This window comes from Roseovarius roseus, assembly GCF_043355935.2.
GTDB classification, from domain to species: Bacteria; Pseudomonadota; Alphaproteobacteria; order Rhodobacterales; family Rhodobacteraceae; genus Roseovarius; species Roseovarius roseus.
Genome location: NZ_JBHFPE020000009.1, coordinates 1 through 57,240, shown reverse-complemented (window position 1 = coordinate 57,240; position 57,240 = coordinate 1). Strand labels below are relative to the sequence as shown.

At 63.7% G+C, this 57,240-nt stretch carries 49 protein-coding genes (1 of these 49 only partly in view); 31 read left to right on the top strand and 18 right to left on the bottom strand.

Going from position 1 to position 57,240, the window contains the following annotated elements; translation table 11 throughout:
* Positions 1–319, bottom strand: the beginning of a protein-coding gene (locus tag ACEWPL_RS13760) for a response regulator transcription factor (protein ID WP_393934528.1). Its footprint begins 341 nt before the window's first position; only the first 319 of its 660 coding nucleotides appear in the window; it begins with the start codon at positions 317–319; the stop codon falls past the left edge of the window.
* 155 nt (positions 320–474) lie between these two features.
* On the opposite strand from ACEWPL_RS13760, the gene ACEWPL_RS13755 reads away from it, so the two are divergent.
* From ACEWPL_RS13755 to ACEWPL_RS13735, 5 genes are all read left to right on the top strand, one after another.
* Positions 475–759 carry a PepSY domain-containing protein gene (locus tag ACEWPL_RS13755; protein WP_393934529.1) on the top strand — a complete coding sequence of 95 codons (285 nt, stop codon included), beginning with the start codon at positions 475–477 and terminating at the stop codon, positions 757–759.
* Positions 760–957: 198 nt separating this feature from the next.
* A complete protein-coding gene (locus tag ACEWPL_RS13750; RefSeq protein WP_393934530.1) occupies positions 958–1,338 on the top strand; it encodes a PepSY domain-containing protein in 381 nt (126 codons plus the stop codon).
* An 82-nt stretch (positions 1,339–1,420) separates the two neighbouring features.
* Entirely contained in the window at positions 1,421–1,891 is a 471-nt protein-coding gene (locus tag ACEWPL_RS13745) for a DUF2271 domain-containing protein (protein ID WP_393934531.1), read from the top strand.
* 12 nt (positions 1,892–1,903) lie between these two features.
* The gene (locus tag ACEWPL_RS13740; RefSeq protein ID WP_393934532.1) at positions 1,904–4,111 is read left to right on the top strand and encodes a PepSY domain-containing protein; all 2,208 of its coding nucleotides are present in this window, start codon (positions 1,904–1,906) and stop codon (positions 4,109–4,111) included.
* Entirely contained in the window at positions 4,092–5,078 is a 987-nt protein-coding gene (locus ACEWPL_RS13735; RefSeq protein ID WP_393934533.1) for an FAD:protein FMN transferase, read from the top strand. The genes ACEWPL_RS13740 and ACEWPL_RS13735 overlap by 20 nt, the downstream gene beginning before the upstream one ends.
* 121 nt (positions 5,079–5,199) lie before the next feature.
* Here ACEWPL_RS13735 and ACEWPL_RS13730 read toward each other — a convergent pair whose 3' ends face one another.
* Positions 5,200–5,685, bottom strand: a complete 486-nt coding sequence (locus ACEWPL_RS13730) for a group III truncated hemoglobin (protein WP_393934534.1) — start codon at positions 5,683–5,685, stop codon at positions 5,200–5,202.
* A 106-nt stretch (positions 5,686–5,791) separates the two neighbouring features.
* The gene (locus tag ACEWPL_RS13725; protein ID WP_393934535.1) at positions 5,792–6,283 is read right to left on the bottom strand and encodes a cytochrome c; all 492 of its coding nucleotides are present in this window, start codon (positions 6,281–6,283) and stop codon (positions 5,792–5,794) included.
* A gap of 322 nt (positions 6,284–6,605) precedes the next feature.
* Here ACEWPL_RS13725 and ACEWPL_RS13720 point away from each other — a divergent pair, with 322 nt between their 5' ends.
* The 8 genes from ACEWPL_RS13720 to ACEWPL_RS13685 all read left to right on the top strand — a co-directional run bounded on the left by ACEWPL_RS13720 (position 6,606) and on the right by ACEWPL_RS13685 (position 15,801).
* Entirely contained in the window at positions 6,606–7,235 is a 630-nt protein-coding gene (locus ACEWPL_RS13720) for a TetR/AcrR family transcriptional regulator (RefSeq protein ID WP_393934536.1), read from the top strand.
* A gap of 2 nt (positions 7,236–7,237) precedes the next feature.
* On the top strand, positions 7,238–8,275 hold the full coding sequence (locus ACEWPL_RS13715) for an HlyD family secretion protein (RefSeq protein ID WP_393934537.1): 1,038 nt from the start codon (positions 7,238–7,240) through the stop codon (positions 8,273–8,275).
* The gene (gene rbbA, locus ACEWPL_RS13710; protein WP_393934538.1) at positions 8,272–11,040 is read left to right on the top strand and encodes a ribosome-associated ATPase/putative transporter RbbA; all 2,769 of its coding nucleotides are present in this window, start codon (positions 8,272–8,274) and stop codon (positions 11,038–11,040) included. The genes ACEWPL_RS13715 and rbbA overlap by 4 nt, the downstream gene beginning before the upstream one ends.
* A gap of 2 nt (positions 11,041–11,042) precedes the next feature.
* The gene (locus tag ACEWPL_RS13705; RefSeq protein WP_393934539.1) at positions 11,043–12,167 is read left to right on the top strand and encodes an ABC transporter permease; all 1,125 of its coding nucleotides are present in this window, start codon (positions 11,043–11,045) and stop codon (positions 12,165–12,167) included.
* Positions 12,168–12,430: 263 nt separating this feature from the next.
* Positions 12,431–13,405, top strand: a complete 975-nt coding sequence (locus ACEWPL_RS13700; protein WP_393934540.1) for a glutathione S-transferase family protein — start codon at positions 12,431–12,433, stop codon at positions 13,403–13,405.
* Positions 13,406–13,473: 68 nt separating this feature from the next.
* Positions 13,474–14,229, top strand: a complete 756-nt coding sequence (locus ACEWPL_RS13695) for a transporter substrate-binding domain-containing protein (protein WP_393934541.1) — start codon at positions 13,474–13,476, stop codon at positions 14,227–14,229.
* Between the two features lie 127 nt (positions 14,230–14,356).
* On the top strand, positions 14,357–15,028 hold the full coding sequence (locus tag ACEWPL_RS13690; RefSeq protein WP_393934542.1) for an amino acid ABC transporter permease: 672 nt from the start codon (positions 14,357–14,359) through the stop codon (positions 15,026–15,028).
* Positions 15,025–15,801 carry an amino acid ABC transporter ATP-binding protein gene (locus tag ACEWPL_RS13685; protein WP_393934543.1) on the top strand — a complete coding sequence of 259 codons (777 nt, stop codon included), beginning with the start codon at positions 15,025–15,027 and terminating at the stop codon, positions 15,799–15,801. Before ACEWPL_RS13690 ends, ACEWPL_RS13685 begins: the two co-directional genes overlap by 4 nt.
* A 208-nt stretch (positions 15,802–16,009) precedes the next feature.
* On the opposite strand, the gene ACEWPL_RS13680 is transcribed toward ACEWPL_RS13685, so the two are convergent.
* Positions 16,010–16,903, bottom strand: coding sequence for a LysR family transcriptional regulator (locus ACEWPL_RS13680; protein WP_393934544.1), 894 nt, complete (start codon positions 16,901–16,903; stop codon positions 16,010–16,012).
* A gap of 81 nt (positions 16,904–16,984) precedes the next feature.
* Between ACEWPL_RS13680 and ACEWPL_RS13675 the strand changes: the two genes are divergently transcribed.
* The 5 genes from ACEWPL_RS13675 to ACEWPL_RS13655 all read left to right on the top strand — a co-directional run bounded on the left by ACEWPL_RS13675 (position 16,985) and on the right by ACEWPL_RS13655 (position 22,564).
* A complete protein-coding gene (locus tag ACEWPL_RS13675; RefSeq protein ID WP_393934545.1) occupies positions 16,985–18,160 on the top strand; it encodes a CaiB/BaiF CoA transferase family protein in 1,176 nt (391 codons plus the stop codon).
* Positions 18,161–18,168: 8 nt separating this feature from the next.
* The gene (locus ACEWPL_RS13670) at positions 18,169–19,293 is read left to right on the top strand and encodes an acyl-CoA dehydrogenase family protein (RefSeq protein WP_393934546.1); all 1,125 of its coding nucleotides are present in this window, start codon (positions 18,169–18,171) and stop codon (positions 19,291–19,293) included.
* An 80-nt stretch (positions 19,294–19,373) separates the two neighbouring features.
* Positions 19,374–20,459: a TRAP transporter substrate-binding protein gene (locus ACEWPL_RS13665; RefSeq protein ID WP_393934547.1), complete on the top strand. Its 1,086-nt coding sequence runs from the start codon at positions 19,374–19,376 to the stop codon at positions 20,457–20,459.
* A gap of 60 nt (positions 20,460–20,519) precedes the next feature.
* Complete coding sequence (locus ACEWPL_RS13660) at positions 20,520–21,017, top strand: TRAP transporter small permease subunit (protein ID WP_393934548.1); 498 nt, start codon at positions 20,520–20,522, stop codon at positions 21,015–21,017.
* Positions 21,014–22,564 (top strand): TRAP transporter large permease, encoded by a 1,551-nt coding sequence (locus ACEWPL_RS13655; RefSeq protein ID WP_393934549.1) that lies wholly within the window; start codon positions 21,014–21,016, stop codon positions 22,562–22,564. The genes ACEWPL_RS13660 and ACEWPL_RS13655 overlap by 4 nt, the downstream gene beginning before the upstream one ends.
* 39 nt (positions 22,565–22,603) lie before the next feature.
* Here ACEWPL_RS13655 and ACEWPL_RS13650 read toward each other — a convergent pair whose 3' ends face one another.
* From ACEWPL_RS13650 to ACEWPL_RS13625, 6 genes are all read right to left on the bottom strand, one after another.
* On the bottom strand, positions 22,604–23,272 hold the full coding sequence (locus tag ACEWPL_RS13650) for a DUF6064 family protein (protein ID WP_393934550.1): 669 nt from the start codon (positions 23,270–23,272) through the stop codon (positions 22,604–22,606).
* Positions 23,272–24,177: an aldo/keto reductase gene (locus ACEWPL_RS13645; RefSeq protein WP_393934551.1), complete on the bottom strand. Its 906-nt coding sequence runs from the start codon at positions 24,175–24,177 to the stop codon at positions 23,272–23,274. The genes ACEWPL_RS13650 and ACEWPL_RS13645 overlap by 1 nt, the downstream gene beginning before the upstream one ends.
* A 40-nt stretch (positions 24,178–24,217) precedes the next feature.
* Positions 24,218–24,955: a dienelactone hydrolase family protein gene (locus ACEWPL_RS13640; RefSeq protein ID WP_393934552.1), complete on the bottom strand. Its 738-nt coding sequence runs from the start codon at positions 24,953–24,955 to the stop codon at positions 24,218–24,220.
* A gap of 209 nt (positions 24,956–25,164) precedes the next feature.
* Positions 25,165–25,485 (bottom strand): hypothetical protein, encoded by a 321-nt coding sequence (locus ACEWPL_RS13635; RefSeq protein WP_393934553.1) that lies wholly within the window; start codon positions 25,483–25,485, stop codon positions 25,165–25,167.
* On the bottom strand, positions 25,482–27,965 hold the full coding sequence (gene ctaD / locus ACEWPL_RS13630; RefSeq protein WP_393934554.1) for a cytochrome c oxidase subunit I: 2,484 nt from the start codon (positions 27,963–27,965) through the stop codon (positions 25,482–25,484). The genes ACEWPL_RS13635 and ctaD overlap by 4 nt, the downstream gene beginning before the upstream one ends.
* Positions 27,962–28,582, bottom strand: coding sequence for a cytochrome c oxidase subunit II (locus ACEWPL_RS13625; RefSeq protein WP_393934555.1), 621 nt, complete (start codon positions 28,580–28,582; stop codon positions 27,962–27,964). The genes ctaD and ACEWPL_RS13625 overlap by 4 nt, the downstream gene beginning before the upstream one ends.
* A gap of 66 nt (positions 28,583–28,648) precedes the next feature.
* On the opposite strand from ACEWPL_RS13625, the gene ACEWPL_RS13620 reads away from it, so the two are divergent.
* Complete coding sequence (locus ACEWPL_RS13620) at positions 28,649–29,164, top strand: DUF2231 domain-containing protein (protein WP_393934556.1); 516 nt, start codon at positions 28,649–28,651, stop codon at positions 29,162–29,164.
* Here ACEWPL_RS13620 and ACEWPL_RS13615 read toward each other — a convergent pair.
* Together ACEWPL_RS13615 and ACEWPL_RS13610 are read right to left on the bottom strand one after the other, a co-directional pair.
* Positions 29,134–29,646: a CopD family protein gene (locus ACEWPL_RS13615; protein ID WP_393934557.1), complete on the bottom strand. Its 513-nt coding sequence runs from the start codon at positions 29,644–29,646 to the stop codon at positions 29,134–29,136. The genes ACEWPL_RS13620 and ACEWPL_RS13615 overlap by 31 nt on opposite strands.
* Positions 29,640–30,341, bottom strand: coding sequence for a cytochrome c oxidase assembly protein (locus ACEWPL_RS13610; protein WP_393934558.1), 702 nt, complete (start codon positions 30,339–30,341; stop codon positions 29,640–29,642). Before ACEWPL_RS13610 ends, ACEWPL_RS13615 begins: the two co-directional genes overlap by 7 nt.
* A gap of 217 nt (positions 30,342–30,558) precedes the next feature.
* Here ACEWPL_RS13610 and ACEWPL_RS13605 point away from each other — a divergent pair, with 217 nt between their 5' ends.
* The 5 genes from ACEWPL_RS13605 (at position 30,559) to ACEWPL_RS13585 (ending at position 38,179) form a co-directional block, all read left to right on the top strand.
* Positions 30,559–33,369 (top strand): xanthine dehydrogenase family protein molybdopterin-binding subunit, encoded by a 2,811-nt coding sequence (locus tag ACEWPL_RS13605; RefSeq protein ID WP_393934559.1) that lies wholly within the window; start codon positions 30,559–30,561, stop codon positions 33,367–33,369.
* On the top strand, positions 33,366–33,923 hold the full coding sequence (locus tag ACEWPL_RS13600; protein WP_393934560.1) for a (2Fe-2S)-binding protein: 558 nt from the start codon (positions 33,366–33,368) through the stop codon (positions 33,921–33,923). The genes ACEWPL_RS13605 and ACEWPL_RS13600 overlap by 4 nt, the downstream gene beginning before the upstream one ends.
* Positions 33,923–35,167: a c-type cytochrome gene (locus ACEWPL_RS13595; protein WP_393934561.1), complete on the top strand. Its 1,245-nt coding sequence runs from the start codon at positions 33,923–33,925 to the stop codon at positions 35,165–35,167. Before ACEWPL_RS13600 ends, ACEWPL_RS13595 begins: the two co-directional genes overlap by 1 nt.
* 224 nt (positions 35,168–35,391) lie before the next feature.
* Entirely contained in the window at positions 35,392–36,348 is a 957-nt protein-coding gene (locus tag ACEWPL_RS13590; RefSeq protein ID WP_393934562.1) for a TAXI family TRAP transporter solute-binding subunit, read from the top strand.
* A gap of 52 nt (positions 36,349–36,400) precedes the next feature.
* Positions 36,401–38,179 (top strand): TRAP transporter permease, encoded by a 1,779-nt coding sequence (locus tag ACEWPL_RS13585; protein WP_393934563.1) that lies wholly within the window; start codon positions 36,401–36,403, stop codon positions 38,177–38,179.
* 38 nt (positions 38,180–38,217) lie between these two features.
* Here the strand turns inward: ACEWPL_RS13585 and ACEWPL_RS13580 are convergent, their stop codons facing one another.
* Positions 38,218–41,844, bottom strand: a complete 3,627-nt coding sequence (locus ACEWPL_RS13580) for a hydantoinase B/oxoprolinase family protein (protein ID WP_393934564.1) — start codon at positions 41,842–41,844, stop codon at positions 38,218–38,220.
* A gap of 145 nt (positions 41,845–41,989) precedes the next feature.
* On the opposite strand from ACEWPL_RS13580, the gene ACEWPL_RS13575 reads away from it, so the two are divergent.
* The 5 genes from ACEWPL_RS13575 to ACEWPL_RS13555 all read left to right on the top strand — a co-directional run bounded on the left by ACEWPL_RS13575 (position 41,990) and on the right by ACEWPL_RS13555 (position 46,368).
* Positions 41,990–42,985 carry a TRAP transporter substrate-binding protein gene (locus tag ACEWPL_RS13575; protein ID WP_393934565.1) on the top strand — a complete coding sequence of 332 codons (996 nt, stop codon included), beginning with the start codon at positions 41,990–41,992 and terminating at the stop codon, positions 42,983–42,985.
* Positions 42,986–43,056: 71 nt separating this feature from the next.
* On the top strand, positions 43,057–43,608 hold the full coding sequence (locus ACEWPL_RS13570; protein ID WP_393934566.1) for a TRAP transporter small permease: 552 nt from the start codon (positions 43,057–43,059) through the stop codon (positions 43,606–43,608).
* Entirely contained in the window at positions 43,608–44,912 is a 1,305-nt protein-coding gene (locus ACEWPL_RS13565; protein ID WP_393934567.1) for a TRAP transporter large permease, read from the top strand. The genes ACEWPL_RS13570 and ACEWPL_RS13565 overlap by 1 nt, the downstream gene beginning before the upstream one ends.
* Entirely contained in the window at positions 44,909–45,439 is a 531-nt protein-coding gene (locus ACEWPL_RS13560) for a winged helix DNA-binding protein (RefSeq protein WP_393934568.1), read from the top strand. The genes ACEWPL_RS13565 and ACEWPL_RS13560 overlap by 4 nt, the downstream gene beginning before the upstream one ends.
* Entirely contained in the window at positions 45,436–46,368 is a 933-nt protein-coding gene (locus tag ACEWPL_RS13555) for a GumC domain-containing protein (protein WP_393934569.1), read from the top strand. Before ACEWPL_RS13560 ends, ACEWPL_RS13555 begins: the two co-directional genes overlap by 4 nt.
* A gap of 258 nt (positions 46,369–46,626) precedes the next feature.
* Here ACEWPL_RS13555 and ACEWPL_RS13550 read toward each other — a convergent pair whose 3' ends face one another.
* The 4 genes from ACEWPL_RS13550 to ACEWPL_RS13535 form a co-directional block, all read right to left on the bottom strand.
* Complete coding sequence (locus ACEWPL_RS13550; protein ID WP_393934570.1) at positions 46,627–47,967, bottom strand: HlyD family type I secretion periplasmic adaptor subunit; 1,341 nt, start codon at positions 47,965–47,967, stop codon at positions 46,627–46,629.
* Complete coding sequence (locus ACEWPL_RS13545) at positions 47,960–49,990, bottom strand: type I secretion system permease/ATPase (protein WP_393934571.1); 2,031 nt, start codon at positions 49,988–49,990, stop codon at positions 47,960–47,962. Before ACEWPL_RS13545 ends, ACEWPL_RS13550 begins: the two co-directional genes overlap by 8 nt.
* 13 nt (positions 49,991–50,003) lie before the next feature.
* Positions 50,004–52,055 (bottom strand): type I secretion protein ATPase, encoded by a 2,052-nt coding sequence (locus tag ACEWPL_RS13540; protein ID WP_393934572.1) that lies wholly within the window; start codon positions 52,053–52,055, stop codon positions 50,004–50,006.
* Between the two features lie 153 nt (positions 52,056–52,208).
* On the bottom strand, positions 52,209–53,945 hold the full coding sequence (locus tag ACEWPL_RS13535) for a hypothetical protein (RefSeq protein WP_393934573.1): 1,737 nt from the start codon (positions 53,943–53,945) through the stop codon (positions 52,209–52,211).
* Between the two features lie 724 nt (positions 53,946–54,669).
* On the opposite strand from ACEWPL_RS13535, the gene ACEWPL_RS13530 reads away from it, so the two are divergent.
* Both ACEWPL_RS13530 and ACEWPL_RS13525 read left to right on the top strand, forming a co-directional pair.
* A complete protein-coding gene (locus tag ACEWPL_RS13530) occupies positions 54,670–55,380 on the top strand; it encodes a helix-turn-helix transcriptional regulator (protein WP_393934574.1) in 711 nt (236 codons plus the stop codon).
* Positions 55,377–55,877 (top strand): hypothetical protein, encoded by a 501-nt coding sequence (locus tag ACEWPL_RS13525; protein ID WP_393934575.1) that lies wholly within the window; start codon positions 55,377–55,379, stop codon positions 55,875–55,877. The genes ACEWPL_RS13530 and ACEWPL_RS13525 overlap by 4 nt, the downstream gene beginning before the upstream one ends.
* A 134-nt stretch (positions 55,878–56,011) precedes the next feature.
* Here ACEWPL_RS13525 and ACEWPL_RS13520 read toward each other — a convergent pair whose 3' ends face one another.
* The gene (locus tag ACEWPL_RS13520; protein WP_393934576.1) at positions 56,012–56,557 is read right to left on the bottom strand and encodes a YaeQ family protein; all 546 of its coding nucleotides are present in this window, start codon (positions 56,555–56,557) and stop codon (positions 56,012–56,014) included.
* Between the last annotated feature and the right edge of the window lie 683 nt (positions 56,558–57,240).

Here is a 57,240-nt window from a genome sequence, read left to right as displayed (position 1 = left end):
CGGCCAGATCGAAGGGTTTGACTAGGTAGTCGTCCGCGCCCGCATTCAGCCCCTCGATCCGGTCGGATATCTGGTCAAGCGCGGTCAAGATGATCACCGGCGTCACGCTGCCGCGCGCCCTCAGCGATTTCAGAAACGCGATGCCCCGGCCATCCGGCAGCATCAGATCCAGCAGGATCAGGTCGAACGACACCCCTGCCATGGCGTCCTGAGCGCGATCCAGCCGCTGCACCCAGTCCACGGAATGGCCATCACCGGCGATCTGGTCGCGCACAGCGGTGCCCAAAACGGCATCATCTTCGATCAGCAGGACTCGCATGGCCGCTTGGTTTCCTTTTCTTTTCACGCCTTCCGAGCACCTCCTGCCCCGCGAGGCTGACGGTATCCTGATAGCCGCGCGGTCCGGCCTTCAGGATATCGTCAGGTTCATGCGCGAAAGAATGTTCAAGAAAGTCACAGGCGGGAGTTTGCCCCATGAAGACCACACTGACAATTCTTACAGCTCTTGCACTGTTTCCTGCCGGCGCGGCGCTGGCCGATGACGACTGCTATGTGCCCATGGCTGATTGGCAACCGCGCGAGGCCATTTCGGATCTGGCCGACAGCAATGGATGGACCGTCCGGCGCATCAAGATCGATGACGGCTGCTATGAAATCGACGGACGCGATGCCAATGGACGGCGGATCGAGGTGACGGTGCATCCGTCCACCCTGCAGGTGATCGAATTCGAATACGAAGATGATGACGACGACGATTGATGTCCCGGCACGGGTAAGAGTCAGCAGCGAAAGCTGCGAGACCGATGCCCGGAGGCGCTTGAGCAGATGGCCCCGCCCTGATCGGCGGGGCCTTTTCGTTCCTGACAGCAAGCTGAAGCGGGAATCGCCGCCCCGTCAGGAAGGCATCAGGCAGCACACCCAGATTGATCCCAGCAGATGAAAAAAGGAGACCCTGCAATGAAAAAGACCCTGACCGCCATAACCCTGATTGCCCTGCTTCCCGCAGGGGCTGCTCTGGCGAGCGACGACGACTGCTCGGTGCCCCGTGACCAGTGGCAATCAAAAGATGCCGTGATGAACCACGCCGAAGCGAATGGCTGGACCGTGCGCGAGATCGAGGTCGATGACGGCTGCTATGAAGTCGACGCGCGCGACCGCGACGGGCGCAAGATCGAGGTCAAGCTGGATCCCGCCACCCTTGCTGTCGTCGAAATGGAATATGACGACGATGATGATGGTCGCGGCGCCGCCGGCAACGCGGCCCCAGCAGGCAGTGTCGCTCCGCCTAAGAACGGGCTGTTCGGCGATGGTGCAGCGCCCAAGGTCAATTCCAACTGACAGCCACTCGGCCTGTCGGGAACCTCCCGACGGGCCGAATAACCCGATGATAACTATATATTCAAATACAGAGGTTCCGCAGATGAAATCCGTTCTTGCAACGCTCGCGCTGACCACGGCGCTGACGGCTCCCGGTCTTGCCTTGGCGCGGCCCGTCACGCTGACCACCCAGCTCAACAATTATGGCGGCGACGGCGCCTACCTTGCGCTTTACGTCACGGACGCGTCCGGCGCCTATGTGGGCAGCCTGTGGATGGCTGGTGGCAAATCGAAATACTACGAGCATCTGACCGACTGGTATCGCGCCACGGGTGGCGATGTGGCCGAGATCAACGGCATCACGGGCGCCAGCGTCGGCGCTGGCCGCTCGCTGGAAATCACGCTTGATCTGGCCGACGCGCTGTTCGACGCGGGCTATACGCTGCATATCGATGCCGCGGCCGAAGACATGCGCGACAGTCCGAACGAGATCGCAGTGCCGCTGACGACAAGCGGCGCAGGCGAGCCGGTCACCGGGCGCCGCTACATCGCCAACTTCAGTTACGACATGTAAGGAGCCAGGGCCATGATCCGCGCACTTCACCGCTGGCCGGGTCTTTTGGCCTTGGCCCTCATCACCCTCCTTGCGCTTAGCGGCGCCGCGCTGTCGGTATTCCCTGCCACCGAGCGTCTGTCGGTCCCGCAAGCGGAGGCGGGCCTGACGGTTGCCACGCTTGCCGAGCGGATTCGGATCGCCTATCCGGGCGTTGAGCAGATCCGGCGCGCCCCCTCGGGACGGATCACCGCCTATTGGTTCGATCTGGGCGCGCCCGGCGCGGCCGTGATTGACCCCGCCACGGGGCACGGCGTTGCCTCTGCCGATCCGAGCCAGACGCAACGATGGCTGACCAAGCTGCACCGCTCGCTTTTCCTGGGCGACCGCGGCCGCATAGCAATGGCGGCGGGCGCCGCGGCCATGCTGGTGCTGTCGGTCTCGGGCATCTTTCTGGTGGCGCGGCGTGCAGGCGGCCTGCGGCGCTGGTTCGCGCCATTGCGTGGACCACTGGCCGGACGGCTGCATGTCGAAATTGCGCGGATCGCGGTTTTTGGGCTTATGCTTTCATCGCTGACGGCGCTTTGGATGACAGCCTCCACCTTTGACCTTCTGCCGGACGGCGGCGCTGCCCCGGCCTTTCCGTCCGAGCTCAGCGGCACGGTGGGCGCAAAGCTAAGCAATATGGCGATGCTTGGCGACATCCCGGTCGATGAGCTGCGCGAGCTGAGTTTTCCCTATCCCGGCGATGCGGCGGATGTCTTCACCCTCAAGACGGATTTTGGCACCGGGTACCTCGATCAGGGAACCGGCGCCGTTCTTGCCTGGACCGATCTGACCGCGTGGGAGCGTGTCTCGGAGACCATCTACATGCTGCACACCGGACAGGGCGCGGCAACGCTGGCGCTGGTGCTTGGGATCATGGCGCTGGGCGTGCCCGTCATGGGGGTCACCGGCGTTTTGCTCTGGCTTGCCCGGCGGCGCGGACGACCCCGTATTCGTGACAACAAATCCGCCGGAGCGGCCGAAACGATCCTGCTCGTCGGTAGCGAAGGCGGCAGCACCTGGGGCTTTGCCGAGACGCTGCACAAGGCGCTGACGGATAAGGGGCAAGCCGTTCACACCGCCCCGATGTCCGGCTTTGATCCGGCGCGTTACACGCGGGCCGAACGGATCATCGTGCTGGCAGCGACATATGGCGATGGCGACGCACCGGCCTCGGCCAAGGGATTTCTGGGCCGGCTGGAGGCGCTGGATCACGCGCCCGGCATCCCGCTGGTCGTGCTTGGCTTTGGCGACCGCAGCTACCCGGCCTTTTGCGGCTTTGCACAGGTGGTCGCGGCGACCGCAGAGGCAAAAGGCTGGCCCTGCCTCATCCCGCTTGGCACGATTGACCGTCAGTCCGCGCAGGAGTTCGCGCGCTGGGGCCATGCCCTGGGGGCGGCACTGGGAATTGAGCTGGAGCTTGAACATCACCCGGCCCTCCCAAGAACACAGCGTTTGACACTGATATCGCGGCGCGACTACGGCAGCGATGTGCAGGCCCCGGCAGCCATCCTGCGTTTCGCCCTGCCCGATATGCCCCTGTGGCAACGCGTGACAGGGCGCGGGTTCGCGCGGTTTCAGCCCGGCGACCTGATCGGCGTCCTGCCTCGGGGGTCTACCGTGCCGCGGCTATACTCGCTGGCCTCCGGGCATCGCGATGGCTTCATCGAGATCGTGGTCAAGAAACATGTAGGCGGCCTGTGTTCGGGTCAACTCATGGCGTTGAAGCCGGGCGATGGTATTCGCGCGTTTTTGAGGTCCAACTCGCGGTTCTGGCCCGATCTCGGCCATGCGCCGCTGATCCTGGTCGGCGCTGGCACGGGGATCGGTCCCTTGGCGGGGTTCATTCGCGCCAATGCGCAGCACCGACCTGTCCATCTCTTTTTCGGAATGCGCCAACCTGACAGCGATTTCTTCTATGGCGACGATCTTGCAGCCTGGCAGGGCGAGGGGCGGCTGACACGCGTGGTCACGGCCACCTCCCGCGGCGCACGGCCCCGCTATGTGCAAGACGCGTTGCGCGGTGACACCGCTGAGGTTGCCCTGCTGATCCGGGACGGCGCGCGTATCATGGTTTGCGGCGGGCGCGGCATGGCGTCCGGCGTGCGCGATACGCTGGCCGATATTCTGGAGCCGGCGGGGCTGAGTCCGGCCATACTGAAGGCAGAGGGGCGATATGTCGAAGATGTCTACTGATCCGGTGCGCCACGCCCTGAGCGGCGCGACCATGGGCACGCGTTGGTCGGCGCTCTTTCACGCGCCGGGCGATGTCGACCCCGCGCGTGTTCATGCCGCTTTGCAGGCGGCGGTGAATGAGGTCGATGCCCAGATGTCCACCTGGATGCCCGGCAGCGATCTGATGCGCCTGAATGCCTCAACGGTGGGCCAGTGGCTGCCCGTGCCTGCCGGGCTTCTCGATGTGCTGCGCCTGGGGGTCGAGATCGGGCGCGCCTCGGGCGGCGCTTTCGACATCGGAATGGGCGATGCCGTGACCGCTTGGGGGTTCGGACCCGGGGCCGCCAACCCCGAGCATATCCAAGCCGCCATGAGCGCCCGACGCGCGCCCGCGTATGACGTGCTGGAGATCGATGATGCCGCACAATGCGTTCGCAAGGCCGCGCCCATCGCGCTGGATCTGAACGGGATCGCAAAGGGCTATGGTGTGGATCAACTGGCCAGGACGTTGACGCGGCTCGGCATTGACGCCGGTCTTGTCGGCATCGACGGCGAGATGCGCGCGCTTGGCCTTCGGCCGGACGGGCAGCCCTGGGCGGTGGCGGTGGAGGCACCCGATCCCGATCGCCGCACGCCCCACTCGGTTCTGGCGTTGCAGGATGCTGCCGTGGCGACCTCGGGCGATTATCGCCACCGGGTTACGGTGCAGGGGCGCCATTTGTCGCATACCATGGACCCGCGCAGGGGCGCGCCAGCGCTGTCGTCACCCGCATCGGTGACCGTCGTTGCGCGCAGCTGTGCCGAAGCGGATGCCTGGGCGACCGCGCTCATGGTGCTTGGCGCCGAAGCCGGGGCGACCCTCGTCCGAGAGCAGGGCCTCGACGCGCTCATTTTGCTGCGCGATGCGGACGTGGGGCTCAGGGCGGTGAAATTCGGTCCTCTGTTCACCAGTGCTCCGGCGAGCATGGCTGTCGCCAAGATGGGTTGAGCGGTGTGGAGCCCTTCGCAGGAAACCGGCGCTGATGCTGTTTGCCCTCGCCCGCCACTAGTTCGGGCTGGCGCGTTCCAGTCAGCCAGCGGGATTGGCCCAGCGCTCTTTTAAACCTGTATCACGATTGGCCATTTCCGCGCCCATGTCGCGGTGGCTGTGCCGTGTCCTCGCAGCCCCCTAAGATCGCTGTTTCAAGTTTGCGCGCCACGCGCTCGGCCCGGATCATCAGATAGCGCGCCGCCTCAGGCGTTGGCGCGGTTTCATCGAGCGTGGCGCGAAAGAGCGCGAGCCAGCGGTCGAAATCCTCTCTCCGGACGCCGCGGAGATGACGATGCGCTTCGATCAGGTCACCGGTATAATCACCCGTTTCCAGCGCAACGCTTTTCCAGAATGAGATCATTCGGTCCACCTGCCGCGCCCTGTGCTCGGGGTCTTCGACCGCATAGAACCGGCTGAACCGCCTGTCCGCACGAACCCGCGCGACAAAGAAATGCACCATCCGTGTCAGATAGGCCTCGTCGATGCCGAGGATCTCGGCCGTCTGGCGTCGCTGTGCGCGCGCCCGCTCGGAGCGGGCCTTTCCGATGTTGAATGGGTCACTCATATCGCGCCCCCCTCGAGATTGGATGCGCCTCGCCTCACGTGCAGACCACCCGTTCAGATCAGGATCGCCTCCCTAGGTCCTTCCTCCCGGCGGGAATGTCTGGCGCTCATTCGGCCAGCTTTACGAAACGGTCCGTCGCATAGAGCGCATGGCAGGCTGTGCATGCCTCGATCATCTGGCCGAATTTCTGATGCTGGGCCGCGCGGTCGCCATCGCGCGCGGCTTGCGCCAGATCCGCCGAGAGCGCGTGAAAGGCGCGGTCCCGCGTCACGAATTCCTCGGGTACTCCCGCCATCAGATCCTTCTTGTCCTCGGGCGTCATGGATTGCTGCAAGATGAAGCTGTCATGGATCTGCTGCGCCACATCCGCGACCTCGGCATCCTCTCCGGCGATGAGGTGCGAGAGGATCTGTTGACTGGCTTCCTCGATCGACTGCATTTCCTTGCGCAGCAGATCACGCAGTTTCGGAGTAAGCTCTGGCGAGACCGGCTGGACCTCCTGGGCCGATGCATCAAATCCACTCAACAGAACTAGGCCCGCCGCCAATGAGCATAGAGCGAGCCGTATCCGCCCGGTTCTGACTGTAGCGATCGTCATTAGCTTTCTCCTTCGTCGTCAGTGTCGGGATCTCGGACAGCGTCACGCCTCATCGCCCGCGGGGCTGTTCGTTGTGCCATAGCCATCGGATCGGGCTAGCCAAGATCGGAGGCGACATCAGAATCATCTCTCTCGAAAAATAGTAATTGAATACTATCTAAAATCAAGTGATAACCCCGAACGTAGCGGGGATTGCCCCCGCGCCGAAGCTGGACGTCATGCTGCCGGGTATGCGAGCGATCGTCGCCGTTCTCCCGCTTTCCTTGATGGTCCCGGCGACGCGGTGGCTTGCAGGAACAGTCTGACAAACGGAGGCAACCCCATGAACACACCCCGGCAGAAGAACCTGCCCGCCGAGGAGCGGCGCAACGTCACCGTCGAGGCGGTCATCGACCTGGCCGGCAGGACAAATCCAGATTCCATCACGACTGCGGCCATCGCCAAACACATGAACCTGACGCAGGGTGCGCTGTTCCGGCACTTCCCGAACAAGGAAGCGATCTGGCAGGCGGTCATGAAATGGGTGTCCGAACGCCTTATGGCGCGCATCGAAAAAGCGTCCGAGGGGATCGAGTCACCGCTTGAGACGATGCGGGCGATGTTCTTGGCGCATGTGGCCTTCGTCTCCGAGCATCCCGGCGCGCCGCGGATGATGTTCGGGGAGTTGCAGGGTGCCAAGGCAACGCCTGCCAAGCGCCTCGCGCGGGCAATGCTGCAGCAATATGCGGCCCGCCTCAAAGGCCTTGTCGAGGCCGGAAAGGCGCGCGGCGAAATGCGGTCCGATCTGGATGGCGAGGCTGCGGCGACGCTGTTCATCGGGACGATCCAGGGCCTCGCGATGCAATCGCTGATCGCGGACGACATGGGGCACATGGTCAAGGACGCGCCCCGCGTCTTTGAGATCTACCGCCGCGGCATTGCGACAGGTCCGACCAGCGGCGAAGGAGAATAGCCATGTCACGGCGTGTATCCATCTTGCTGGTTCTGGCCGTCCTAGGCTATGCGCTGTGGAAGGTTTTCCTGGCCCCCAGCGACCTGCCTCCAGAGGGCTTTGCGCGCGGAAACGGAAGGGTGGAAGCCGATCTTGTGGACGTGTCGCCCCGCCTCTCGGGACGGGTTGCGCGGATCGCCGTGCAGGAGGGCGATCTGGTCGCAAAGGGCGATATCCTGGCCGTCATGGACACCACCGAACTTGAGGCGCAGCGGATGCGCGCGCAGGCTGCCGTGGCCAGCGCCGAGGCCGCAGCAGCGGTGGCCAAGGCCGGCGTCACCAAGGCCAGCGCCAGTCTTGCATTGGCGCAAAGCGAGTTGGCCCGCGCGGAGACCTTGAGCGAACGCGAGGTGATCGCACGCGAGAACCTCGATATCCGCAGGACCGAAGCACAGGTGGCCGAAGCCAGTCTTGTGGCCGCCAAGGCAGAGGCGCGCGCGAAAGAAAGGACCATCGACGCCGAAACTGCCAGCCTGCGCGAGATCGAGGCCCGCATCGCCGACAGCACGCTCTACGCGTCGCAGCCTGGCCGCGTGCTTTATCGCCTGGCCCAGCCCGGAGAAGTCCTTGGCAGCGGCGGCAAGGTTCTGACGCTGGTCAGTCTGGACAATGTTTATATGGAGTTCTTCCTGCCAGCCGGCGCCGCGCCGCGGCTGCGCATGGGCGACGAGGCCCGTATCGTGGTCGATGTCAGGCCAGATGCCGCCATTCCCGCGATCGTCAGCTTCGTCGCTCCGCAAGCGCAATTCAGCCCGAAACAAGTGGAAACCGCGGCCGAGCGCGAGAGCCTGATGTTCCGCGTTCGTGTGCGTGTCCCGCAGGAAATGGTCGAGGCGCGTCTGGCCCAGGTGAAGACCGGCGTGCGCGGTGTGGCTTGGGTGCGGCTGGTGGGCCCGGATGGCAGCGTGCCGGACTGGCCCGAAGGGCTCACGCCGCCGATTATCAAATCCCTGCCTTCGTCGAGCAGCAACGAGGGCAGATCCACCGAGACGGCCCAATGATTGCCACCGGCGGGGCGCGCGACCCTGTCGCCAGCATGAATGCCGTCACCCATCGCTACGGCAAGGTCACCGCCCTTGAGGACATCACGCTTGTCATCCCCGCCGGGCGCATGGTCGGATTGATCGGGCCGGACGGCGTTGGCAAATCGACGCTGATGGGGCTGGTCTCCGGGGCCAAGCAAGTGCAGGCAGGCAGCATCCAGACGCTGGGGGGCGACATGACCCGCGCCCGCCACCGTGCCGATATCGGGCGGCGCATCGCGTTCATGCCGCAGGGGCTGGGCAAGAACCTCTACCATGATCTGAGCATCCGCGAGAACCTGGAATTCTTCGGCAAGCTCTTTGGTCAGGGCCGCGCCGAGCGTGCGGCGCGGATCGAAAGGCTGACACGGGCCACCGGCCTTGCTTCCTTCCTCGACCGTCCGGCAGGCAAGCTGTCGGGCGGGATGAAGCAGAAACTCGGGCTCTGCGCGGCGCTGATCCACGACCCGGACTTCCTGCTGCTGGATGAGCCGACGACCGGGGTCGATCCGCTGTCGCGGCGCCAGTTCTGGGATCTGATCGACGCGATCCGAAAGGACCGGCCCGAAATGAGCGTTCTGGTCTCGACCGCGTACATGGAAGAGGCCGAGCGCTTTGAGCATCTCATCGCCATGAACGAAGGGCGCGTTCTGGCCGAGGCCAGCCCTGCCGATCTGATGGCGCAGACAGGGGCGGATACGGTGGGCGGCGCCTACGTGGCTCTATTGGGAGGAGAGATCGCCGATCGGGAAACCGCGTTGCATGGCCCGCCCCCAGCGGTCGTTGCCGATACGCCCCCAGCGATCAAGGCAAGCGGCCTGACGAAACGGTTTGGTGATTTCACCGCCGTGGATTCGGTCAGCTTTGAGATCGGACGCGGCGAGATTTTCGGTTTTCTCGGCTCCAACGGATGCGGCAAGACCACGACGATGAAAATGCTGACGGGGCTGACCCCTGCGACGAAGGGCGAGGCCTGGATATTCGGCCAGCCGGTGGATGCACAAAAGCTCGATGCGCGCCGCCGCGTCGGCTTCATGTCGCAATCCTTTTCGCTTTACGGCGAATTGACGGTGCGTGAGAACCTGTTGCTGCACGCGCGCCTTTTTCATCTGGGCGGCGATCTGACCGCCAGGCGCATGGACGAGCTGGTGCCGCGCTTCGGGCTGGAGCCCTACCTTGACCAGGGTGCGGCTTCGCTGCCGCTGGGGGTGCGCCAACGCCTGTCGCTGGCGGTTGCCGTGATCCACGCCCCCGACATCCTGATCCTGGACGAGCCGACCTCGGGTGTCGATCCGCAGGCGCGCGATGCCTTTTGGCACATGCTGACAGACCTGGCCCGACGCGAGCATGTGACGATCTTCATTTCCACACATTTCATGGATGAGGGGATGCGCTGCGACCGGATTTCTCTGATGCATGCCGGCAAGGTTCTTGTGACCGGCGCACCGCAGGACATCATCGCCGCGCGCGGCATGAAGACGCTCGAGGATGCCTTCATTGCCCACATGATGGATGCAATGCCGCCCGAGGCGCCCGAGGGCGAGACGAAGCTGTCCGCCACCGAGCCTCCCCGACCCTCCACCGATGCGCCACGCTTCAGCCTGCGGCGCCTACTGGCATACACCGCCCGCGAGGCTATGCAGGTGCGGCGCGATCCCGTGCGATTGGCGTTTTCCTTTGTCGGCAGCGCGATCCTTCTGCTGATCATGTCCTTCGGCATTTCGCAGGAGGTGCGGGAAATTCCCTTCGCTGCCTTCGATCTTGACCGAAGCCCCGAGAGCCGCGCCTATCTTTCGGGATTCGAGAGTTCCGAGTGGTTCCTTGAACGGCCCGCCATCGACAGCATCGATGAGCTCGACCAGCGCATGGCCAGCGGGGAACTCTCCCTGACCCTGCAGATCCCGCCGGGTTTCGGCACCTCCGTGCGGCGCGGCGAGGTGGCCGAAATCTCGGCGCTGATCGATGGCACCGATACCACCCGCGCCGGAACCATCGAAAGCTATGTCGAAGGCGCGCATGGCCACGTATTGGCCCAGGACGCGCAATACACGCTGGCATTGACCGATCTGTTCGCCGCACGCACGCCGGATCAGGTGGCCCCGGTGCAACTGACGCCGCGGTTTCTCTACAATCCCGCGATGGAAAGTCTGCCAGCAATCGGGCCCTCGATCCCGCCGCTGCTGCTGCTGCTCTTCCCGGCGATCCTGATGGCGGTCAGTGTTGCGCGCGAGAAGGAGATCGGCACGATCACCAATTTCTATGTCACCCCCACCGGCCGCGCCGAATTCCTGATCGGCAAGCAGCTGGTTTATATCGCCATCACGTTGCTGAATTTCATCATCCTCACGGTGCTGGTCGTCACCGTTCTGGACGTGCCACTGAAGGGCAGCCCGGCAGCCTTGGTTCTGGGCGCGGTGCTCTATGCCGTGGCGGCCACCGGCTATGGCCTGTTGGTGTCGATGATGGCCCGCACGCAGGTCACCGCGGTCTTTGCCGCCGCGATCCTGTCGGTGATGCCGACACTGCAATTCTCGGGCATGATCACGCCGGTCTCGTCGCTGGAAGGGCCCGCGCGGATCGTCGGTACGCTTTGGCCGACGACGTGGTACATGGGACTGAGCGTCGGCACCTTCACCAAGGGGCTGGGTTTCGCTGATCTCTCGGGCCACCTGTTGCGCCTGTCCATGTTCGGCCCGGTCCTGACGGCCTTGGCGGTTCTCGCCCTGCGCAAGCAGGAGCGATAGGGATGCGGCAGCTTGGCAACATCTTCTGGCTGGCGGGAAAGGAACTGAAAAGCGTTCTGGGGGATCCGGTCATGGTGATCCTGATCCTGTGGTCCTTCATCGTCGCGGTGATGCTTGAGGCCAGCGGCGCGGGCGATACCGTCTACAACGCGGCCATCGCCATTCTGGACGAAGATGGCTCCATGCTCACCCGGCAGATCGCGGATGCGCTGGGGCCGCCTTGGTTTCAGCCGCCCGTGAAGATCGGGCCGGATCAGGTAGAGCTCGAGATGGACGCAGGCCGCATCATGTTCGTGCTCGCCTTCCCGCCCGGCTTTGAGGCCGACGTGATCGCGGGCCTCGCGCCGACCGCCCAGCTTGAGGTGGATGCGACGGCCGTCTCGCAGGCGCAGCTTGGCACGGATTACATCAGCAATATCCTGACCTCGGAGACCCGCGCCTTTCTGGTGGGAAATCCTGACGCGCCCGACCCAGCGCTGCGGCTGGAACTGCGCCGGGCCTTCAATCCAAATGGGGATCCAGTCTGGTTCAAGTCGGTGTCTTCACTTTTGAACCAGTTATCGCTTCTGACGATCGCGCTGACCGGGGCCGCGATGCTGCGCGAGCGCGAGCAGGGCACGATCGAGCATCTGATGGTCATGCCGCTGACCCCGCTCGAAATCGCACTGTCCAAGGTGCTGGCCAATATCGTCGTGGTGCTGGCGGCCTTTACCCTGTCGCTGCTTTTCGTCGTGCAGGGGGTGTTGGAGGTGCCCATTACCGGATCGCTGCCGCTGCTATTGGTCGGAACGGCAGTCTACCTCGCCGCTGCCGCCGCCATCGGAATGTTCCTGGGCACGATGGCCCGCAGCATGGCGCAATTCGCCCTCCTTGTGATCATGGTCATCATTCCCATGATCATGCTGTCTGGCGGCATGGGCGCCGTCGAGAGCCAGCCGGACATCGTTCGGCGCCTGACAATGGCATTGCCGTCACGGCATTTTCTGGCCTTTGCCAAGGCGGTGGTCTTTCGCGGCGCGGGGCTGGAGACGGTCTGGGTTCAGCTGATCCTCATGGGCGCTCTGGGGCTTGGATTCTTCGCCACCAGCCTGCTCCTTTTCCGCCGCTCGATGAACCTCTCGGGATAAGCTGCGCGGCATGCCCGCCCTCATCCAGAAACCGTCGTCGATATTTAGGCCCGGATGCGCGTTCGCGATCGACAAGGCCGATGGAGGTGGGAGCCGTCACTGCAATGCTCTCTCTGATCGCTTTGGCTTAGGCCCGCCGGATCACATTTCAAGAGGTTGCTGCGCGCGCCGTAACACAACAGGATGAGGGTCTGCAGGCGAGGCGTCTTTTCTAGGTATGACCGGGCAAGGCGGCCCTGAAACCTGATTGAAAGGAGACGATCATGGGCGTTTTGATTGACGGCGAATGGCACGACACATGGTACGATACCGAAAGCAGCGGTGGTCGCTTTGAGCGGAGCGAAACCGAGTGGCGCAACTGGATCACTGCCGATGGGGCGCCGGGGCCGTCGGGCGATGGCGCCTTCGGCGCTGAGAGCGGTCGCTATCACCTCTATGTCAGCTATGCCTGCCCGTGGGCGCATCGCACCCTGATCTTTCGCGCCATCAAGGACCTTGCGCCGCATATCGGTGTTTCAGTGGTTCATCCCGACATGCTGTCGGAAGGGTGGGAGTTCAGGACAGACTTTCCGGGGGCCACCGGGGACGCCCTCCATGATGCCCGCTTCCTGCGTGACCTCTATCTGCGGGCCGATCCTAATGCATCGGGCCGGGTCACGGTGCCGGTTCTTTGGGACAAGAGGCGCGGGACCATCGTCTCGAACGAAAGCGCCGAGATCATTCGGATGTTCAATTCAGCCTTCGACGCGCTGACCGGAAACCATGACGATTATTATCCCGCGGCCCTGCGCCCACGGATCGAAGAGATCAACACACGGGTCTATGACACCGTGAACAACGGCGTCTACAAGGCCGGCTTTGCGACATCGCAGGAGGCGTATGACGAAGCCGTCGACGCGCTTTTCGCCAGTCTGGACTGGCTGGAAGGCATACTGGGCCAGTCCCGCTACCTGACCGGCGATAGCCGAACCGAAGCCGACTGGCGGCTCTTTACCACGATGGTGCGCTTCGATCCGGTCTATCACACGCATTTCAAATGCAACCGCGCCTGGCTGCGCGAGTATCCAAACCTGTGGGGCTGGACACGCGAGCTCTATCAATCGCCGGGTGTCGCCGAGACGGTGCATTTCGATCATATCGTGCGGCACTATCACTACAGCCACGACACGATAAATCCGCATCGCATCATTCCCATCAATCCGGTGATCGACTGGACAGAGCCACATGGCAGGGCGTGATTGATCTTTCGCCAATCTGGAACTCTGGCCGGGCCTCCTGCGTTGCGGGTACTAAAAGGGAGAAAGATATGACATTTAACTTCAAGAAATTCGCACTCGCCAGCGCAGTTGGCCTTGGCATGGCATCAGGCGCAATGGCGCAGGATACCGTGCGTGTGGCGACCGACCCCAGCTTTGTTCCGTTCGAAATGATGGACAAGGAAACCGGCGAGATGACCGGCTTTGACATGGATATTATCCGCGAGATCGGCAAGCGCGCCGGGTTCACGCCGGATATCAACACGATGGATTTCAACGGCATTATCCCCGCCCTGCAGACCGGCAACGTGGATATCGCGATTGCCGGCATGACCATCACCGAAGAGCGCAAGGATATCGTCGATTTCTCCGACCCCTATTATGACAGCGGCCTGCAGATTCTCGTCGGCAGCGATCAGGAGGGCGTGAAGGAAATCGGCGATCTGGAGGGCATGACCATCGGCACCAAGATCGGCTCGACCAGCTATGACTTCCTGACCGAGCAGTTCGGCGATACTGCAACAGTAACGCCCTATCCCGGCTCGGCCGACATGTATATGGCCCTCGTCGGCGGTAGCGTCGATGCGGTGTTCTACGATGCGCCGAATGTAGGCTACTTCTCGCAGACCCGTGGCGAAGGCCGCGTCAAGGTTGTGGGCCCCCTCTATGAAGGTCAGCAATACGGCATCGCCTTTCCGAAAGGCAGTGACCGTGTGGGCGCCGTGAACGAGGCGCTGGCCGCCATGAAGGAAGACGGCACCTATGACGATATCCATGCCAAGTGGTTCGGCAAGAGCGAGCAATAATCTCTTCACGCCTTTCATGCGCCACGCATGACGACACAGCCGCATTTGCGCGGCCCTGCCTCCCCGAGGGTGCACCTTCGGGGAGGTTTTGGTACAAATAACCATTTCCCCCAGCGGAGCCTGATCTGTGGATTCAACATTTCAATTCGACTGGCAGGCGGCCTTCGCCTCCATTCCCTACCTGCTCAAAGGTGTTCCCTACACGCTGCTGATCTCGTTCGGCGGCCTCGCCATCGGGTTCGTCATCGGCATCATCTTTGGCCTCATGCGCATCAGCCCCACCGCGTGGCTGCGCGTGCCGGCGATCACCTATATCGAGGTGTTCCGCGGCACGCCGGTTCTGGTGCAGGTGCTGTTCATCTTCTATGGCCTGCCGCAGCTACTGGGTGGGCCGATCGACGCGCTGACGGCCGGTATCGCCGCCATTGCGGTCAACTCCGGCGCCTACATCTCGGAGGTCGTGCGCGGCGGCGTCCAGTCCATCGAGCGCGGCCAGCGCGAGGCCGGCGTGTCGCTGGGCCTGACGCGGTTCCAGACCTTCCGCTACATCATCTGGCCACAGGGCTTTCGCCGCATGATCCCGGCACTGGGCAACCAGGCCATCATCAGCATCAAGGACACGTCCCTCTTCGCCGTCATCGGCGTGGGCGAGTTGGTGCGCCAGGGACAGATCTACATCGCCACCACGTTCAACGCGCTTGAGGTCTATCTCATGGTCGCGCTGATGTATCTGGCGATCACGCTGACGCTGTCGGTGTGTCTGCGCATGCTTGAACGCAAGGGGCTGGTTGGACAATGAGCAAGGAAAACATGAACAACGACACGTCCAAACCCATCGTCAAGATGGACAAGCTGAACAAGCATTTCGGCACCCTGCACGTCTTGAAGGACGTGGATCTGCATGTCACGCCCGGCGAGGTCGTGGTGATCATCGGCGCCAGCGGCTCGGGCAAGTCGACGCTGATCCGCTGCATCAACGGGCTGGAGGAATTCCAGTCGGGCAGTCTCGATGTCGACGGCAAGGAGCTCTTGCCGCATGGCAAGGCGACGAAGGCGCTACAGACGATCCGCACCGAGGTTGGAATGGTGTTCCAGCAGTTCAACCTTTTCCCGCATATGACGGTGCTGGACAACGTGACGCTCGCCCCGATGAAGGTGCGCGGCGCCAGCCGGGAGGAGGCGGAGAAGACCGCCCGCCGTTTGCTGGAGCGTGTCGGCATTTCCGATCAGGCCGACAAGCACCCGTCGCAGCTCTCTGGCGGCCAGCAACAGCGCGTGGCCCTTGCCCGCGCTCTGGCGATGGAGCCGCGGCTGATGTTGTTCGACGAGCCGACATCGGCGCTCGACCCCGAGATGATCGGCGAGGTTCTGGACGCCATGCGCGAGCTGGCCCGCGAGGGCATGACCATGGTGATCGTCACGCATGAGATGACCTTCGCCCGCGAGGTCGCCGACCGCGTGGTCTATATCCATAGCGGCGAGATCGTCGAGGAGGGCACGCCCAAGGAGGTCTTTGACAACCCGCAGAATGAGCGGACGCAAAGCTTCCTCGCGCGGGTGCTGACGCACTAGACCGTTCCCCCCGGGGCTGCTCCTTGACGGAGGGGCCCCGGTGTCATCTGCTTTCATCGCGATGCTGAGCGGTGCGACAGGACTACAAGTCAAAGGAGGCTCGCAGGAAGTGGTCCGGCGCGTCCTCCCCAACACGCCTGTCTGTGCCACAGCGCCTAACGCTACGTGCGCGTCATTTCCCACGCCGCCAAGGATGCGCGCCGACGCCTCAGCCTGCAAAGAAATCAGCGGCAAAGCGGCGGAATGCATCTGTCACCGCATTTGTCTGAAGCCGTCTGGATCTGACCAGCGCGATGCGATGGGACACCAGATCGCCCGAAAGGGGCATCCGGACGACGGCGCGGCCATCATAGGCTGTTCCATGCGGGATATCCGTGGCCATCAGCCCGACGCCCATGTCGTTCGCCACCATTGATCGCAACATCTCGACCGATCCGGTTTCATAGGCGATCTGCGGCGTCACGCCATGCATCTGGGCCAGGGTCAGAAAATAGCCGCGGCTTTGCGGCAGGCTCATCAGGATCAGCGGATCCTGAAGCAATTCCGCCAGCGTCACGGCGCTGCGCCCAGCCAGGCGATGGTCGCCCGGCAGCAGCCCGTAGGGCCGCACATTGGCAAGCGGCATGACCTGCCAAGTAGAGGGCAAGCCGAAATCATAGGTCAGGGCAACATCGATCTGGCCGCCCTCCAGCCAGTTCGACAGCGTCTCGATATCTCCCTCATGCAGGCGGATCTGCGTGCCCGGATGGGCGCGTTCGAACTGGCGCACCAGGGCCGGAGCGTATCTGGGCCCCAGCGTGGAAAAGACACCCAGATCCATTGCCTCATGCGCGGACTCGCCTGCCACGAGAACCCGCTCTGCCCGCGCACGCAGCTGCCTGAACTCGCCCAGTTTCAGGCGCCCGAAGGCGGTCGGCAGCACGCCTTGGCCCGCCGCGCGCGCAAAGAGCGGGCGGCCCAGATGCGCCTCCACCTTGGCGATCGCGAGCGACACGGAAGGTTGCGAGACGCTGAGCAGGCGCGCGGCGGCGGCTGTGCTGCCGGTATCGGCCGTGGCGATCACATAGTCGATCTGGCGCATGGTGATGGCTATAGGTTTCATTCATACCTGTATTTTAAAACTGTATTTCTAACTATAGCCGGGGCGCTCGTATCTTCCAGTCAGTTTCATGGGAGATGCATCATGCCGACCGGCACCACAGATCATTCCGCCAAACCGCTTGCCGGTACACGCGTCCTCGATTTCACCCGCGTCCTGGCGGGGCCCTATTGCACCGCGATGATGGCCGACCTTGGCGCGGAGGTCATCAAGGTCGAGACCGCGCAGGGTGACGATTACCGCCATATCGGCCCCTTTCAGGAGGGCGAGAGCCTGCTCTTTCAAACCGTGAACCGTGGCAAGCGATCCATCGTTCTGGACCTCAAATCGGCCGAGGGCATCGCCACCGTTCGGGCGCTTTTGCGCGACACAGACGTTCTGGTCGAGAATTTCCGCCCCGGCGTGATGGACAAGCTGGGCCTTGGCGCCGCTGCGCTGATGGCCGAGTATCCGGCGCTGGTCTATGTGTCGGTCTCTGGCTTCGGGCAGACCGGGCCGAATGCAGCCAAGCCCGCCTATGACATCATCATCCAGGCGATGAGCGGCCTCATGGACGCCACGGGCGAGCCGGATGGCCAGCCGACCATGGTGGGCGAGGCGCTTGCCGATGTGGCCGGCGGGCTCTTTGCCGCCTGGGGCGCCATGGTTGCCCTTTTCGACCGCGGCCGCACCGGCAAGGGGCGGCATGTGGATGTGGGCCTTTTCGATGCACTGACCTCGATGATGCCGGTTCTGGCCTGCCGCACTCTCATGGGCGGCGAGGCCCCGACACGCACCGGCAACCGCCATCCGCTGTCGGCGCCCTTCGGCACCTACCGCGCCGTCGATGGCCATTTTGCCGTCGCAGTCCTCAATGACCGGCTCTTCGCGGCCTTTTGCGAGGTGATCGGCGCGCCGGATCTGGCCACTGACGAGCGGTTTTGCAGCGACACGCTCCGCCGTGCAAACGAGCCTGCGCTGGCCGCACATATCGAGGCATGGGCGGGCCTTCATCCGGCGTCGGAGATCGTGCGGCAGCTGTCGAATGCGGGGATTCCGGCGGCGGAAATCCAGTCCGTCGCCGAGGCATGGACGTCGCAGCAGGCGCTGGATCGCGGTCTGGCCTCGGACGTGGATCACCCGCTGCTGGGCCGCCTGCGCGTGCCCGAGCAGCCCGTTCATTTCAGCGGCGCCATACGCGCCGGGCGTAAACCCGCGCCCGCCCTGAACGCGGACGCGGCGGATATCCTCGCCTCGATTGCCACAGGGGACATCGCATGATCTACCCCATGTCCGAAGATGAACGCGCCGTCATCGACCAGATCGACCGCTTTGCCGCCGAGGTGCTCGCGCCCGAGGCCGCAAGGCTCGACGAGGAGGCGCTCTTTGCCACCCGGCACCTGCCCGCCATGGCAGAAATGGGCCTTTTGGGGATGAACCTGCCCGAAGAATATGGCGGCATCGGCCTGTCCGGCCCTGCCCTTTATGCGGCGGTCGAGACGATTGCCGGCGCCTGCGGGTCCACCGCATCGATGCTGACGGCGCATTTCCTGGCGACCGACTCGCTGCTGCTGGGCGCGGACGAGGCGATGCGCGCGCGCGTTTTGCCTGATGCGGCGGCAGGCAAAACATTGGGCGCCTTCGCCTTGACCGAGCCGCAAGCAGGCTCGAACCCCGCCGATATGTCCACATTTGCCGTGCGCGAGGGGAATGGCTACCGGATCAAGGGCTCCAAATGCTTCATTTCGAACGCAGGGGCCGCCGATTTCATGGTAGTCTACGCCAAGACTGACAGGGGGGCCGGCGCGCGGGGCGTCAGTGCGTTCCTCGTCGAGCCGAAGAAAACGCAAGGCATCGACATCGCGCCGAACGAGCGGACGATGGGCCTGAAGGGCGGACATGTCTTCGGCCTCTCGCTGGATTGTCACGTGCCTTGCGAAAACCTCCTCGGCCCCGAGGGCAGCGGGTTCAAGACCGCGATGAAAGTGCTCGACAATGGCCGCATCGAAGTGGCCGCGCAGGCGACGGGCATCGCCGCCGCCGCCCAGAAGGCAGCGATTTCCTACGCCAAGGAACGCAAGGTGGGTGGGCACCCCATCGCGGATTTCCAAGGCCTGCAATGGATGCTGGCCGACAACGCGACCGAGCTCGCCGCCGCGCGCGCGCTTGCGATGCAGGCCGCGGTCAAGCGCGACTCGGGTGAGCGGTTTTCGACGGAATCGGCCTTTGCCAAACTCTACGCATCGGAGGCGGCGTGGCGCATCGCCGACCGCGCGCTGCAGATCCATGGCGGCTACGGCTATACCCGTGATTTCCCGCTCGAGCGCTACCTGCGCGACTTGCGCATTTTCCGCATCTACGAGGGATCGTCGGAAATTCAGCGCACGATCATCGCGCGGGGATTGCTGGCCTGACGATTATATGTCTAGATTAAAGACGAAGTCCGACACAGTTATAAAAACGGACCAGACCGCCAACCAACAAGGAGAGATCCATGCAAAGACGTAAGTTTCTTCAGGCCGGTGCAGTGGGCGCTGCCGCAACCGCGCTGGCAAGCCCGGCAATCGCGCAGGACAAGCGCCAGTGGAAAATGGTCACCGCATGGCCCAAAAACCTGCCCGGGCCGGGTGTGGCGGCGCAGAACCTGGCCGATCGCATCACCATGCTGTCCGGTGGCCGCATTGAGGTAAAGCTTTATGCCGCGGGCGAGCTGGTGCCGGGGCCGGGCGTTTTCGATGCGGTCAGCGAAGGCACGGCCGAGCTGTATCACGCCGTGCCCGCCTATTGGGGCTCCAAGTCCAAGGGCATCCTTTTGTTCGGCTCGCAGCCCTTCGGCCTGCGCGCGGACGAGCAATTCGGCTGGCTGGCGCATGGCGGGGGTCAGGCGCTCTATGACGAGATGTATGGCCGCTTCGGCATCAAGCCGTTCCTGTGCGGCAATTCCGGCCCGCAATGGGGCGGCTGGTTCCGCGAAGAGCTGAACTCGGCCGAGGACCTCAAAGGCATGAAGTTCCGCACGACGGGTCTGGCGTCTGAGATGATGACCAAGCTGGGCGTCGCCGCCGAAGCGATGAGCGGCCCGGCCATGTTCCAAGCGTTGCAGACCGGCGCGCTGGATGCGGGCGAATTCATCGGTCCCTGGACCGACTCGGCGCTGGGCTTCTACCAGGTCGCCAAGAATTACTACTGGCCCGGCGTGGGCGAGCCGTCATCGGCCGAGGAATGCGGCGTCAATGGCGCGGCCTATGACGAGTTGCCCGACGATCTGAAACAGGCGGTCGGTTTTGCCTGCGAGAGCCTCTACAACCCGGTCTGGACGGAATACACGACCAAGCACGCGCTGTCGCTGAAATCGCTGGTGGATGAGCAGGGCGTCATGGTCAAAATGTTCCCCGAGGACGTCCTCACCGCGATGGGCAACGCTGCCAAAGAAGTCATCGACGATCTGCGCCAGAACGACGATGAGCTGGTCAAGCGCATCACCGAGAGCTTTGTCAGCTATCGCGACAGCGTCGGCGGCTATATGACCTATGCCGATAACGGCCAGATGAACGCCCGCGCGGGCCTTTTCGGCTATTGATCCGGCTCCGGTGCGCGGGAATATCCGCGCACCACACCCGCCACGACCACAGGGGCGCACATGAACCACATCGCCGCCGCGATCGACAGTCTCAATTCCTGGGTCGCGCTTGTCGTGCGCTGGCTCGCTCTGTTCATGGTGCTGATCCAGTTCGCCATCGTGGTCGGGCGCTATGTCTTTGGCGTCAATTCCATCGCCGCGCAGGAAAGCGTGCTTTACCTGCACGCCACGCTTTTCATGCTGGGTGCGGGTTATACACTGCTGGTGGACAAGCATGTGCGCGTCGACGTGTTCTTTGCCAAGCTCAGCGCGCAGGCCCAGCGCCGGATCGACATCTTTGGCCATCTCTTCCTGCTGCTGCCGTCGATGGCGGCGCTGCTCTACTGGTCCTGGCCCTCGGTTCGCAATTCGTGGAAAATTCTTGAGGGCCCGATTTCGGTTGGCGGGATCGAGGCGGTGTTCCTGCTGAAAACGCTGATACCGCTCTTCTGCATTCTAGTGATGCTCCAGTCGGTTGCGCTCCTGATACGTCTTCTGTCCCCGAAAGCGCAGCAATGACAGAATATCTCGACCTGATCATGTTCGCAGCGCTGATGGTCGCCATCCTCTCGGGCTTCCCTGTATCCTTCAGCATCGCGGGCGTCGGGATCGCCTTCGCCTATCTGGGCTGGATGCTGGGCGTCATGGACATTTCGCTGCTGGGCTCGATGGGCCAGCGGGTGTTCGGGCTGATCAGCAACCAGGTGCTGATCGCCATTCCGCTTTTCGTGCTGATGGGCGCGCTGCTGGAGAAAAGCCGCATCGCCGAAGAATTGCTGGACACGATGGGGCGCCTTTTCGGCCAGCTGCGCGGCGGGCTTGGCATCTCGGTCGTGCTGGTCGGTGCGCTTCTGGCGGCCTCGACGGGCATCGTGGGGGCGACCGTTGTGGCAATGGGCATGATCGCCCTGCCCACGATGCTGCGGGCCGGATACAACCCGCGCGTGGCCAGCGGGATCGTCTGCACCGCCGGCACGCTGGGCCAGATCATTCCGCCTTCGACGCTGCTGATCATCCTTGCCGACGTCATGTCGAACGCCTTTCAGCAAGCACAATACGAGCAGGGGAAATTCTCGGTCGAGGCGCTGTCCGTGGGGCAGTTCTTTGCTGCCGCGATCGGGCCGGGGCTGGTTCTGGTGTGCCTCTACCTGCTCTACATTCTCGTGCACGGTGTCCTGCGCCCGCGTGACATGCCGCCCGCACCCTCTGACGACCCAAAGCCGGACCGCGCGGAGATATTCGGCGCGATCATTCCGCCGATCCTGCTGATCTTTGCCGTGCTGGGCGCCATTTTGGGCGGCATCGCCACCCCGACCGAGGCAGCCTCGGTCGGCGCCATCGGCGCGCTTCTGATGGCGGGGATTCGGCTAGGCGTCAGCCGCAAGCTCATCATGCTGGGCACCGCCGCGCTGGTGGCGCTGGGCATATTCGCCGGGCTGTTCCCGGTGCGCCTGCAGCGCAGCGATCTTGAGGCGGCGTCGTATATCGCGGGCGGGTTCTACGTGCTGCTGGCCATCACCGGCGGCATCGCCATCGCGCTGGCCCTGCGCTCCGCGCTGCGCAAGGACGTGGTGCAAGAGGCGATCACCTCCACGCTCACCATGACCTCGATGATCTTTGCCACGATCCTCGCGGCGGGGATATTCTCGCTGGTCTTCATCGGCCTCGGCGGAGAAGAGCGGGTGGCGCATCTGCTGCTCAGCATGCCGGGCGGGCCGACCGGCGCGCTGGTCTTCAGCATGGCGTTCATCTTCGTGCTGGGGTTCTTCCTCGACTTCGTCGAGATCTCGGTCATCCTGTTGCCGCTGGTCGTGCCGCCCCTGATCCTGATGGGCCACGATCCGATCTGGCTGGGCATCCTTATCGCAATCAATCTGCAGACCAGCTTTCTGACGCCGCCCTTCGGCTTTTCGCTGTTCTATCTGCGCGGCGCCGCCCCCAAGGAGGTGACGACGGGCCATATCTATGCAGGCGTGATCCCCTTCATCGGCTTGCAGGCACTGGGCGTTTTGTTGATCTGGTTTGTCCCGTCGCTGGCGACATGGCTGCCCGCGGTCATATTCTAGAAACGTTCGCGCCAAGAGACGCCCGCCGCCAACCGGGCGTCAGCCTCGCCTCCGGCCAAACACCACCAATTCGCACAGACTGATCCCCAGCCCAAGCGCGGGAGCCAAGGCCGCCGGGCCGTTCAGCACATGGAGCGTCAGCGCGCTCTGGCCAAGCCAGAGACACGGCACGGCCAGCGCGGCGAGCCTGTGCCAGCGCCCCGAGATCAGAAAGACCGCCCCAAGACTGGCAAGCGCCGTCGGGTCGGGCGCGATCCCGAAGACCTCCGCGCTTGCGATGCCGCGTCCCTGCAGAAGCGCAAGGGCGGGATAGGCCACCGTTGCCGTCAGGATGATGCCATAGCCCATGACACGCCGAGATATTCTGACAGGGTCCGCCAAACCCGGGCGCAGCGCGAGCCATGCCAACAGAATGGCCTGCAACGCGAAGGCGGGGCCTGCATATGTCATCGCCCAGTTGATCGGCGCGTAGCGTTGCCAGATGAAATGCCACCCCACCGACAGCCACGCCAAGGCAAGAAGCCCGCAGATCAAGCGCGCCCCGATGCCTGCGCGCCGGACATGGAAGGCAAGCGCAGCCAGCAGCGCAAGCGGGGCCAGCAGCGGCAAGGGCCAGAGTGCGGCGTTTTCGAGCTCGAAAAGCCGCCAGTACACCCGCTCGGAGAAAAGCAGCAGGTCCGAGAGGCCGTAGGTCAGCCAGTCCGGCATCACAGATCCTGAAAATGCGAGACGATCCGGCGGCGCATCTGGTCATCCGGCATGGGGCCATCTTCCGCAGCCTTGTTCTGCCGAACATGCGCGACCTTGGTCGTCGCGGGGATGGCGACGGTCAACGCGGGGTGCGAGATGATGAATTTCAGCAAGAGCTGCGGCCAGGTGTCCACGCCCAGCTCTGCGGCGATATCCGGCAGGGGCCGGCCCTCCAGCGCCTGCGGCAGGGCACCGCGCCGAAAGGGACGGTTCGCGATGACGGCGATGCCCTTCTCGCGCGCCAGCGGCAGAAGCCGGTCCTCCGCCTCGCGGTCAGCGAGGTTGTAGGTCAGCTGCACGCTGTCCACCGGGTAGTCGCGCATCAACCGCTCCAGAAGGTCATGGCGCCGCCCATGCGAGGTCGTCAGTCCGACATGGGCAAGCTGGCCCGCCTCCTTCATGGCAAAGAGCGTTTCAAGATGCGCCTCCCACGAGACAAGGTTGTGGACCTGAAGCAGATCGAAGCGGCCCACACCCCAGGCCGCGCGGCTCTGCGCGATCTGGGCGGGGCCCTCGTCCCCGGCAGTCGTCCAGACCTTGTCGGCGGCCACGACATTTCCGGGATAGCCCAGCTTCTGCAGGCCATAGCCGATGGTCTGCTGGGAGGAGCCATACATCGGCGAGGAGTCGATCATGCCCCCGCCCGCCTCGGTGAAGGCGGCGATGACGTCCGCGCATTCCTCCAACAGGACGGGATCGCTGCCGACGTTGAAAGTGATCCAGCTGCCCAGCCCGATCGCGGGAAGGCGCGCGCCCGTCGCCGGGATGGACTGCAAGGGCGCCGCTTGGGCCAGCGCCGCGCCGGGCATTGCTAGGGAGGCAGCCGCGCCCTTCAGGAGTGTTCGCCGTGAAAGCATGCTCATGCCTCGCTTTTCTGGCCGGGCCCCGGTCCGGTTGCTCGCATCACTCCGCTGTACGCTCGGCAAGGAAGGCCGAGAAGGCCTGCCAGCTTGCCGCGTCGGCCCGCGCGTCATATCGGTCCGAGCCAAACACCGTGAAGGCATGCGGCGCGCCCGAGTAGATCTCGACCGTGTAGGTGTTGCCCGCCTGCTCGAGCTCCGACGCGAAGCCTGCCACGTTCGGCAATGTGATCGAGCTGTCGGCGCCGCCATGCAGCACCAGAAGCGGCGGCTCGTCCCCGCCCCAGGACTGGCCTTCGGGCGTCGACAGTCCGCCGTGGAATGTCGCATAGCCGGATGCCTCATCGGCCATGTCGCTGCGGGCCATTTCCAGTGCCGCGGCCCCGCCGAAGCAATAGCCCATGACGATCATTGACTCGGCCCCGGACCGCTCGCGCGCCTGCGCGGCGCCGGCTTGCAGCAATGCGCGCATGCGTTCGCGATCATCGTAAAGGGCGCCCGTTGCCGCGCGGCGGTGATCCACCGTTTCGGTGGGCGTATCATTGCCGAACATGTCGAGAGCGAACGCATCGTACCCCATTTCGGCCAGCATATCCGCGCGCTTGCGCTCGTACTCCGTCAGGCCGTCCCAATCATGCACGATCAGCACAAGGCCCTGAGAGTTTTCGGCTGCGGCCCAGTAGCCGGTCAGTGCCTCGCCGCCCATCGAGTAGGAAACATCCTCGGCGAAAACGGGCGCCCCGATCAGGGTGGTGGCCAGGGCGAAATGTCTGATGGTCATTGGGGATCTCCCTTTGCGCAGGCTTCTGCAATCGGCGGTGATGTCACGGCATGCCGCTCCTTGAAATATGGCTCGCAGGAGGCATTCGGCAATGTGCTGCTCTAGAAGGCGCGGCGCACGGCGGCGCGCCCATCAGTCGCGAGGGCCTTTGGGAGGGCGAGGCACCCCCGACGTCGCCGCTTGTTCCGGGTCTTCGAAGGCCTCTCGTTCTACGCGCAGTAGGATGTCGTGATGACCGGCAGCAAGGACCATCCCGTGGCGACGAAGCCGACCCATCCCGTTGCCTGACTGACGAAACGCACGAAGCCGGAGGGCGACGCCAAGCGCGGGTGGTAAAGCGCGACGAGCAGCGCCACTTGCAGCGATAGGGCAACAGCGTAGGCGGTTATCAGCAGAAGGCGGGGCAAGGGCACTCCCAGCAATTCGCCCGCGATCCCGTGCCCGCAGATCAGGCCGTGCAGACCGTAGATGGCGCTAAAGGCCGCCAGCCATACCAGCGGCGCGATCAGGATGCGAATCACGTCCTTCATGCCAAAAGCCCCGGCAGATGCGCGGCCAGCAGGACAAGCGCACCGATCATGGCGGCATAATCGATCCAGAGACGCACGATTGGGAATTCGGCCAACCGCGCAGGGGAGGTGTAACCCTTCAAGACCCGGGCGATCAGAAAGCTTACCATCAGCGCCGCAAGGGCCGCGTGGAACAACCCGTACGCGCCCAGCACGAAGAGTGTCGCACCATAGGCATGCGCGTCCGGCGCCGGTGTGCGCACCATCATCGCCGTGCAGGCGACGGCGAGCGCCAGACTGCCCAGACCGGCGAGGGCGAGCCACGGAACCTGTCCGCCGCCGCCCTGCCCCGTGCGGATGGCCACCCGCATCATCAGGGCGCTCAGCGCACCGCCGAACAGGCCAAGGGCCAATTCCGGCACAGACGGCGCAAACCATTCAGGTGGCGGCCATCCGGGCGCGACCGTCCACAGAAACGCGAACCCGAAAAGCAATGAGCCCAAGAACGTGGCATTCGCGGTCAGAAGGAAGGCCGATCCCCACCATCCGGGCGATCGCCGGGCCGTGGCGGCGCTTGGCAAGGTGACGCCGCGCCCGACAGGCTGCGCATCCGGGTCGTCCTTGCGGCCCAGAACCCAAACCCACCTCCAGGCGAGGACCGCGACGCCGATCACGGCAAGCGGGACGGTCCAGTAAAACTTCAGCAGAAGCGACAGAAAGAATACGCCCGTCACCGCCGACATCAGGATCGGCAGGCGGGTATTGGCGGGATAGACGACATGCATGTCGGGCGCGCCGGTCGCGACATCGACTGTCAGCGTCTCACGCATGCCTTGCCTTGGCGCCCCGAGATACCCCTCGCCGCGGGCCAGCCGGACGGTGAGGTCCGGATCATCAGTCAGAGGCGCGCGGCTGCTGACATGCGGAAGGCTGGCGAAGTTGTAGGCCGGTGCGGGCGTCATCATCGCCCATTCCAGCGTACCCGCGCCCCAGGGATTGCGCCGCCCGTGCGCGCCGATCAGCAGGTGCAGGGCCACGTCGATCAGGATCATGGCAATGCCGATGGCCAGAACGAAACTGCCGATGGAGGAAATGAGGTTGATCGCCGTCCAACCGTCCTCGGGGGCATATGTGGGGATGCGCCGCCGTTGGCCCAGAAGCCCCACCCAGTGCATCGCCAGAAACGTCACGTGAAAGCCGATGAACACCAGCGCGAAGGCAAGCTCGCCCAGGCGAAAGAACCGTCTGCGCCCCGAAAGATGGGGCATCCAGTAATAGATGCCGGCAAAGATTGGAAAGACAAAGCCGCCGAAAAGGACGTAGTGCAGATGCGCCGTGATAAAGGCGGTGTCATGCGCCTGCCAGTCAAACGGCACAACGGCCACCATGACGCCTGTCAGACCGCCGATGACGAAGGTAAAGAAGAAGCCCAAGAGGTGCAGCATCGGCATGCGCAGGGTGGGCCGCCCCTTCCACATGGTGCCGATCCACGCAAATATCTGCACACCTGTCGGCACCGCGACGAGCGTCGATGCCGCCGAGAAGAAGGCCAGCCCCATATGCGGGATGCCGGTGGTGAACATGTGATGCACCCAGAGGCCGAAAGAAAGAAAGGCCAGCGCCACCGCCGCCGCAACGATCCAGCCATAGCCCAGCAGGGTGGTGCGGCACATCACCGGCAGGACGGTCGAGATGACGCCCGCCGCGGGCAGGAAGATGATATAGACCTCCGGATGCCCGAAGAGCCAGAAGAGATGCTGCCACAGCAGGCTGTCGCCGCCCAGATCCGCCTGGAAAAAAGGGAAGCCGAAGGCCCGCTCGACCTCCAGTAGGACCGAGCCGAGGATGAGCGGCGGAAAGCCCGTCAGGATCATCAGCGCCGTGATCAGCGCATACCAGGCAAAGATCGGCATCTTGTCCAGCGACATGCCGGGCGCGCGGTATTTCAGGATCGACACCGTGATCTCGACCGCGGCGGCAATGGCAGAAATCTCGACAAAGGTGATGCCGATCAGCCAGAAATCGGTGTTGATGCCGGGCGAATGGATCGCGCCCGTCAGGGGCGGATACATGAACCAGCCGCCATCTGGCGCGATGCCGAACAGCATCGAGATCAGCAGCATCGTCCCGCCAAAGGCGTAACACCAATAGCCGTAGGCGGTGAGGCGCGGAAAGGCCAGATCGCGGGTGCCCAGCATCTTGGGCAGCAGGTAGATCGCCAGCCCCTCGAAGGTGGGGATGGCGAAAAGGAACATCATGATGGTCCCGTGCATCGTGAAGATCTGGTTGTAGATCTCGGGGCCGGCAAAGGCGGAGTGCGGCGTGGCAAGCTGCGCGCGGATCAGCATCGCCAGAAGGCCGCCGATGATGAAAAAGAGGAAGGCGGTCAGCAGGAACATCCGGCCCAGATCGGTGTGGTTCACCGTCGAGAACCAGCCGCGAAAGCCGCGCTCGGATGCCCAGATCCGCGTGAGTTTGCGATGCCGCTCAAGTGCCGTCATTCCTGCACGCTCCTTAGAAAGGCGTCCCATCCGGGCGCGTCATGCGCGGTGACGGAAAAGGTAAAGCCGTCATATCCCGCGCCACTGAATTCGGCGCTGAGCCCTGCATAGGTGCCCGGCGCATCGGCCTCGATCCTGAGGATGTTGACATGCCCCGGTATCGCATCGAGCTTGCCCGCAAGGCGCGGCACCCAGAAACTGTGGATGACATCGGCGGTGGTGATCGCCACATCTACGGGGCGTCCCGCGGGGATGTGTAGCGTGCCATCGGTCATCGCGCCCGGCGCGTCCTCATAGGTGAAACTCCAGGCCCAGCGCCGAGCCTCGGCACCTACCTGCACCGCATCATCCTCGGCGCGGGGCAGCAGACGCTCACCCACGACAAGGCCATAGGCAAGGAGCGCGGCAAGGACGGCCATCGGAAAGGCAAGGCCAAAACCAATGATCCAGACCCGGACCTGTCGTGGCTCGTCTCGCCTGCCGGATTGGCGGTAGAACGGCATGGCCACCAGTATCATCACGAGGCCAAAGATCAGCGCCGCGCTGACCAGCATCACCCACCAGAGCGTTGCGATGGTCCGCGCCGCGGGACCCGCAGGATCGACTGTAGACAGCATTCCCTCGCAACCCGAAAGCGCGGTAAGCGTTGTCCCGAGGATGAGAAGCCGTAGGAAGGGGACGCCATGGCGACGCAGAGAGATGACAAGGAAACCGAAGAGCTGATCGACCCGATCAGCGAGATGCCGGGATTCGATCAGACGGAATCGCGTATCGCCGTGCTGGGGCACCCGATCCACGCCATGACCGTTGCCTTCCCGGTGGCGCTGACCTTTTGCCTGTTGGGCGCCGATATCCTCTACTGGTGGACCGGCGATACGTTCTGGGCGCGGGCGGCGCTTTGGGCGGCGGGCACGGGGTTCCTCTTTGGGATGCTTGCCGGGCTGTCGGGCACGGCGGAGCTGTTGCTCGTCTCCGGCATCCGCGCGCGCGCGCCCGCATGGACGCATTTCATCATCGCCGTCACCCTTCTGGCCCTGCTCGGCGCGAATTGGGGCTACCGGCTCTATGGTTACGAAGAGGCGGTCCTGCCCTACGGCATCCTCCTCTCGGGGCTTTGCGCGCTGATTGTCAGCTTCACGGGATGGCATGGGGGCAAGCTCGTTTTCGATTATCGATTGGGCACTTCGAAGGGAAACTGACCGCCCCTCGGCTCAAGCAGCCAGTCCGGAAAGACAACCCAGTCCAGTGCCGGCTTGGCCAGAACAAGGGTCAGGATCGCGATGATGGGAAGGATCACCGCCGTCACTGGCAAAAGCGGTCGCGGCGGTGCGTGATGCTCGGGTTTCTCCGCGACCTTTACAAGGATATGGCCGATCCAGACATGGGCGACCAGCAGAAGTGCGACGAAGGCAAGCTTGGCAAAAAGCCACGGCACGAACGCCTCACGCAGGAAAATGAGCCATGTCCCCGCAATCACGGCAATGACGGCGGCTGGCGTGACGCAAAGCGTATAGGTGATATGTGTGGAATGACGGATGAGGCGATAATCCTCGGCCATGACCGCCGGGTCGTGCCGGGCAAGCATCACCGGCAGGGCAAGAAGGCCGCCGCACCATATGACCAGCGCGGCGACATGCAGAACCTTGACGATCGGGATGAGCGCGAGCAGCCACTCTAGCACGCCGCGCGCCCCGTAAGTTGCCCCCAGCTGCGCCGCGCCATCATCGCAGCCGCCAAGGCGTAGGGAATTCCCGCAGGCACCCACATGATCAGCCCGCCCAGTTGTTGATCCCGAAGCGGCGTCAGACCCCATTCGAAAGGCGCAAACGCATGAGCGGCAAAAAGCGGCGAGGGCGCAAAGGTCAGGATTGCGCCCAGCATCCCCATCTGGGCGAAACCGCCAATGACGAAGAAAAGACGGTCAATCGGCGCATGCTCGGCAGTGAAGACAGCCCACCAGAACCAGATGGCGGTGCCAAGCAGACTAAGCTGCATCATCCAGTAGACGCCCATATTCGACAGGGCGGCGTCATAGGACAGCGGGTGATGCCAGCCCCACAGCACCAGGGTCGATGCCACGAAGGGCAAGGCGATGCCGCCTGCCGCCCTGGCCCGGAACGTGAAGGCCAGGAGAGGCGCCGCAACGGCGACCAAAAGAACATGATGCACGACCCGCGCCGAAAACAGGGCCGAGGACAAGGCGCAAAGCGGCGAGACGAAGGCCAGCACCATGACAGCCACGGCGGCCAGCCCCGTGGGCTTGTGGCGCAAGACGACGGTCAGGACCGCCAGGGCTGCGATGAGCACGGGATCGAGGTTCCAACTTGCCCAAAGATCCGCCGGTGGGGGCGGCGCCCCGCAGTAGATCCCGTCCATCTTCCCGATCTCCTTCAACATGCGATCACATGATTTATGCCGCAGGCATAAACGCTTGCCGATCAGTTTGGTTCCGCGCGGCGGGGTCTGCCTGCAACCAAAGGTGCCGCGCTTGGAAGGGTGTTTTCAAGGAGTGATGCGACAATTCGCGCATAAATTTGGCGGTACGCGGAACGATCCGTCGCCAAATGCGTATTCCTTATGGGAGAGGCCTATCATGCCAAACATGTCGCGCCGGGGATTTCTGAAAGTTGGCACAAGCGCTGCCGCCGTCAGTGTCATACCCCTTCATCAGGCCTTGGCCGGACTTCAGACCGAGCGTCAGCTGCACCCCCCCGGATGGCGCAAGGACGGCCGCGTCCGCTTCCGCCAAGACGGCATCCCGAAAGTCACCGGCAACAAGGTCTTTGCCATTGATATCCGCGCCCGGGATATGCCGGATTGGCCTGACGAACAGGCGCATGCCTTTCTTCTCAGACTGCCCAAGGCTGACCGGGTGTTTCAGGGCGTCACCGTCGAGGCGTTGGGCGAGGAGCTGCGCCCCGATGCGCTGGTGACCGCCGAGACCCTGCAGAATGACGGGGTCGAAATGGTCGAGAAGGACTTTTACGGCGTCTTCTTTGCTGAACCCGGCGAGGTGCCAACATATCTGGGTCAGCCCGCCGCGCTGCTGATCTATCACGACTACGCGCGCTATCGTGCCGCCAAGGCCCGCCTGAAATTCACCGAGGACGCACTGATCTGGGGCGACGCCGCCGAGGCGCCTCGGCGGACCCCGTATGGCGCCACGCGATATGTGCGCATCGGCGGCGCGGCGCGGGACGCCGAAGACGTCTTTTCGCCGCTGAAGAACGGCACGCTCTTTGCCGAATTCAAGGATGGCAAGGCCCAGTGGCCTGCGGAGGATTCCGAAGGAGACATGGGCGGCAAGGCGATGGCGCTCTCGGCGGACTTGCGGCGCGAGCTTGAAAACCCGCCCGAGACCTGGAAGGTCTACCGGCGCCGCTACAGCTCGCAATATGTGGATCCAGCGGCCCTGGAGACGGATAACGGCAACGCGTGGTATGACGCCGGAAATGGCCGTCTGCATGTCGTGACTGGAACGCAGTCACCCTGGACGAATGCCGACCATATCGAGAAGATGGTGCGTGCCAGCCGGTTCAATCTGTCCGAACTGCGTTTTCATCCCGGCTACACCGTGGGCTACGGGCAAAAGGAACACCACGTCTTTCCCTATTACGTCGCCATGGCCGCGCTTTATGGCGACGGACGTCCCGTGCGGCTGGCCATGGACCGGTGGGAGCATTTTCAGGGCGCGCTCAAGCGCCACCCTTTCGATACCGAGATCACGCTGGCCGTCGATCGCCAGACCGGCGAGTTTCGCAGCCTGGCAAGCGATCAGCGCGCCGATGGCGGCGGGGTCAAGAATTTCAGCCCCTCAGTGGGTCAGGTTTCGGCCACCGCGCTGCAATCGATCTACTACCTGCCGAAAAGCGATCTGGCCGTGCAGGTCGATGCAAGCCGTGCGCCCACCGCCGGCTCGATGCGCGGGTATGGCACGCTGCAAAGCATGGTGGCGATGGAGCTGATGGTCGACGAGGTAGCCGAGGATCTGGGCCACGACCCGATCGAGCTGCGCCGCATCAACGTCATCCGGAGCGGCAACAAGAATACCCAAGGCGCCATTCCCGGCGGTCATCTGCGCGCGGCCGAATTGCTGGACGCCGCCGCCAAGGATCCGATCTGGACCGGGCGCGCGGACCGCAAGGCCGAGTTCGAGGCCGCCAATCCCGGATACCGCTATGGCGTCGGTTTTTCCTGCGTTCAGAAGGATTACGGCACCGGTGCCGAGGCCGCGTTAGTGCAGCTTGAGCTGTCTCCGGACGGGCATCTGCACATGCGCCATGTCGCGTCGGAAATCGGCTGCGGGGCCACGACATCGCAAATGCTGGTAACCGAGGCGCTGCTGGGCAAGCCTGCCGACAGTGTCGACTTTGCCGTCATCGACTGGCCCAGCATGCCGCTGGAAGCGACCAACGAGCCCTACACGATGAGCCAGGAAAAGCAGGATGAGCTGGCCCGGAACCCCCGGTGGGTGCCGCGCATCACGTCGCCGCGCAGCGCCTCGAATTCGGCCTATTACTTTACCCATGCCACGACCGAGGCCGCGCGCCTGCTGTTCGAGCTGGGCCTTTGGAAGGCTGCGCTCAGCTTTTGGCAGGAGGGGATCGGCGGCGGTCAGGCCGGCCCGCTATATGTTCGGCGCGAAGAGGCCGAATGGCGCGGCGGGCATCTGGTGGCCGGGGGTTTGGACCCTCTGCCGCTGGAGGATCTGTCGCGGCGCGCGCATGAGCGCGGGTTCATCACCGGCGTCACGGTTCACACCTTCAACCGCTGGGCCTGGGCGCGGGCCGAGTTCGAGGTGGACGGCACCCGGCTCACCGCACCCATCGATGCGCTGTCGGTACGGTGGGGCGATGGCGCAGGCCCCGAAAAACGCGCGCAGATGCAAGATGGCGGCTATGCGTTTCAGCCGCGGCTCAGCGTCAATTATCCCCCGGTCCAGCGCAACAATGCCGCCGTCACTTATTACGCCCCCTGCGCCACGCTGGTGGAGCTGTCGGTCAATACCGGCTCTGGCGAGGTGAAAGTGCTCAACCACCGTTCCTGGCTGGAATGCGGCCGGCAGATCGTGCCCGAGCTTGTGTCCGGTCAGCTTCAGGGCGGCATCGCGATGGGGATCGGGCATGCGCTCTATGAGGAAATGCCGCTATACGAGGACGGGCCGGGCAACGGCACCTGGAACTTCAACCGCTACCGCATGCCCCGCGCCGAGGATGTCGCGGTTTGGGCGCAAAGCGCGACCGTGCTGGAGCCGCTGTCGCCCACCGATCCGCCCAAGGGCATCGCCGAGGTCGTCATGATCCCCATCGTCGCGGCGATAGGCAACGCTGTCCATCATGCCATCGGCCACCGATTTGATCGCACGCCGATCACCGCGGAAAGGATCAAGGAGGTGATACGATGAGTGCCATGATAACCGTCTCGATGTCCATCAACGGCGCGCAGATCGACCCTGTGGAAGTGCCCGAAGACCTGATGCTGCTGGAATTTCTGCACGAGTATCTCAACCTGACCGGCACGCGCTATGGCTGCGGTCAGGGCGTTTGCCGGGCATGCTCGGTCATCCATGACGGTCCCGGCGGCGCCGAGGTCCTGCCGGCCTGCATCACCGGCGTCGCATGGGCCGACGGGCGCAGCTTTCGCACGGTCGAAGGCCATGCCGAGACGGGACCGGATGGCGAGGTCATCGCGCTGACGCCCGTTCAGCAGGCCTTTCTCGATCACTTCTCGTTCCAGTGCTCCTACTGCACGCCCGGCTTCGTCGCCGCCGCGCAGGCACTGGTCGAACGGCTGGAGGTGGATCCGATTGCCGTGGACGACGTCGAAGATACTGTGCTGCGAGCTCTCAACGAGAATATCTGTCGCTGCACCGGCTATGTTCGCTATCTTAAGGCAACGCGGGACGTCATCCTGTCCACGCCGGGCCTGACCCGCGACAGCCGCGCGGAGGAAAGCTGATGCAGACCGCGCTGCGCATTCTTGCGGCGCTCGTGCTGGCCGGGGTGGCCCTGGCCGCCGTGATCTATTTCGGCTTCAGCGGCGCCGGCCCGGTCCCTTCGCCCAGCCGCGAGTTGGCCAGCCTGAGCGACACGGAACGCGGCGAGATGATCGCCCAGGGCGCATATGTCGCCAAGGCCGGCGATTGCGCTGCCTGTCACGAAAGCGAGGATGGGCTGGCGCTGGCGGGCGGCACGCCGATGGAGACGCCGATGGGGGTGATCTACGGCACCAACATCACCCCGCATGAGGAGTACGGTATCGGCGGCTATAGCGCCGATGATCTCTACCGCGTCATGGTCTACGGCATCGCGCCGCAGGGACGGCGCCTCTACCCCGCCATGCCCTACACATCCTACCACGCGGTGTCGCGGGCGGATGTGGATGCGCTCTATCTCTATCTCATGGCGCAGGCTCCGGTGGCCAAGCCGAACCGCGACCTCGAGATGCCCTTTCCCCTCAATCTGCGGCCATTGATCGCTTTCTGGAATGTCCTCTTCCGCCCGGATCCCCCGGAGGATGCTGGCCCCGGCCTGTCAGGTGGCGACGCGCTTGGGCAGGACAGGCGGGGCGACTACCTTGTCAACGTTCTGGGTCATTGCGGCGAATGCCACACGCCTCGCAACCTCGCCTATGCCAAGACGGGCGCGCATCTGGCCGGCACGGTCATCGAAGGCGCCGTGGCGCCCGACATAACACCCGCAGGCCTCTCCCAGCGCACATGGACGCCGGACGATCTGTCGCATTTCCTCTCCACCGGGCTCGCCCCGCAGGGCGTGATGACATTCCGCATGTTCCCGGTGCTCAGCCACTCGACGAAATACATGTCCGAGCGCGATATCGATGCGGTGACGGGCTATCTGACCTCAAACATGCCACGGCCCGCCACCCCGCCGGATGACGTCGCCGCCGCCGAGGCGCATCCCGAGGGGCGCAAGCTGTATGTCGGTCTTTGCGCCGGGTGCCACGGCACCGAAGGGGCCGGCCAGCCCTTCGGATCGGTCCCGATGAAGGGCAATACGACTCTCATGCTGCAGGACCCGCTGAACCTGCACCGCGTCATTCGCGAGGGCATTCCCGCCCGCCGTCTGAGCGGCTATCTGCGGATGCAGGAAATGCCGGCCTTCGAACATCGCCTGAGCGAAACCGAACTGGAGGCGCTGAGCGACTACCTGCGCGCAAGATGGGGCATCGACGCAATGTGAGGGTCCGCACCGGGCATGACGCCAGTCGGCTGTGTGAGCGTATGATCTGGACCATGGAGCCATTTCAGCGCGCGCGCCGACAACCGGTGCCATACTGGGCGTGCTGGACAAGAGCCTGGCATTTATTCGGCGCGGGCTGAAAAGAGCAATCCTTTTAGAGCAGCGCTTGCTTTTCCGCTGCCAAACCTCGATTCTCGCCGCCAGCGAAAAGGGAGCGAGAACCAATGACATTCATGAAATCAATCGGCGCAGCTGCGGCTGCCGCCTTGATGATGACGGCAAGCGCCTCAGCCGAGACCCGCATCACCTACAAATCCGCCAAGGCCGGATCGTCCTATTTCCAGATGGCGGTCCAGATTGCCGAGGCGACGAAGGCCGGCACCGATGGCGATATCGCCGTGACGGTCGAGGAAAGCCAGGGCTCGGTGCAGAACGTGATGGAGGTGCGCACACGCGGCGCCGATTACGTCTTTACCACGCCGCCCGCGCTGGTCGGGCTGGCGCAGGGCGGCAAGGCGATGTTCGAGGGCAAGGGCGATCCGTCCTTCGACGACATCCGCGCGCTTTTCCCGATCCCCTCGCTGACCATGCATTTCGTCATGTCCGACGCGAGCGGCGCCGAGACCTTCGCTGACATGGAAGGCAAGACGATCCTACTGGGCAGCGGCTCGTTCGGGGCGACCGAGGGCGAGAAATACATCTCGCTCTTCGGGCTGGAGGGAAAGGTGAACATAGCGGATTCCGAGCTGTCGAACGCGGTGAACGCGCTGAAGAACGGCCAGATCGACGGTTTCGTCACTGCAGGCAGCTTTCCCGCGCCAAACGTGATCGAAGCGGCGGCCTCGACCGAAGTCAACGTGCTGTCGCTGACCGACGAGCAAATCGAGGAATCGGGTCGCACGCGTCTGACCATCCCCGCAGGCACCTATACCGGTCAAGACGAGGACATCACCACCACCTCCCTGCCCGTCGTCGCCTATTCGACAACCAAAATGGACGATGAGACGGCCTATACCCTGACCAAGATCTACTGGGAGACTCGCGAGAAGATGGCGCAGGACGCGGCATGGTGGGCGGGCGTGTCGACCGACATGCTGAGCAACATCACCACGCAGATCCACCCCGGCGCGATCCGCTACTACAAGGAAATCGGCGCGCCGCTGAGCGACGCGCACAAGTAAACCCCGCGCCTTGCCCCGCCCTGCGCAGGGGCAAGGCGCCTGGAATTTGATAATGCCCCCCTCCCCCATTTCTGCCGGTATCTGGATCGCGCTCGGCGCGCTTTCTGCGGCGTTTCATATCGGGTTGATCTTTTACGGATTGGTACCGAATCTCGTCGCGCGTCCGCTGCACATGGCGCTGATCCTGCCGTGGGTGTTCCTTTATGCCGCCAAAACGCGGGCGGGATGGTGGTCCGGCCTTGTCCCGACGGGGGTCGGCATCGCTGGCTGCCTCTGGATCGCTTTCAACCACCAAATGCTGCGCGATCAATACGGCTTTCTCGAGGATGGATTCCAGGTCGCGCTGTCCCTCGCGCTTCTGCTCATCGCAATGGAGGGCGCACGCCGCATGATCGGCTGGCCCCTGCCGCTGGTGGCGCTTTGCGCGCTGCTCTACGGCCTCTACGGCCAACATATTCCGGGCGAATTCGGCCATGCAGGCACGCCGTTGCGCAGCTTCCTCGGCACGCTTGTCATCGCTGAGGGCGGGCTTTGGGGCAGCCTCACGGGCGTGTCCGTGGGCGTCGTCGCCATCTTCGTGATCTTCGGTGCGGTGCTGAACGCGGGTGAGGCGGGGCAAGGCTTCATGAACGTCGCCTCCGCTGCCGCGGGGCGTCTGACGGGCGGCGCGGCCAAGGTGTCGGTCCTGTCGTCGGCGCTCTTCGGATCGATCTCGGGCTCGGCCTCGGCCAATGTCGCCTCGACCGGGGCGATCACCCTCCCGGCGATGACCAAGCTGGGCTACCCCAAGCGCCTTGCCGCCGCGGTCGAGGCCGTCGCCTCCTCCGGCGGGCAGATCATGCCGCCGCTGATGGGCGCCGGAGCCTTCGTGATGGTCGAGCTGACGGGCGTGCCCTACACGCAGATCATGATGGCCGCGCTGCCGCCCGCGATCCTTTATTTTCTGACCGTCTGGATGGGCATCAACGCCTATGCGCAGCGGTTTGACCTGCAATCCGTGCCCGAGGATGAGCGCCCGAACCGGCGCATGGTGCTGATCACCTCAGCCTTCTTCCTCGTGCCCTTCTCGGTCCTGCTGATCGCGATGTTCGCGCTGGGCTTCACGCCGCAATATGCCGCCGTTCTGGCGATCTTCGCGGGCGGCGCGGCGCTCTTCTTCGACGCGACGCCGCGGATGAACCTCGCGCAGGGGATCGTGCGGATGGGCAGCGCCATGATCGCCATCGGTCAGCAGGTCGCGATGATCGCCGCCATCATCATCTGCGCGTCGATCATCATCGGCGTGCTGGGCGTCACCGGGCTGGGCATCAAGATCACCTCGATCATCCTTTCGGGCTCGGGCGGGGCGCTCTGGCCTGCGCTTCTGCTGACCGCGCTGGCCTGCCTTCTGCTAGGTATGGAGGTGCCGACCACCGCCGCCTACGTGATCTGCGTATCGGTCGCCGGCCCCGCCCTTACCGAGCTGGGGCTGGAGCCCTTGCAGGCGCATCTCTTCGTCTTCTGGTTCGCCCTGCTCTCGACCATCACGCCGCCGGTCTGCGGCGCCGTCTTCATCGCGGCGGGAATGATCGGTGAAAACTGGCTGAAGGTGGCGCTGACGGCCATGGCGCTGGGCCTCGGGCTCTACATCATCCCGCTGGCAATGATCGCGAACCCTGACCTCCTGCGCATTTCGACCCGCACGGCAGGCGCACTGCTGGCCTTTGCCATGATCGGCACCGGCCTGTCATGCCTGTCCTATGCGCTGATCGGGCGAACCGGCTGGCTGCGGCGGATCATGCTGAGCGCCGTCGGCGCAGCGGCCTGCTTCTCGGGCGTTCTTTTTGCTTGACGCGGCCCCGGCCCCACGAGGGGGCCGGGCCCAAGAGGCTAGCCCTCCCCGAAACCGCCGGCGGTTGGCGTGACCACGACGACCGCATCACCGGCCGATATCTCGGTCTGGTCGGCGGCTTTCAGTTCCTCGACCGTGCCAACCACACGGTGGATCTCGGTGCGGCCGCATCGCCCTGCGTTGCCCCCTGCGACGCCCTGGGGCGGTCGGGCGCGATGGGATGACAGGATTGCAAGGTCCATATCCTCGAGGAAGCGGATGCGCCGCGTGGTCCCGTCGCCCGCGCTCCATTTGCCGCTGCCACCTGACCCCACGTCGATCCCGAAGGATTCCAGCACCACCGGATAGCGCAGCTCCAGGATTTCCGGATCGGTCAGGCGCGAATTGGTCATGTGGACATGCACACCGTCGGTCCCGTCAAAGCCGCGCCCGTCATTCATGCGGCCCGCCGGACTGCCCGAGCAGAGCGTCTCGTAATACTGATGCCGGGCGTTGCCGAAGGTCAGGTTGTTCATGGTGCCCTGGGAATTGGCCATGGCGCCCAGCGCGCCGAAAAGCGCGTTGGTCACGTGCTGACTGGTCTCGACATTGCCCGCGACGACGGCGGCGGGATATTCCGGCGACAGCATGCAACCCTTGGGCACGATGATCTTGACGGGGCGCAGGCAGCCCGCATTCATCGGGATATCCGCCTCGACCATCACGCGAAAGACATAGAGCACCGCAGCGCGCGTCACCGGCTCGGGCGCATTGAAGTTGTTCTCGCGCACGTCGGAGGTGCCGGTGAAATCGACGGTCGCCTCGCCCGCCTCGCGGTTGACGGTCAGCTTGACGCGGATTTCCTGCCCGGTGTCGGTGGGATAGACGTATTCGCCATCCGACAGCCGCCCGATCACGCGCGCGACCTCGGCGGCGGCGTTGTCCTGCACATGGCCCATATAGGCCTGCACCACGTCCAGCCCAAAATCGCCGATCATGCGGCGCAGCTCGGCCACGCCGCGTGCGTTGGCCGCGACCTGCGCCTTGAGATCGGCGGTATTCTCGTCCGGGTTGCGGCACGGATAGGGATGGTCGGTCAGCAGCTCGCGCAGAGGACCATCTCGGAACCGCCCCTTCTCGACCAGCTTGAAATTGTCGATCAAGACGCCCTCTTCGTCCACCTTCGTGGCGCGCGGCGTCATCGAGCCGGGGGCGATCCCGCCCACATCCGCATGATGCCCGCGCGAGGCGACCCAGAAGAGGATATCCGTTTCCGCATCGTCGAAGACCGGTGTGACAACGGTGATGTCGGGCAGATGGGTGCCGCCGTTATAGGGCGCATTCAGCGCATAGACATCGCCGGGGCGGATATTGCCCTCGTTCAGGCGGATGATCGTCTCGACGCTGCGATCCATCGAGCCAAGGTGCACCGGCATATGCGGCGCATTGGCAACCAGAGCGCCCTCCGCGTCGAAGACCGCGCAGGAAAAATCGAGCCGTTCCTTGATATTGACCGAGCGCGCGGTTTTCTGAAGCGCAACGCCCATCTGTTCGGCGATGTTCATGAAAAGGTTGTTGAACACCTCCAGCAGCACCGGATCGGCCTCGGTTCCGACGGCGCTGTCGCGGCGCGCCGCTTCGCTGCGGGTCATGACGATATGGTCGTGTGCGCTGACCTCGGCATTCCAGCCTGGCTCGACCACGACGGTCTGGTTCGCTTCGATCACCAGCGCGGGGCCGGCGATGTAGCGGCCCGGCGTCAGGGCCTCGCGGCGCACGACGGCGGCGTCATGCCATTCGCCACCGGAAAAGATCGGCACCGTTGCCACGATCTCGGCCTCGGCACGCTCGGGGCTCGCCTCGGGTTCGGGGTCGGCGGCAGGATCGGCAGCCTGACCCTCGATTTCAGCCGATTCGATCACCAGCCGTGCGTCCGGATCGGCAAAACCGAACTCGGCTTCATGCGCAGTTTCAAACGCGGCGCGGGCCTTGGCCGCGTCTCCGTCCCAGGCGATCGGCAGTGCGGTGTCGGTGCCCGCATAGCGCAGGTGCAGACGCCGCGCGAAACTCATGTCACCGTCGCTCACGCCTTGCGCGGCCAACGCCGCCCGCACCTCATCCGAGAGGCGGTCCAGCGCCTCTTCGACCATCCCGGTCTCCTTTGGGTCCAGAGCCACCTCAAGGCCCTTCTGGCGCGCCTCCGTCACACGGGCGAGGCCGATGCCATAGGCCGACAGAAGGCCCGAAAGCGGATGGATCAGCACCCGCTCCATCCCCAGCGCGTCGGCGACCAGGCAGGCATGCTGCCCGCCTGCCCCACCAAAAGCGTTCAGCAGGTAGCGCGTGACGTCATAGCCGCGCTGCACGCTGATTTTCTTGATCGCGTTGGCCATGTTCTCGACCGCAATGCGCAGGAACCCTTCGGCCACGACTTCGGGGCGCTTGCCCTCGCGCTCGGCGATCCCTTCGAATTGCGCGGCCACGGTATCGCGGTCCAGCGACTGATCCTGGCCCTCGCCGAAGATGGCCGGGAACCAGTCGGGGTTCAGCTTGCCCAGCATGACGTTCACATCGGTCACGGTTAGCGGCCCGCCGCGCCGGTAGCAGGCTGGCCCCGGATCGGCGCCCGCGCTGTCCGGCCCGACGCGAAAGCGCCCCGGATCGGCATGCAGGATCGAGCCGCCACCGGCGGCGACGGTGTGTAGCTGCAGCATCGGCGCGCGCATCCGCACCCCGGCGACCTGCGTCTCGAACGTGCGCTCAAACGCGCCATCGAAATGCGCCACATCAGTCGAGGTGCCACCCATGTCAAAGCCGATCACACGGTCATGCCCGGCGATCTGCCCGGTGCGTGCCATGCCCACCACGCCGCCTGCCGGTCCTGACAGGATCGCATCGCGCCCCTTGAAACGGTCGGCGGCGGTCAGCCCGCCCGAGGACATCATGAATTGCAGGCTTGGCCCCTCCTCGTCCGGGGGCGTGGCCCCCAGCGCATCTGCGACCTGCTGCACATAGCGCGACAGGATGGGGGTGAGGTACGCATCGACCACCGTGGTATCGCCGCGCCCGACCAGCTTGATCAGCGGCGAGACCTCGTGGCTGACCGAAACCTGACCGAACCCCGCGTCGCGCGCGGCCTCTTCCAGCGCCAGCTCGTGCGCGGGCGCGGTCCAGGAATGCATCAGCACGATGGCGACCGCGTCGATCCCGTCGGCCTTAGCCTCTTTCAGCGCATCGGCGACCGTATCGGTGTCGAGCGCACGTTCCACGGTACCGTCGGCGCGCACGCGCTCGTCGACCTCGATCACCCGGTCATAGAGCATTTCCGGCAGCACGATTTCCTTGGCAAAGATGTCGGGACGGTCCTGATAGGCGATGCGCAGCGCGTCGCGAAACCCCTTGGTGATCAGCAGCAGGGTCCGGTCGCCCTTGCGCTCGAGCAGCGCATTGGTGGCAACGGTCGTGCCCATGCGCACGGTGCCCACACGCTCGGGCGGGATCGCGCCGTCGACGTCCAGCAGCCGCCGGATGCCCTCGATCGCCGCATCCTCATAGGCTTCGGGATTCTCGGACAGCAGCTTTTTCGCCGACAGGGTCCCGTCCGGCGCCCTGCCGATCAGGTCGGTAAAGGTGCCGCCACGGTCAATCCAGAAATCCCAGCGTCCTGCGTGCGGATGCGTCACCATTCCGTTTCCTTCCCGTTGCTGCGGCTGAATCACAAAACGTTGACAAATTAACAACGTCCCGTCAACCTGACTTGGCCGGTGCCCAAGGGTGGACGGGGCCGGTGGCTGTCAAAACGTCTGCCCGACAATGACAGGGAACCCCGCGATGAGCTTTCACTTTACTCGACCTCTTGCCACAGCGCTGACCGGCGCAATTGCAGCTGCGGCATTCGCGCTGCCCGCCGCTGCCGCCGAGTGGGACATGCCCACGCCCTATGGCGACAGCGTTTTCCACACCCAGAACATTCAGCAATTCGCCGAGGACGTCTCGGCCGCCACCGATGGCGGGCTGAACATCACGGTGCATTCCGCCGGATCGCTTTTCGGCCATCCCGAAATCAAAGATTCCGTCCGCCGCGGCCTTGCGCCGATTGGCGAGACGCTGATGTCCCGGCTGGCCAACGAAGACCCGATCTTCGGCATCGATTCCGTTCCGTTCCTGGCCAGCAATTACGACGAATCCCGCGCGCTCTGGGATGCTTCGCGCCCAGTGGTCGAGCAAAAGCTGGCCGATCAGGGGCTGACGCTGCTCTACGCGGTGCCGTGGCCGGGCCAGAGCATTTACACGAAAGAGCCGATCACCTCGACCGCCGATCTGGAGGGCGAAAGCTTCCGCGCCTACAACACGGCCACCGAGCGTCTGGCGCAATTGATGGGCGCGGTGCCGACCCAGTTGGAAACCGGCGATATCCCAACCGCCTTCTCGACCGGGCGTGTCGCGGCCATGATCACCTCGCCCTCGACCGGCGTGTCGAGCCAGGCTTGGGATTTTACCAATAACTACACCGACACGCAGGCTTGGTTGCCCAAGAATATGGTGATCGTGAACACCGATGCGCTGGACGGTCTGCCCGAGGATCAGCGAAGCGCGCTGATGGAGGCCGCCAAGGCCGCCGAGACCCGAGGCTGGGAAATGAGCCGCGCCGAGACCGAGGACAAGATCGCAACGCTCAAGGAAAATGGCATGACCGTATCCGATCCCAGCGAAGAGCTGTCGCAGCAACTGTCCGAGATCGGCCAGACCATGACCGACGAATGGCTGGCCGAGGCTGGCGACGAGGGCGCGAAGGTTGTCGAGGACTATCGCGCGTCGATCAAGTGATCCGGGGCGGCGCGGGGGCCACGCCGTCCCGCGCCGCTTTACCACCGCAACATATCCCGAAGGGAAGCGCGATGCGCCGTTTTCTTGACCGCGTGCATGATGGCGCGCTGGCGCTGGCCGCCGCCGCCCTCGCCGCCATTGCGGTGCTTGTGCTGGTGCAGATCACCGGCAGGCTGATTGACCGGGCGGCGCGCGCGATGGACATGCCGCCGCCCGGCCTGACCATCCCGTCGCTGGCCGAGATTGGCGGGTTTCTATTTGTCGCTGCGGTCTTTCTGGGCATGGCGGGCACGCTGCGCGCCGGGGGGCACGTTCGCGTCACGCTGCTGACCCGCGCGCTGCCCGCCAGCCCCGCGCGCTGGCTGGGCGCGCTGGTGGCGGCGGGGGCCACGGCCCTAGGCGGATTTGCCACGTGGTCCAGCCTGCTCCAGACGTTGGACAGCCACACCTTCGGCGCGGTCAGCTTCGGCATGGTCAAGGTGCCGCTCTGGTGGCCGCAAGGGGCGATGACCCTGGGCTTGGGCCTCTTCACTCTGGCGCTGGCGCAGGCCACCTTTCAGTTGATCATCGGCCAACGGCCTGATTTCGATATCGCCGAGGCCGAGCGTGAGGAGCCAAGCTGATGGAAATCGCCACCCTTGCGCCGCTCCTTGTTCTGGTCCTCTTCGCCACCCTTGCCGCCGGGCTCTGGGTCGGGTTTGCGCTGGTCGCGGTCGGGCTTCTGGCCATGATCACCTCTGCCCCCGCGCCCGCGTCGCTGGTCTTTGCCACCAAGGTCTGGGGCGGGCTGACCGTCTGGGATCTGACCGCGCTGCCGATGTTCATCTGGATGGGCGAGATCCTCGTGCGCTCGCGGCTCTCCTCGGACATGTTCTCGGGGCTCTCGCCCTTCACCACGCGGCTGCCGGGCGGCCTGTTGCATGTCAACGTGATGGCCTGCGCGCTTTTTGCCGCCGTCTCGGGCTCGTCGGCGGCGACGACCGCCACGGTCGGCCGCATGTCGGTGCCGGAACTCGGCGCGCGCGGCTATGACGACCGGATGATCATCGGCACGCTGGCCGGCTCCGGCACGTTCGGGTTTCTCATTCCGCCGTCGATCATCCTCATCGTCTATGGCGCCGCGACCGAGCAATCCATCGCGCGCCTCTTCCTTGCCGGGGTCGTGCCGGGCCTGATGCTGGCCGCGCTCTTTTCAGGCTATATCATGCTCTGGGCCATGCTGAACCGCAGCCGGATGCCCGCAGCGGAACCGGCCACATCGCTGGCCGAGGCGCTGCGCGCCGCCGCGCGCCTTCTGCCGGTGCTCATCCTCATCGTGGCCGTCATCGGCTCGATCTACGCGGGCGTCGCCAGCCCGACCGAGGCGGCGGTGATCGGCGTGGCAGGCGCGCTGCTGCTGGCCTGGGCCACACGCGCGCTCAGCCTGCGCGGCGTCTGGGACTCGTTGCGCGCGGCCACGATCACCACGTGCATGATCTCCTTCATCCTTGCTGGGGCGGCGTTTCTGACGGTGGCGATGGGCTATACTGGCATCCCGCGGCAACTCGCCGCCTGGATCGGCGCAATGGAGCTGTCGCCCTATGCGCTGCTGGCGGCGCTGACGGTCTTCTTCATCATCATGGGCATGTTCCTCGACGGGATCTCAATCGTGGTTCTCACCGTGTCGATCATCCTGCCGATGGTCATGACAGCGGGGATCGACCCGATCTGGTTCGGCATCTTCCTGGTGCTTGTCGTCGAGATGAGCCAGATCACCCCGCCCGTCGGCTTCAACCTCTTTGTGCTCCAGACGATCACCGGGCGCGACATCTTTACCATTGCGCGTTATGCAGCCCCGTTCTTTGGGCTATTGGTGTTGGCACTGGCGATCCTGTCGGTCTTTCCGCAGATCGCCCTCTGGCTGCCCGGAACGATGCTGAACCGATGAGCGAGGGCGGCCCCGATACGTCCCCCATCGGCCATGTGGTCAGTTCGGCGCATCTGGCCGCGTCGGACCTGCCGGAGCTGTCGGAGCTGGAATTCGCCATCACCATGTCGAACCATGCCTTTCAACGCTGGATCACCCGCTGCATGACCGCCGCAGGTGCGCCGGGCATGTCATCGCTCGAAGTGCTGATCCTTCACCTTGTTCACCACCGGGACCGGCCCAAAACCCTTGCCGATATCTGCCTTGTCCTGAACATCGAGGACACGCATCTGGTCAATTACGCGCTGCGCAAACTGGCCGAGCGCGGCCTGGTTGAGACCGGGCGCAAGGCCAAGGAAAAGACCGCCGCCATCACGGATCAGGGCGCCAAACTCTGCGCCCGCTACGCGGAAATACGCGAGGCGCTTCTGGTGCGCGGCGCGCAGGCCGCCGGGATCGACCCGGCCGAAATTTCGCGCCTCTCGGCGCTGCTGCGCACGCTCTCGGGCAGCTACGATCAGGCGGCGCGGGCGGCGGCGGCGTTGTGAGCCGCGCGCTTGGCTGGTGTGCGCGCCATGGCCGCTGGCTGCTGATTGCCGGATTGGTCATCGGCATCGCACTGCCGTGGTTGGCGCGCGCCATGGCCGGCGCCATCGTGCCGCTGATCGCGCTCCTGTTGTTCCTGTCGGCGCTGCGGATTGGCGCGCGCGCCGCCATGCCGCGCCGGGCGGCCCTGCCCCGCGCGCTGGGTCTGACGCTGGCGCTGCAACTGGTGGCACCGATGATCGCGGCCGGTGTACTGGCTTGGGCGGGTCTGCTGCATACGGCAGCGGGGCTTGGCACCGTGCTTGTTCTGGCAGGCGCGCCGATTACCGGAACGCCCGGCCTGGCATTGATGAGCGGCGCCGATCCTGCGGCGGCGTTGCGCCAGTTGGTTCTGGGAACCGCGCTGCTGCCGCTGACGGCTGTGCCCGTCTTTGCGGTCCTGCCGATTTTCCCCGATCTGGGGGCAGTCGTCATCGGGGCCGCGCGCCTTCTGGTCGTGATTGCACTGGCGGGCGGATTGGCCTTCGCGCTCCGCGCCGCGATCCCGCGGCTGCGCCGTCCGGGCGCGGTCGCCGCGATCGACGGGGCGCTGGCGCTCTGCATGGCGCTGGTCGTGATCGGTCTGATGGCGGCCGTGGGTCCGGCTATTTTGGCCTTGGACGTGACGCTCCCGGCCCTGGTGGCGGTCGCCTTCGCGCTCAATCTCGGCCCGGCCATCGCCGTCTGGTACAGCTCGCGTGCCGCGCTTCCGGCCCCTGAGGCAGGTGCCCTGGCCATCGCCGCCGGCAATCGCAACCTCGCGATATTCCTGGCCGCGTTACCGCCCGAGATGGTAACGCATCTTCTGCTTTTCGTAGGTTGCTACCAGGTGCCGATGTATCTCACGCCCTTGATCCTGCCGCGGCTACTTTCCGCCCTTCGGCAAGGGTAGAGGCGTTTTCGATACGATGTCAGCGTTGTTCTGATAGCGATCCGGGGGCTTGGGACGTGCACCTTCAGTGCTTCGCGCGCGTTCATGGTACCTGCAACGAGCGACAACTTTACGCCCTGCTTGTTGCACCATGCATAGCCCGAGGCTTTCCGCTGACGGCACGCGTCGAAGTACTGAGCCAGCCTCTTGCGTTGCGCTCCGCCTTAGCAACGGGGTCAATGCGATGTCCGGAATGTGAGCCTATGCGCACGCGGCGCGTCACTGCTCGCGGAAGGCTCGCGTCATGCTGTCAGTTACCGGTTTCATCAGGTACTGGATGAAAGTCCGCTCTTCGGTCTGGATCATGATCTGGGCGGGCATCCCGGGTGTCGGGGTGAAACCACGCACGCGCTTCAGCTCGCTGGGGTGCACGGACACTCGGGCAATGTAGATTTCCTGCGGCACGTCCTGGTTGCTGTCCATGATCGCATCCGCCGAGACATAGAACACTTTGCCAACGAGGATGGGCGTCGTCCGAGCGTTCAGACCAGTCAGACGTACCGTGGCCTCCTGCCCCTTGCGGACCACGTCGATCTCGGTGCGAGGGATCGACACCTCGATGATCAGAGGCTCGCCCGAGGGCAGGATCTCGGCGATGGCTTTGCCGCTCTCGATGACGCCGCCGGCGGTGTGATAATGCAGCCGGACCACGGTGCCCGAGACAGGCGCGAGGACTTCGGCGCGGCTGAGGATGTTCTCGGCACGCCTGACCTGCTCGCGAACGCTTTCCAACTCGGACTGTACGATCTGAAGCTCGTCCAGCGCGGTTTTCTGGCGCTCACTGACCGTCTGTGCGATCTGCGCCTCGTAGCGCCGCGTCACCTCGGCGATTTCGCCGATTTCGGCGGTCAGGCGGCCAATCTGTCCGCCGGCCTCGGCAATTGAGCGGCGCAGCACATTGACATCTGATTTACGCACCAGCCCCTTATCCAAAAGCGACTGTTTTGCTTCCAACTCCTCGTAGAGGATCGTCAGCTGAGTGCGCGCCGCGATCAGCTGCTGATCATAGCCGGCCGAGCGCACGCGCAAGGCCTCGATGCTGCGGGTGAGCAGGGCGATGTCGTTGCGCAACTGCTGCGCCGAGGCGTCAAACGTGATCTGCTGCGCATCCAGCATCGAGGCGATGTCGAAATCGCTGCGCAGAGCGGTGATATGCGGCGCGAAGGAAAGCTGGGTTGCGCCGCTATGCTGCGCAAGGAGGCGTGTTTCCATCGCCTCGAGACGTACCTGGCGCAGGAACAGTTCGCGCTCGGTGGCCAGCGCGGATGTCTCGTCCAGAAGGACAAGCGGTTGGCCGGCGTTCACCTGATCGCCTTCGGCGACCAGGATCTCCTTGATGATGCCGCCTTCCAGATGCTGAACGATCTTGTTGCGCCCCGTCGCCACGAAGCTGCCTTGCGATATGACGGCGGCGGCCAGTGGCGCGCGAAACGCCCATAGGCCAAATCCGCCGAAGCTGAGCACGAAGAGCGCGAGCCCGAAGATGATCAGTTTCGACACCGAGCGCGGGACATCGTCATACCATTCCGCCTTTGCGGTATAGAGCGTCAGATCAGACATTGGCCTGTCCTCCGGCCTGTTGGCCCGGGATGGCACTGTTGCTGCCGCCATTCCTCTGGGCCAATTGTTGAAGGACTTGCACGCGATGACCGAACATCGCCACGTTACCATCGGCCAGCAGCATGATCTTGTCCACCACGCTCAGTAGGGATGGCTTTTGCGTGATGACGACCACGGTTATTCCATTCTCGCCCGCGTGGCTTATGGCATTGGCCAGTGCCTTGTCGCCGGCGGCATCGAGGTTCGAGTTGGGCTCGTCCAGAACCAGAAAACGCGGATTGCCAAAGAAGGCGCGGGCAAGCGCGATGCGTTGCTTCTGGCCGCCCGAGAGGGGCGATCCGTCGGCGGCAACTTGCGTTTCATAGCCGTGGGGCAGCATCGCGATCATGTCGTGCACATCAGCCAAGAGGGCGGCGCGGTGAATGTCGGCATCCGATGCATCGGTGCGCATCCGCGCGATGTTGGCCTTGATCGTGCCGGGGAAAAGCTGCACGTCCTGTGGGAGATAGCCGATATTCTCGCCCAACTGGCGGGTGTCCCAATTGCGCAGATCCATCAGGTCCAACCGGACATTGCCGGACGTCGGCAGGATCGACCCCACCAGCATTTTCCCGAGCGTCGTTTTGCCTGCGCCGGAATTGCCGATCACGGCCAGGGACTCGCCGGGCTCGAGGCTGAATGTCAGCCCGTTCAGGATCACCTGCTTGGTCCCGCCGGGCACGTAGAGAAGGCGCTCGACATTCAGGCGGCCTTCGGGGTTCGGCAGGCGCAGCTTTTCGAAACGCTGGACCGAGTTGTGCATCAGCGCCTTGATCCGATCAAAGGCAGAGCGCGACAGAAGAAATCCGTTCCAGCCTTCGATCGACCCCTCGATCGGGGCCAGGGCGCGCCCTGCGATGATCGAGGCCGCGATCACCATGCCGCCGGTAATCTCCCCCTGGATAGCCAGGAATGCCCCCCAGCCCAGCATCGCGATCTGGGTCAACAACCGCGAGCCGCGTGAGACCGCGGCCCAGATTATGTTGCGATCCTGCGCCTTGACCTGCGCGCGCAGCGAATTGGCCGTGTCGCGCCCCCATAGGGCGACCGCCTCGGGCACCATCGCCAGGGCGTTGATGATCTGACTGTTGCGCGACATGGAATCGAGATGCATGTTCGCGCGGCTTTGGGCCATGTTCGCCTCGGCAAAGGGTTTGGCGGTGACGTTCTGGTTGATGAACGCGATAACCATCAGCACGATCGCGGTGACGACGACGATCATGCCCAAGTGCGGATGCACGAGGAAAATGGCGAAGATGAACAAAGGGGCAAACGGCACATCGAGAAACGAGATCAGCGTACCCGAGGTCAGGAAGCCGCGGAGCTGCTGCAGATCGCCCAATGTCTGATATTGTCGCCCGTTGTCGTAGAGCGAAGCGTGCGCTGCCGCGCTCAGCACCGGCGAGCCCAGCCGCACCGCGACCTCGACGGCGGTGCGCATCAGGATAAAGCGCCGCACTGCGTCAAAGATGGACTGAAACACGACCGCACCGACGATCACGACAGTCAGCATGATGAGCGTATCGAGCGACCGGCTGGTCAGGACGCGGTCCGAAATCTGGAAAAGATAGATCGGTATCGCCAGCACCAGAGCATTCGTCGCAAAAGTCAGCACCAGGACAAAGCCGAGGTTGCGGCGCACGGCGCTCACACCTTTGTTCAGCTGTTGAACGAATTGATCAGGCCCCGCGCGTTTGTGAAATCCCGGGCCGCCGCCATTACCGCCACCGCCGCCACCTCCGCCCGCTTTCTCCGGGGGCTTGCCTCCCACCCCGGCTTTCAAAATGGGGCCGGTATCGGCGTCGATCTGTTCGCCGCCCAATCCGCGCGCGGGACGGCTGGTGCGCATATCCGCCTTTTCCGCGCCATCAATGCGTTGATCAGGTTTCAGTGGCAAGGGATCGGCGCGGCGCGCTGTATCAGCTTGGTCTTCTGGGGGAAGCAGACTGGCCGCACGCTTGCGCTTGATGTCGTCTAGGCTCATGATCCCGGTCCTTTCAGCCAAGCATTGTTTGCATCAGGTCGGGGGATGCGTGCCCTTCGCCGGGCGTGGGCCCGATCATGTCTTCGACTTGTGACGAGTTTGCGTCCAGCATGTCGTCCGCCAGAAACGCGACCGCTGCCGGGGCCAAGGCGGGCATCATCGTCCCCAGTGGATCGGCGTCCGTGTCAATCAACTCGGCCTGATAGAGCAACGCATCATCGTAGACGTCGCCGCCCACCATCACGACCGAGTCGGTGCCGTATTGCGTGATGCTTGCCAGATTGGTCAGCGCGTTCGATCCGGTGATGATCTGGGCCGCAGCGCCGGTGGCGTCCTGAAACTGATCCAGCGCCATGTGAACCTGATCTGAATCGCCAAGGATATTGGTCTGCTCCAGCCAGTTGACGGTCGCGAGATCCCCCTCGATGTATAAGACGCGCAAAAGCTCGACCCCGTCGAACAGCGCATCATGCGCCACATCGGCGCCAATCGTGGTGCCGCCTGCCGCCATGCTGCCCGCGGCGGCGGAAAAATGATCCTGCATCCCGGTATAGTCGTCGAGGCCGTTTGCGGTGATCTGTGCGCCGTTGAAGGCCAGGTTCTCGCCAGCCAGCACGCCCGCTGCCATGCCGACCTGCAGCCCGACCGGAAAAGCGCCGGAGTAAGTGACTGTGTCATTGTCGATCAGGATGTTCGTCTGCTGTATCCAGTTGACCGAGATCATCGCCCCCCCGACCAGGATCAGATCGTAGCCAAATCCAAGCTCAGCCAGATCGGTGAGGTTGACGACGGTGTTGTCACCCAGCCCGATATACGCTTCGGACCCGCCAAACGCGATTTCGGCGCGGTCATGATCGGTCACGAAGCTGTATTGGCTGACGTAATTGACGGAGATCAGATCGCCCTCTATCCGCGTCACCGCCCAATTGGAGGGAAGCTGAGGTGCGTCGCTTGCGTCCTCTTCCTCAGCGCTTGCAGGCGGAGCAGAGGAGACAAATGACATCGACGCGCTGTTGAGAGAGATCGACGCTGCGGCGGCACCCATACCGCCCGACGCATGCTGAACCACAAAATTGGTCTGCGCGATCGAGTTCAGATGGACGACATCGCCCATCACGGCAATCACCGGCGCATCCAGCCACGCAGACGTTATGGCGATCTGGTTCATCATCGTGTTGCCGCCCGCGACCACCAGGTTGCCGGCCTCGACATCGGGCCGGTAAGGCCCGGGCGCGTCAATGTCTGGCAGACCAGCGAATGGGTCCGGCCACTCGTGCGCGCCATCTTCCTCGCTGGCCGGCGTGTCCTCTCGGCCGGCCTTTGCACTGAGATAGGAGGGCATCACATCATCAAGCTGGGACGCCTCACCTGTCTCGACGCCGTTTTCAATCACGCCGAATGCAGCGGCGCCATGGGCGACGTAGACGGTTGCGCCCACCGCACCCCCGCCATCAAAAGTGGCGATCGTCTCATGCAGCGCAATCGCACCCTGATGCGCAGTGGGGCCCGGCATCAGCGGGCTCACGTCCAGCGGGGCCATCATGGTGTCGGCGACTTGCTGATACTGGACCAGATCCGCCAGGAGCATGCTGGGATCGGCAAACGTGATCGTGCTGCCAGCGGGCAGAAAGAGATCGTCATCAAAGAGCGTGGCAATCTGAACCGTGACGACCGCGACGCTGCCCGGAGGCTCGAGCGTCGGGACCGCTCGCGCCATGCCTCCCGTGGAGGGATAGCTGTAGATGGCATTCGTGATCTGAAGGGGAGCTGAAAAACCGCCACTGACTGCAATGGCCTGGCCCAGTTGCACATAGCCCGGTGCGAAAGGCTCGAGCGTCTGTGCCGGGGGCGGTGTATCGTCATAGACGATGCGCGGCGCAAAACTGCCCAACTCGTAAGGTGCCTTCAAGGTAACAGAAATCGCGGAAATCGGATCCGCCTCCGGCGCATCGGCCTTTATCGCCTTGAACGCTGTGTAGATGTCGCGCATGCGCTGATCTTCGATTTCGGTGTGAAATATCCCGATCATGTGCGCGACCATTTCGGTCACTTTATCCAACGTCATAGCAGCCTCGCTTTCAAATTTTTGGCTGCCTGCCCCCCGGGTCGTCTGGTGCTTTTATTGCGCAATTTCTTGCGATCGTGTCTCGGACTGTCTGCAGAGGTGAAAATCCCGGGCCCGGCAGATGCCGGACCCGGGCGAGATTTGCCTTGGTGCTTATGCACCGTCGCTATCATCTCCAATGTAGCTGGAGCTGAACGAGCCGCCGACGACAGTCATGTCGACGGTATTGCCCAGGACGTTGGCGCCCATCACGATGGTCTGGTTGAACGCGCTGGTGTCGATCTGCGACGCCGCCGAGGCAAAGGATTCGCCGGTGACATATCCATCGTCACCATTGTTCGACCCCCACATTCCGGCATTGCCGCCAGCACCGCCGCCGCCAGCATAGGCGTCACCGGCATTCCCGGCATGTCCTCCGCCAGCGTAGGTCTCGCCGACAAAGGCCTTACCGCCATAGGCGTCACCGGATGCTCCGCCATTTGCATAGCCGCCAGCGCCGTTGCCACCGTCACCGCCGTATGCGCTGTTCATGCCAGCCGAGCCTGAGGCGGTATTGATCGCCTCCGAGCCTGCGCCTGCTCCGCCGCCGGCACCGCCGGTGGCATCGCCCGCACCAGCCATGCCCATGCCGATACCGGCGGCACCCGAAGCTGCGCCTGCATCACCACCATCGCCGCTGGCCCCAAGGCCAATGCCCTGGCCCGCGCCGAGTGCATCGGCGTCGGTGTCACCCGTCTCGCCGTTGTTGGCACCTGCAAGACCCAGGTTCAAAAGGCCCAGACCCGCGCCCAGCGCACCGGCGTCGCCGGTGTTTGAGCTATCGGCACCAGCACCTGCTGCGCCGAGACCTGCGCCGATGCCACCGGCATCACCCGAGTCGCCGCCGCCTGCGGCCGCTCCCGAAAGGCCCGTGCCACCGCCAAGACCAGCCGCGATCGATGCGGCGTCGCCGCCTTCACCACCGGTCGCCCCGGCGCCCGACGATGCACCGCCCAGACCAAGGCCCAGACCTGCTGCCGTCGCCGCCGCACCGTTGCCGCCTGTGCCGCCGGATGCGCCCGCGCCGCCACCTTGGCCGCTCGCGCCGCCGATGGCGCCTGCCGCACCGCCGATGCCCAGACCGCCAAGGGCCCCGCCACCAGTGGAGTTGGCAGTGCCCGAACCGTTGCCGCCATCAGCACCGGCCGAGATACCGTCATCGGCCTTTGCCGTGCCGCCAGTCGATGTGTTCGTCTGGTTCATGGTGCCACTGTTCGACACATGATCGAGTTGATCATTGTCGATCAGCTTGTTGCTCTGAGCGTTGACCGTCGCAGAATCGTTGCCGGCACCGTTCAGGGCATCATTCAGGATGTCATCGAGGTTCATGTCATCGCCGGGGCTGTAGTCGATATCGCCCTTGGCCATGATGAAGTCACCTGCGGTCGACCCATGCATGTCGATATCGGCAAAGTCGTCATCCGTCGGCTGCCAACCCTTCATGTCGATATCGACGCCAACATGCACATCGGTATTGGACGTGTTGCTGTTGTGGTTGCCGTTCAGATTGCCGTTGGCGTTGATGTTGCCATTACCATTCAGGTTTCCGTTGGCGTTTGACGTGGCATTGGCGTTGGCATTTCCGTTGTGGTTGCCGTTTCCGTTATGGTTGCCATTGCCGTTGCCATTCAGGTTCCCATTGCCATTCAGGTTCCCGTTGCCATTCCCGTTATGGTTGCCGTTATCGTTGTCGTTGTCGCTGTGAGACGACTGTGCCTGGCCCTGAAGTTGAGCCTGCAGTTCGGCTTGGGCCTGCAACTGATCCTGGTCCTGATCCTGACTCTGATCCTGGCTGCCGTGGCCGTGATCGCCCCAGAAGTTGAGGCTGTTCCATGAGTGCTTGTTGCTCATTGGACTATCTCCTGAAAGACATCTGCCGGACCGCCACTCTATCAAAAGCGGTCATCGTTCAGATGAGGTTTCTATTGATGTGGTCGGTTGCGAGCGCGGCTTGCGACGGACGGACAAGACCGTCCGGGCCCGCTCGGGTCGCACCTGTTTTCATGGTTTTGTGATGTATCCCCCCCTGATAGCGCACACCTCTCTCGGGCCCTGCAAAACTAGGCAAGGTTGGTAGACACTCATCAAATGAGGGCCGGATCGGGTGCGGTGATTTCACTCTGCCGCAGCAGACATGTGCGGCTCTGCAATTGTCGGACGTTAGGTTGGATCGCGGTAGATACACAAAAGCGCTAGGAGGCGTGTGCGTATAAACTTCTGAAAATACGGGGCAATTTTCTTGACGCCGTCAAAGGGACTAGTCCCTGTTGCTAGCTTCGAAGAGGAGCGGCTAGAGCGTGAAGTGGAATCGTCAATAAAGAATCGCCGATCAGTGCAATCATCAGCGGACAATCGCTACCAATTGTGTTATCAATAACTCAACGGATTTGAATTCTAGATTTTGCGTCCTGCGACATCACATGGCGATTTTACGCCTCGACCGGCCCGTCCGCCGATCAATGCAGCCCGTATATTTCGCCGTGTCCATCGGAAAGCCGGTTCAGGTTTGATCGGGTGCGACTGGCTTTCGCTGCCTGCCACTCGCGCCGCTAAGCCTGAAAGAAGAGTATCCACCATGCTACCAGCCGAAACTGAAAAGTCGCAAAACCTCGTCTGCATGTTCATTGGAAGTGCACTTTGTTTTTCAGATACGGCTTTCAGACTGGCGGCGGAGGAAATCTCCTGCATCACCTTTCGCCGCCTTCCCGCGCTGGCTGATCTGGTTGCGATGACTGAAACAGAGGCGGCCCAAGTGCGGCTTGTGATCGTGGCCGAGAGTATGTTGACCGATCTGCAAGAGGCGCTTCCGGCAGTGCAGCAGCGATTTCCGCAATCCCGGCTGGCCTTGGCCTACCGAAACCGCGACCTGGCCCTGCGACTGATCGCCGAGGAGCGGCAATTTCCCGGATCAGAGAATATCGGATTCCTGCCGATGGGCGTGGAAATGGATCACTGGCTGTCGGCCCTGCGCTTGCTGATCTGGGGCGAGCGATACGTCCCTGCAGACCTCATCTCGGCCTCGCGGGGCGTTCCGTCAAACCCGGCATCGCCTGCCGGGCCGGAGCCGGAGCAAACCGTGCATCTGACCGAGCGTGAGTGCCAGGTTTTGAGCGCCGCCGCCGAGGGCAAGCAGAACAAGATCATCGCCGATGATCTCGGCCTGTCGCAACATACCGTCAAACTCCACATGCACCATTTCATAGCCAAGCTGGGTGTCAGCAACCGCACCGAGGCGACAATCTGGTACCTGTCGCACGCTGACCGTGCCCGGGGCCGAAAACCATGACGGACACGCCCCAAGCACCCGAGTTCGACGCCTTCCTGCTGCTGATAGGCAAGTTGAACTATGCCTGGGCGAATACCGAAAGCCTTTTGATCCATCTCATTGCCGGCCTCGGAAAGATGGACAAGGAGACGGCGACGATCGTTTTCCTCACGCTCAGCACCGCGCGCGCCCGCATCGACATGGTCGAGCGGTTATCCAAGCTGACCCGCATCGACGCGGATCAGCGCGGCCAGATACTGGCCCTGACGCGGCGCATTCAGAGGCAGTCTGCGCTACGCAACAGATATAATCATTGTATCTACGCCTTCGACGGCGAGGGGGGCAATCCGCGCACGATCCTGATGCGAATCGCGGATCGCAAGGACAGTCTGAGGATGGGGCAAATCGATCCGATGGATGCCGTCGCCGCCGAAGGCTTAACAGCCGCAATTGCCGAGCTGAGCAACATCAACCGCGATACCTGGCGCCTGATCGCTGATTTCGGCTATCCGCGCTAAGGGTGCGACCACTTCAATCACAAGAACCCGCGCTGCGGTGCAGTTTACCCCCATACGAGCATTGGAAAGGCACATCCGACTGAGGCGGCCGCAAATGAGCAATTCTGACCCGTATTAGTGACTGCGGCGGTGAACTACTCAGCACTTTTCCATTTTACCGGGGTGACATAAACGATGCTATCATCAACACCGACCATCACATCGCCGTCCTGAATATTGACCTGGAGCTTCATCGCCCGGCTCACCAGTTTTGCCAATGCACCTGTGTCGGTCTCGGAAAAATTCATCACGTGAAGATTATCAAAACGGGTGGTGCTGTTTTTGATCTTGTCCCACCACATCTCGGCAGTCCTGCCTCCATAGGGATAGATAACCACCTTGGTGGCTTTGCTACAGGATTGACGGATCACCTTCTCGCTGGGAAGGCCCAGAGCCACCCATACATCAAGCTCGCCGCTCAGGCTTTTCTGCCAAATGTCCGGCTCGTCATCCGTTGAAAGGCCCTTCGTCATTTCCAAATGCTCATGGGCATTTAGTGCAAACGCGACAATGCGAACCATCAGCCGTTCATCCGTCTCCGACGGATGCTTGGCAACGGTCAGTTTATGGGTCTCATAATAGTGACGATCCATGTCGGAGACGGAAAGTTCAACTTTATAGATGGTGGCATTCTGCGCCATGATTGGTCCCAAATCCTCAAGGATCGGGATGCCTACTCCGTCTGGTGACCTTTGGAAAGCAGATAGAAACGTAATCAATGGTGGGGGTCGCCGAAGTTTGACCCCCAACCCTTTTCAGATCGTCGGCCACCGCCGCGTGAAACAGCAAACATGACAATTTTCGGTCACTGTCCACTCGCCGAACCGGTCAGACACCGGCACAAATGCTACTTTGAGAAAGGCACGGCAAGTCATTGGACACCCGCCAGTGATAGCGCAGAGGGTTCAAATGTGGGTTGCAGCGGCGGGATTGCAGCTTTGGGACCGGCATCGACGGCGGGCCGATTGTTGGAGCGGGTCTGAACGCAGCCGCTACATCGCCCCGCCGAGGCACGTGGCCACGAAGCCACAGGATTGATCTGTCATCTTGGCTTCGGGGCCGGCTCCAGCCTTTAGACTAGAAGGTCAAAGGGAGATCCGCCACCGGGCTGGAGCAGGATATGATCCTGATCCGCACCATCTACGAGAACCCAAAGGACTTGCCCGGTGGGGACGTAGGTGATGTAGGCCTCTTCCGTTGCAGCATCTCCGGAGCGCGTGCCTTCGGAACTATACGCGTGGGCAAACTGAGCTACCCCCCGAAATTCGGACACTGACATAAGCTACGATTTGCAGTCTGCTGATCTTCGACGAGAAGGAGATCA

Excerpts from the sequence above, each read along its gene's own strand:
- ACEWPL_RS13755 (WP_393934529.1), top strand. The coding sequence starts at position 475 with ATGAAGACCACACTGACAATTCTTACAGCTCTTGCACTGTTTCCTGCC.
- ACEWPL_RS13750 (WP_393934530.1), top strand. The coding sequence starts at position 958 with ATGAAAAAGACCCTGACCGCCATAACCCTGATTGCCCTGCTTCCCGCA.
- ACEWPL_RS13745 (WP_393934531.1), top strand. The coding sequence starts at position 1,421 with ATGAAATCCGTTCTTGCAACGCTCGCGCTGACCACGGCGCTGACGGCT.
- ACEWPL_RS13740 (WP_393934532.1), top strand. The coding sequence starts at position 1,904 with ATGATCCGCGCACTTCACCGCTGGCCGGGTCTTTTGGCCTTGGCCCTC.
- ACEWPL_RS13735 (WP_393934533.1), top strand. The coding sequence starts at position 4,092 with ATGTCGAAGATGTCTACTGATCCGGTGCGCCACGCCCTGAGCGGCGCG.
- ACEWPL_RS13730 (WP_393934534.1), bottom strand. The coding sequence starts at position 5,685 with ATGAGTGACCCATTCAACATCGGAAAGGCCCGCTCCGAGCGGGCGCGC.
- ACEWPL_RS13725 (WP_393934535.1), bottom strand. The coding sequence starts at position 6,283 with ATGACGATCGCTACAGTCAGAACCGGGCGGATACGGCTCGCTCTATGC.
- ACEWPL_RS13720 (WP_393934536.1), top strand. The coding sequence starts at position 6,606 with ATGAACACACCCCGGCAGAAGAACCTGCCCGCCGAGGAGCGGCGCAAC.
- ACEWPL_RS13715 (WP_393934537.1), top strand. The coding sequence starts at position 7,238 with ATGTCACGGCGTGTATCCATCTTGCTGGTTCTGGCCGTCCTAGGCTAT.
- rbbA (WP_393934538.1), top strand. The coding sequence starts at position 8,272 with ATGATTGCCACCGGCGGGGCGCGCGACCCTGTCGCCAGCATGAATGCC.
- ACEWPL_RS13705 (WP_393934539.1), top strand. The coding sequence starts at position 11,043 with ATGCGGCAGCTTGGCAACATCTTCTGGCTGGCGGGAAAGGAACTGAAA.
- ACEWPL_RS13700 (WP_393934540.1), top strand. The coding sequence starts at position 12,431 with ATGGGCGTTTTGATTGACGGCGAATGGCACGACACATGGTACGATACC.
- ACEWPL_RS13695 (WP_393934541.1), top strand. The coding sequence starts at position 13,474 with ATGACATTTAACTTCAAGAAATTCGCACTCGCCAGCGCAGTTGGCCTT.
- ACEWPL_RS13685 (WP_393934543.1), top strand. The coding sequence starts at position 15,025 with ATGAGCAAGGAAAACATGAACAACGACACGTCCAAACCCATCGTCAAG.
- ACEWPL_RS13680 (WP_393934544.1), bottom strand. The coding sequence starts at position 16,903 with ATGAAACCTATAGCCATCACCATGCGCCAGATCGACTATGTGATCGCC.
- ACEWPL_RS13675 (WP_393934545.1), top strand. The coding sequence starts at position 16,985 with ATGCCGACCGGCACCACAGATCATTCCGCCAAACCGCTTGCCGGTACA.
- ACEWPL_RS13670 (WP_393934546.1), top strand. The coding sequence starts at position 18,169 with ATGTCCGAAGATGAACGCGCCGTCATCGACCAGATCGACCGCTTTGCC.
- ACEWPL_RS13665 (WP_393934547.1), top strand. The coding sequence starts at position 19,374 with ATGCAAAGACGTAAGTTTCTTCAGGCCGGTGCAGTGGGCGCTGCCGCA.
- ACEWPL_RS13660 (WP_393934548.1), top strand. The coding sequence starts at position 20,520 with ATGAACCACATCGCCGCCGCGATCGACAGTCTCAATTCCTGGGTCGCG.
- ACEWPL_RS13655 (WP_393934549.1), top strand. The coding sequence starts at position 21,014 with ATGACAGAATATCTCGACCTGATCATGTTCGCAGCGCTGATGGTCGCC.
- ACEWPL_RS13650 (WP_393934550.1), bottom strand. The coding sequence starts at position 23,272 with ATGCCGGACTGGCTGACCTACGGCCTCTCGGACCTGCTGCTTTTCTCC.
- ACEWPL_RS13645 (WP_393934551.1), bottom strand. The coding sequence starts at position 24,177 with ATGAGCATGCTTTCACGGCGAACACTCCTGAAGGGCGCGGCTGCCTCC.
- ACEWPL_RS13640 (WP_393934552.1), bottom strand. The coding sequence starts at position 24,955 with ATGACCATCAGACATTTCGCCCTGGCCACCACCCTGATCGGGGCGCCC.
- ACEWPL_RS13635 (WP_393934553.1), bottom strand. The coding sequence starts at position 25,485 with ATGAAGGACGTGATTCGCATCCTGATCGCGCCGCTGGTATGGCTGGCG.
- ctaD (WP_393934554.1), bottom strand. The coding sequence starts at position 27,965 with ATGACGGCACTTGAGCGGCATCGCAAACTCACGCGGATCTGGGCATCC.
- ACEWPL_RS13625 (WP_393934555.1), bottom strand. The coding sequence starts at position 28,582 with ATGCTGTCTACAGTCGATCCTGCGGGTCCCGCGGCGCGGACCATCGCA.
- ACEWPL_RS13620 (WP_393934556.1), top strand. The coding sequence starts at position 28,649 with ATGGCGACGCAGAGAGATGACAAGGAAACCGAAGAGCTGATCGACCCG.
- ACEWPL_RS13610 (WP_393934558.1), bottom strand. The coding sequence starts at position 30,341 with ATGGACGGGATCTACTGCGGGGCGCCGCCCCCACCGGCGGATCTTTGG.
- ACEWPL_RS13605 (WP_393934559.1), top strand. The coding sequence starts at position 30,559 with ATGCCAAACATGTCGCGCCGGGGATTTCTGAAAGTTGGCACAAGCGCT.
- ACEWPL_RS13600 (WP_393934560.1), top strand. The coding sequence starts at position 33,366 with ATGAGTGCCATGATAACCGTCTCGATGTCCATCAACGGCGCGCAGATC.
- ACEWPL_RS13595 (WP_393934561.1), top strand. The coding sequence starts at position 33,923 with ATGCAGACCGCGCTGCGCATTCTTGCGGCGCTCGTGCTGGCCGGGGTG.
- ACEWPL_RS13590 (WP_393934562.1), top strand. The coding sequence starts at position 35,392 with ATGACATTCATGAAATCAATCGGCGCAGCTGCGGCTGCCGCCTTGATG.
- ACEWPL_RS13585 (WP_393934563.1), top strand. The coding sequence starts at position 36,401 with ATGCCCCCCTCCCCCATTTCTGCCGGTATCTGGATCGCGCTCGGCGCG.
- ACEWPL_RS13580 (WP_393934564.1), bottom strand. The coding sequence starts at position 41,844 with ATGGTGACGCATCCGCACGCAGGACGCTGGGATTTCTGGATTGACCGT.
- ACEWPL_RS13575 (WP_393934565.1), top strand. The coding sequence starts at position 41,990 with ATGAGCTTTCACTTTACTCGACCTCTTGCCACAGCGCTGACCGGCGCA.
- ACEWPL_RS13570 (WP_393934566.1), top strand. The coding sequence starts at position 43,057 with ATGCGCCGTTTTCTTGACCGCGTGCATGATGGCGCGCTGGCGCTGGCC.
- ACEWPL_RS13565 (WP_393934567.1), top strand. The coding sequence starts at position 43,608 with ATGGAAATCGCCACCCTTGCGCCGCTCCTTGTTCTGGTCCTCTTCGCC.
- ACEWPL_RS13560 (WP_393934568.1), top strand. The coding sequence starts at position 44,909 with ATGAGCGAGGGCGGCCCCGATACGTCCCCCATCGGCCATGTGGTCAGT.
- ACEWPL_RS13550 (WP_393934570.1), bottom strand. The coding sequence starts at position 47,967 with ATGTCTGATCTGACGCTCTATACCGCAAAGGCGGAATGGTATGACGAT.
- ACEWPL_RS13545 (WP_393934571.1), bottom strand. The coding sequence starts at position 49,990 with ATGAGCCTAGACGACATCAAGCGCAAGCGTGCGGCCAGTCTGCTTCCC.
- ACEWPL_RS13540 (WP_393934572.1), bottom strand. The coding sequence starts at position 52,055 with ATGACGTTGGATAAAGTGACCGAAATGGTCGCGCACATGATCGGGATA.
- ACEWPL_RS13535 (WP_393934573.1), bottom strand. The coding sequence starts at position 53,945 with ATGAGCAACAAGCACTCATGGAACAGCCTCAACTTCTGGGGCGATCAC.
- ACEWPL_RS13530 (WP_393934574.1), top strand. The coding sequence starts at position 54,670 with ATGCTACCAGCCGAAACTGAAAAGTCGCAAAACCTCGTCTGCATGTTC.
- ACEWPL_RS13525 (WP_393934575.1), top strand. The coding sequence starts at position 55,377 with ATGACGGACACGCCCCAAGCACCCGAGTTCGACGCCTTCCTGCTGCTG.
- ACEWPL_RS13520 (WP_393934576.1), bottom strand. The coding sequence starts at position 56,557 with ATGGCGCAGAATGCCACCATCTATAAAGTTGAACTTTCCGTCTCCGAC.